This window comes from Shewanella sp. BF02_Schw, from assembly GCF_014596695.2.
Taxonomy (GTDB): Bacteria; Pseudomonadota; Gammaproteobacteria; order Enterobacterales; family Shewanellaceae; genus Shewanella.
In genome coordinates this window covers 173015-224069 of sequence record NZ_JABKAW020000007.1, presented here as the reverse complement: position 1 = coordinate 224069, position 51055 = coordinate 173015, and the positions used below count along the sequence as shown (strand labels likewise).

The window sequence follows — 51055 nt, the reverse complement described above, 5'->3', positions numbered from 1 at the left end:
AAGTTGGCGTCAAGTGTTTTTTCAAACTTTCTTTTCGCCTTGAACTCAGTGTTTTGAAGCACTTAATTCAACCTGACTCGGTAACCGCTTGCGCTGTCTGCCGTGTCAGTGGATGCGCATTATAGGCACCACACGGTTTTGCGCAAGGCCTTTTTTAAAGCTTTTAGCAAAAAAGCAATCAACCGAATACTAATCAAACAACTCGGTACTAAAAACACACAACCGTGTTCGATTTTGCTCAATTAAGCTTCAGATAATACAAAGGAGTAGATTAACTAATATAAAACCGGATAATAATTATAGTACATATTTAAGATTTAGATAAAAAAGATATGATTTAATGAATATGTTGGCAAGTCACAACGATTACCTCAGCTATCTATATAGTAGAGGAACTAACTACGTAAACTCTATTGTTAGATGCTATTGAAGAAAATCACTCTATAGTTAACTTTCATTTTTCTCGTTGGTAATATCAGTATTATTGATGTCATCGATGGTTGAGTGTTGTTGTGTCTCTGTTTTATTCAATTCATCGCCAACGATGTGGGCCACTTTTAACTTCTTAATAGCGTTAATCGTGATAACAGGTCCAGATAGTGCATATATGTAGAAACCAAGACAAAGAATGATGGCTGGTTCTACAGAAATAATAACGAACACACCTACGAGCAATAACATCACCACGAAATTTACTTTCCCTCGCCAATCTACTTCCTTAAAGGAGTGATAGCGAAAGTTACTGACCATGAGTAGTCCTGTTAATGCAGTAATCAATGCGGCAAGGTAATTTATATCGGTAGGGTCAAGCTCATATTTAGAACCACTCCAAATACTTCCAGCGATTAAGGCTGCTGCAGCGGGACTAGCTAGACCTTGAAAATAACGTTTATCGGCAACACCAACTTGGGTATTGAAACGAGCTAATCTCAATGCTGCACAAGCACAGTAGATAAAAGCAGCTAACCAGCCTACTTTACCTAAATCTTGCAATGCCCAATTATAAGCAAGGATCGCTGGAGCCATGCCAAAAGAAACCATATCGGCCAAACTATCATATTCAGCCCCAAAATCACTTTGAGTATTGGTTAACCTTGCGACTCTGCCATCTAGTCCGTCACAAATCATAGCGATAAAGATAGCAATTGACGCTAACTCAAAATGACCGTTCATTGATGAAATGACAGCATAAAAACCAGAAAATAGCCCTGCGGTAGTAAATAAGTTAGGTAATAGGTAAATACCTTTATTTTTTACTGGGTGATTAGGTGAATTTTGCATACACTTTACACATTATCGTTTTAGTTGTTGGATTTATACTCAAAGATAGCATATTTTGAAATATTCAAGCATAACGTCAATTAGCTCTGGGAAACTCACATGGAAATTACGCGTTTAGTTTTTGGTTTAGTCACTTTTGCATTTAGTACATGTTTATTTGCCGCGACCATTTACACTTGGGTGGATGATGCTGGCGTTGTACATTACAGCCAACAACAGCCCCTAAATGTAGATGCAAGCAAGATTTATAGTGAGGATATGGAACCCGCTAAAATTGGCACTTACACACCACAAAAAAAAACCGCTGTTAACGTGGAATCTCAATTAGAACAATCAGCAAAAATCATTAATGAAAAAGACAAACAACAAGCCAAAGACATCTGTGAAAGTGCTAAGCACAGCCTGAGTGTATTGAATACTCACAGCAAATTAAATCAACAAGATAAAACTACTGGTGAAACTGTCTCAATGACAGAAGAACAGAGGCAAGCAGCTATTACTGAAAATACCGAACGGGTCAGGTTATTTTGTCAAAGTAAATAATAACAAAGGGAGCTAATGCTCCCTTTGTTCAAAAACGTTAGCTGATAATGCTAGATAACATTATTGATTGAAGGCTAGCTTGCCATCTTCTACTACGACTTTAATCATTTTACCTGGCAATAATTGACCTCGCAGCAATTTTTGGGCTAAAGGATTCTCTACTTCTTGCTGCAATGCTCGTTTTAAGGGTCTTGCACCATAAACAGGATCGAATCCAGCTTCAGCAATTAATGATAAAGCCTCATCAGATAATTCAATATCGAACTCTTTCTCGATCAAACGTTTGCGCAATAATTCAAATTGAATACTGGCAATGTGTTTGATATTTTCGGCGTCTAAGGGATGGAATACCAAAGACTCATCAATTCGATTTAAAAACTCTGGACGGAAGCTTTGCGTCACAACATTCATGACTCCAGCTTTCATATCTTCATAACTCGTATGACCAAAGCCCTCTTGAATAATATCTGAGCCAAGGTTAGAGGTCATGATGATGACAGTGTTTTTAAAATCAACCGTTCTGCCTTGACCATCAGTTAAACGGCCATCATCTAATACTTGCAGCAACACATTAAATACATCTGGATGAGCTTTCTCAACTTCGTCTAACAAGATCACGGAATAGGGCTTACGGCGAACCGCCTCAGTTAAGTAACCGCCTTCTTCATAACCCACATATCCGGGAGGGGCACCAACTAAACGCGAAACGGTGTGTTTTTCCATAAATTCAGACATGTCTATGCGCACAAGAGCTGATTCTGAATCAAACAAAAACTTAGCTAGCGATTTACACAGCTCAGTTTTACCCACACCGGTAGGCCCAAGGAACAAGAACGAACCTATTGGACGTTGTGGATCGGCAAGACCTGCCCGACTACGACGAATGGCATTAGATACTGCCTCTACAGCCTCATTTTGGCCGATTACACGCTCATGCAATGCATCTTCCATATGCAATAGTTTTTCACGCTCACCTTCGAGCATTTTTGAAACAGGGATACCGGTGGCTTTTGATAGTACTTCAGCAATCTCGACCTCAGTCACTTTATTACGTAACAGTGTCATATCTTGCATTTCTGCTTGCGATGCTAAATCTAGTTGCTTTTCGAGCTCAGGAATACGCCCATACTGTAATTCAGACATCCGCGTTAAGTCACCCGCACGACGAGCTACTTCTAAATCCATTCTCGCCTGTTCGAGATCGGCTTTAATATGTTGTGTGCCTGCTAATGCTGCTTTCTCGGTATGCCAAATCTCATTCATCTCAGAAGCTTTACTTTCGACATCCCTCAGTTCATGTTGTAAAAACTCAAGACGTTTACGACTGGCCTCGTCTGACTCTTTACTTAACGCTTGTTCTTCCAGCTTAAGCTGAATAGCGCGGCGTTCTAAGCGGTCAAGTACTTCTGGCTTAGAATCAATCTGCATTCTGATACTAGATGCCGCTTCATCGATTAAGTCGATAGCTTTGTCCGGCAATTTACGGTCTGAAATATAACGATGCGACATGGTTGCTGCTGCAACTATTGCAGGATCAGTTATTTCAACATGATGATGTAATTCGTAACGCTCTTTTAGACCACGTAAAATGGCAATGGTGTCTTCAACGCTCGGTTCATCAACAATTACTTTTTGAAAACGGCGTTCAAGTGCAGCATCTTTCTCAATATATTGACGATATTCATCAAGTGTTGTTGCGCCGACACAATGCAAATCACCACGTGCTAAAGCAGGCTTAAGCATATTACCAGCATCCATTGCGCCCTCGCCCTTACCTGCGCCGACCATGGTATGCAGCTCATCAATAAACAGAATGACCTGACCTTCCTCTTGGGATAGCTCATTCAATACTGCTTTCAAGCGTTCTTCAAACTCACCACGATATTTGGCTCCCGCAATTAACGAGCCCATGTCTAATGACAATACCCGTTTATTTTTAATCCCTTCAGGGACTTCACCATTCACAATACGCTGAGCTAAACCTTCAACAATGGCGGTTTTACCGACACCAGGTTCACCAATTAATACCGGATTATTTTTAGTACGGCGTTGTAGCACTTGAATCGTGCGACGAATTTCCTCATCACGACCAATAACAGGGTCTAACTTACCTTGCTCTGCCCGCTCGGTTAAATCTACGGTAAATTTTTTCAATGCTTGGCGTTGATCTTCAGCATTGGGATCATCAACTTTCTGCCCGCCACGCATGTCTTCAATGGTTTTTTCCATTAACTCTTTGCTTGCACCTGAATCTTTTAATGCTTTGGCAAGGGGGTCATTATTTTCTAATGCAGCCAAGACAAACAATTCAGATGAAATGTATTTGTCTTTGCGCTTTTGCGCTAACTTATCGCATAGGTTTAGTAAACGAATTAACCCTTGTGATAACTGAACATCACCACCAGTACCTTCAACTTGCGGTAAACGTTCTAACTCTTGGCTAACCGCTGAGCGAAGCGCACTAACACGAATGCCCGCTTGCGTTAGTAAAGAATGAATAGAACCAGAATCTTGATTTAACAGCGCCATCATTAAATGAATAGGTTCAATAAATTGATGATCGCGTCCCAATGCTAATGATTGGGCATCAGAAATGGCAATTTGAAACTTATTAGTCATACGATCGAGTCTCATACAACCTCCTAGGATCTGATACATGTGGAATGGGAAATTAATTCAGAAATGAATAATTTGTTAACTTAAAGATGGGGGCATTTAATGTAAACTCAAGGTTAAAACTTAATCTGGATCAAAAAATTGTTGATTTTTTATACTTGAAAGTTGTTACCAATAATAACTTAAGATTTAAGCCAAATGAGAGAAGCCATTCGACCCGTTTGCTTGTCACGACGGTAAGAAAAGTAATCAGGTTCAGAAAAGGTACACACATCTGCGCTATAAATTTGAGTAACGCCTGCTGTAGATAAACGCAACTTAGCTAAGCCGACTAAATCAGCTAAATATTTAGCATTATTCTGAACAAAATGAGTTGCAGCTTGCGGATTTTTATTGATAAAAGCATCACGAACTTCACTACCAACTTCAAATGCACAAGGACCTATTGCAGGCCCTAAGTATGCGATTAATGCTGACGGTGGAGAATGAAACATCGCCAATGCTTGCTCGATGATGCCCTCACACAAACCGCGCCACCCGGCATGAACTGCGGCAACTTCAGTGCCTTGTTGATTACATAATAATATTGGTAAGCAATCGGCCGTCATTACCGTACATACATGGCCAAACTGATTACTGTAACTACCATCAGCTAATGCTATCGCGCTACCTGGCATCAATGTTTGTACATCAACAACCTTAGTACCATGAACTTGCTCAAGCCAGATTGGCTCAGCAGGTAATGATAATTGCTGAGTTAATATTGCACGATTAGCGAATACATCTTGAGGCTTATCACCAACATGTAGCCCTAAATTTAAACTATCAAACGGGCTAACACTGACGCCACCAAAACGATTTGTCATCGCTATGGCAACGTTAACAGGTATTGGCCAATCGTGCTCAAGCATTATAAATACACTATCGGATTAAGCTCAGTATCGACTCGTAGTGCTTTTGTCAGCTCAACCATGTCATCAGGGATCGGCGCATGCCAAGTCATGATTTCACAGGTAAATGGATGAGCAAGTTCTAAACGCACTGCATGTAAAGCTTGGCGCTTAAAGTTTTTGAGTAATTCAAAAAACTCTGGGCTCGCTGATTTAGGCGGACGAGGACGACCACCATAAACCGGATCGCCAACTAACTCATGACCAATATGCGCCATATGAACACGAATTTGGTGAGTACGACCAGATTCCAGACGCAAACGTAAACGCGTATGAGCTCGGAACTTTTCAGACACACGATAATGAGTCACCGATGGGCGACCACCATGGATAACGGCCATTTGAGTACGTCTAGTTGCGTGACGTTCAATAGGTTCATCAACCGTGCCACCTGCCGTCATAGTGCCTAATACAATCGCTTCATACTCGCGAACAATATCACGAGCCTGTAATGCGGCAACCAAATGCGTTTGTGCTTCAACTGTTTTAGCAACAACCATTAGCCCTGTAGTGTCTTTATCTAAACGATGAACAATACCTGCTCTTGGTACATGTTCAATATCTGGACAATGGTATAATAAAGCATTCATCAACGTACCGTCTGCATTACCAGCGCCAGGATGAACAACTAAACCAGCTTGCTTGTTAATGACAATAATATGGTCGTCTTCATAAATAATATTTAAGTCGATATTTTGCGCTTTAGCACTCACTTCTTCTTCAAGTGTTGCCGTCACTTCTATCAACTGAGACTCGAAAACCTTTTCCCGTGGCTTGTCGACTGTGATACCGTCAATAGTAATTGCACCAGATAGGATCCATTCCTTGATGCGTGTACGCGAGTAGTCAGGGAACAAACCAGCTAATGCTTGGTCTAATCTCAGACCGGTTTGTGTTGCTGTGATCTCGCTTTTTAGATTAATCTCTTGTGTCATAGGAACCGTACCCCAGTTTAGGGGTCCAAAGTGAATGTGCTATCTGTTACAATCGGATGTTTTCTATTTTACCGTGAAATGGAAAAATTCTTAACAACAACTTAAAAAGAATTGAATTCAAGTATGTATAAAATTGCCCAAGGTGCCGCCCTAGTATTACTTTCACTGGCTATAACAGCCTGTAGTAGCAGTCCAGAAGACGATGATGTTGCCAGTAAAGCATCACCTGATGTCCTGTACTCTCAAGCAAGAACGTCAATGGAATTAGGTAATTACTCTAAAGCCGTTCGTTCACTTGAAGCATTGGACTCTCGTTTTCCATTTGGTCCGCACAAAACTCAAGTTCAATTAGACTTGATTTATGCGTATTACAAAATGGATGATGCTGCCTCAGGAGTTGCCAATATTGATCGCTTTTTACGCCTCAATCCAACGCATCCTAATATAGATTACGTCTATTATATGCGTGGTTTAACCAATATGCAGGCAGATAATTACTTATTTCACGATTTAATGAATATTGATCGTACCGATCGTGATCCCAAAAATGCTCAAGATGCATTTAAAGATTTTGATCGATTGATTAAATCGTATCCAAATAGCAAGTATTCTGCTGATGCACAACAACGTATGCAGTTCTTAAAGAACCGTTTGGCTAAATATTCAATTCAAGTTGCAGAATATTATATCAAAATGAACGCATGGAGTGCAGCTGCTGTTCGTGCTCAATCAGTTATGGAGAAGTTTCCAGGAACACCTTCAACTGAACGGGCATTAGAAATTATGGCTAAAGCGTATGACGAATTAGGTCAGGAAAAATTACAGCAAAACGTTAAAACTGTAATGAAAGCAAACTTTCCAGCTAATGAAATATTATCTAACTAGTCATCATTCATACTCTACGACTGTTAATTATTGTTTCACATTAAACGCTCCTTGGAGCGTTTTTTTATACCTGATTTATCTGCCTTGGCAATTTGAGTCTCTATATATTCAATATTTTTTACTTGTTATGGTAACCACACCAGTAAAAGAGGCACCATAACACCATTTACTCTAGTTACCATCATAGGAGTGAAGTATTTATTACACTATGGTACTTCGGCTGAATAACATTCGATACGCCCAAAATACATCCAAACAAATCGATTTTTGATATAAATATAAAAAACAGGTTGACTCAATGGGTCAAAATCCTTTAAATTGCGTCCGTCGCCCGAATAGCTCAGTCGGTAGAGCAGAGGATTGAAAATCCTCGTGTCCCTGGTTCGATTCCGGGTTCGGGCACCATATTTATATTGGTGGCGACAGCGACTAATAGAATAAAGTTATTTCTCGATACATGTTTTGCAGGTGTGGTGGAATTGGTAGACACGTCAGCTTCAGGTGCTGATGCTCGTAAGGGCGTGGAGGTTCAAGTCCTCTCACCTGTACCAAATAACTTTATCAGTTTTAACAAAAAGGCCTCGCATTGCGAGGCCTTTTTGTTTTTGTTGCCGGTATCACTTTGACGAGTGTTAAAGCCACATATTATTTAGCGGCTCAGGTAGCCTATCAACTGGATTGCTCTACTGTATAGTTAATGTTCAGCTCGTTGGCTATAAAATCAGTTGAACGTTAACGCTACAATATCGCTATCTCGTTACGCTCTATCAAACAGTTTGTTCACTGACGAGTCTATCAACTCGCCAGAAAAATCTGCGACAACATAAAACAGCGATTACATCGGCTCAATATAATCCACCATTAACTGCACAGTTTGATTACCTCTAAACTCGTTCACATCAAGCTTATAGACCACACGAGCATGTTTAATGGTTGCATCGGGCCATATTGCTAAATCCACATTAAAAGCAATACCGTCTAACATCGCGCTGCCACATTCCGTTTCAAGTAATAATTTTAAGTGTTTTTCACCCACTATACGCTGCTGTACTACCTTGAATACACCATCAAATAGTGGTTCTTCAAACGACTGCCCCCATGGCCCTGCATTTCGTAATAAAAAGGCAGTATCAAGCGTCATTAACTGGCTCGATAACTCACCATCAGAGAGTAGCTCCCCCGTCAGCTGTTCATAATCTAATACTTCTCTTACCGCATCATCATAAGCTTGCTTAAACTGCTCAAACACATTTGCTTTTAACGATAGCCCTGCTGCCATAGCGTGACCACCAAACTTGGTTATCATTCCAGGAAAGCGACCATTAATGCGTTCGAGTAAATCTCGCATATGCAGGCCTTTAATCGAACGGGCAGAACCTTTTATTACACCATCACCCGCATCGGCAAAAGCAATAACCGGACGATGATAACGATCCTTAATCCGTGAGGCCAAAATACCAATAACACCTTGATGCCAATCATCCTGAAAAATGGCGATGCCCCACGGTAAATCAGCTTCATTGAGTGACACTTTCGATAAACTTTTTAATGCCTCTTGTTGCATGCCCGTTTCAAGTTCGCGGCGCTCTTGGTTTAATCCATCTAATTCCGCTGCCATTCTTCTGGCTAACATGATGTCTTCACACAGTAAGGTTTCAACCCCTAGCGCCATTTCATCTAAACGCCCAGCTGCATTGAGTCGAGGTCCTACCGCAAAACCAAAATCAGCAGCAACAATTTTTTCAGGACTCCGTTTCGCCACCTCAAGCAATGCAGTAATGCCAACACGACAGCGGCCACTTCTGACTCGCTGCAAACCAGCATTAACGAGAATACGGTTATTAGTGTCTAACGACACAACATCAGCGACAGTACCTAAAGCGACAATATCAAGCAATATGCCCAGATTAGGCTCAGTGATTTGCTGTTGTTGATACCAATTACGCTGCCTTAATTGCGCACGTAAAGCAGACATTAGATAAAACGCCACTCCAACACCGGCAATAGACTTACTGGCAAACTGACAACCGGGCTGATTTGGATTAACAATAACATCAGCATTGGGCAAAGTGCTGCCAGGTAAATGATGATCTGTCACGACAACAGTCATTCCTAACAATTTTGCAGCTGCCACCCCTTCAATTGAAGATATTCCATTATCAACGGTAATGAGTACATCAGCATTTTTAGTAAAAGCCACCGCAACAATTTCAGGGCTTAAGCCATAACCATAATCAAACCGATTAGGAATAAGGTAATCAACATGTTTTGCCCCCATCATTTTCAGCGCCAGCATACATACACTAGTCGACGTAGCACCATCAGCATCAAAATCCCCAACAATCAAAATTGATTGCTGCGCAGCAATAGCATCCGCAATAATCACGGCGGCTTCTGCTAGCCCTTTCATACTATCTGGGCGTAATAACTTACTTAGCATTAATTCGCAGTTATCTTCATTGACGCCACGGCGAGCATAGAGCTGTTTCAATAATGGCGATAAAGAAGCGGGTAAATGACTATCATCAACCTGAGGACGACGGACTATTTTATGAGACAAAAGGCAACCTTAAACGGGTAATTAGAGAATAGAGCATAACAAAAAGGTGAGCCTAAGCTCACCTTGATTTTACGTTTTTAGCACACACTTTACGACGTTGATTTACTAGTCTGATTTATAAATTCGATTCAATCGTACGTAATAAATCAGCCGGAGCTTGATAGCCAGGTACCATCACACCATTTTCTAAAATCAGTGCCGGTGTACCGTTAATCCCGAACGACATACCTAATTTATACTGGGCCGCAATATCAATATCACAACTTGCCGCTTTAACATTACCACCCGCTTTAGCTTCTGACATCGCTTTTAAAGGATCTTTAGCACACCATACCGCTTGCATCTCGTCTGCATTAGCAGAAGGAATACCTGCACGAGGATAAGCTAAATAACGAATAGTAATACCTAAATCATTATAGCCTTGCATTTGATTGTGTAGCTTGCGGCAATAACCACAGTCTACATCGGTAAATACCGTGACAACATGTTTCTCATTTTTCGCTTTGTAAACCAACATCTCATCTTCAAATGGCTTAAGTAACTCTATGCGAGGTCCAGCCAATGCAGCCTCGGTTAAGTTTCTCATGCCTTTATCCATGTCATACAAATTGCCATGAATGAGTTTTGTGCCATCTTTGGTGACGTATAATACACCGCGGTCTGTTAGTGCTTGATATAAACCGTCGATTGGAGATTGTTGAATGAGCATCACGTTGACACCCAAGGTTTCAGTGAGTTTTTGCTTTAACGCTGATTCATTGGACACATCGGTCGCAGGTGCCGCTGACACAATAGGGGCAATAATAAGGCTGGCAACAAGGGCGAATGCTTTAGTTAACTTCATGGTAATTCCTATATTACACGGGTTCATAATCAATAGACCCGACTTCGTAAGCAAAACTTACAGATTTAATTTCGCTAGCGCAACAAATACTCATAATCTTAAATGTAAGGATTTGAAACCTACACAGATACAAATCACACTAAGCTAACCGCGTGGATGATGTTGGCTATGCAGTTGCTGTAAGCGCACTTTAGCAACATGTGTATAAATTTGAGTGGTCGATAAATCACTGTGACCGAGTAATAATTGTACCACACGCAAATCCGCGCCATGGTTAAGTAAATGGGTAGCAAAAGCATGGCGTAACGTATGTGGTGATAAATGACATTGAATACCCGCCCTGGCCGCATACAATTTAATTCGATGCCAAAAGGTTTGTCTGGTCATCATTTGCCCTCGACGTGAGGGAAACAATACATCTGACTGCTTCATACTTAATAGCTCGGCACGAGCAAACTTGATGTACTGCTCAACAGCTGTAATGGCCAGCTCACCTAAAGGGACCAAACGCTCTTTGCCTCCTTTACCCATCACCCTCACCAAACCTTGGCGTAAACTAATTTGCTCCATCGTTAAACTCACCAATTCGGTTACCCGCAGCCCTGTAGCATACAACAGCTCTAACATGGCTTTATCTCGGTACTCGATAGGATCATCAATATTTGGCTCTGATAATAAATTATCTATTTGCGCCTCAGACAATGTATCCGGTAATTGACGAACTAACTTGGGCGACTTGATTAATGCTGTAGGGTCTTGGCTTATTTTCTGTTTAACTAATAAGTAAGCATAAAAACGTCGTAAACTACTGAGAAGTCTCGCTGTGCTACTTTTAGCAAATTGTTTATCAAAACGTTCAGCAAGATAGTCACGCAGTAAGGCCTGGTCAACTTGCAGCAAATCCTTACCTTTGGTCAAAACATAACGTTCAGCATTTTGTAAATCTGTACGATAAGATACCAAGGTATTATCACTTAGCCCGTTAGTTGACCACAAGTCATCAAGAAACTGGTTAATTAAGGGATCGGGTTGATAAGCAGGTTTGGCCAAAGCGGTATCCAATAAATAATAAAAAACGACGTTAGATAATCTATCATAACGTCGTTATATTGATCTGTTAATTATGATCTATTTAACAATTAAGCATCCGCTTTTTGAGCCTGATTTTGAGGTAAAAACAAACACACAATTGCTGTTAACGCAGTAGGTAGCAACCAAGCCATCCCCTCTGCATGCAGTGGCATAAAGTCAAGGAAGCTCATGTCCATGCCTGCCGTTTGTAACCCATCAAAGATACCGAAAAACAGTGCAACACTCAGCACGACTCGATGCGAAAAAGCAGGTCTAGCAAAGCGTTCTGTCAAAAAGGTTACCAATACCAATGCTATCGCAACGGGGTAAATAGTCATTAACACAGGAATACTGATGCTTATTAATTGCGATAAACCTACGTTAGCGACAGTGGCACATATCACACTTAATAAAACCACTAGTAACTGGTACGATAATTTTGGCATTAATTCATTGAAGAATTCAGAGCAGGCTGTAACTAAGCCAACGGCCGTCGTTAAGCAAGCAAGCGTTACAACCGTTGACAGCATTAAGGTACCAATATTACCAAAATGATGAGTCACATAGTTTGTTAAAATTTGGCCGCCATTGTCTGCACCAATAGCAAAATCGCCTGCTGAAGCACCAAGATAAAACAACGACACATACACAAACGCTAACCCACCAGCAGCAATAAATGCTGCACGAACTAAATACTTAGTTTGATCGGCGGCATCGTTAACGCCTTTTTTGCGTAACAAATCGATGATTAACATACCAAACATCAATGATGCCAAGGTATCCATGGTGTTATAACCTTCAATAATTCCTTTGGTTAATGGACTATTAATATATTCACCGACCGGAAGGTTCACCTCTGCGCCAGGAAGAATAATCACTGAACTGGCTAACCCCACCAAGAGTAAAATCAATACTGGCGTAAGTATTTTACCTACGCTATCGAGTAATTTTCCAGGAAATAAAGATAAAAACATCACAATGGAGAAAAACACCAAAGTATAAATAAGTTGCGCAATACTAAACTCTTTGCCGCCAAGCATCATTAACGCATCTGGATTACTAATAAAAGGTCTCGCGCCAATTTCGAACGCCACCAGCGCAGTACGTGGGGCCGCAAATGCTGGGCCAATGATAATATAAATCGCAATGGCTAATGATGTGGCAGCAAACGCAGGTAATAGCGCCATCACTTTACCGTTAGCTTTCGCAACGGCAATTAACCCTATCAGTGGCATACCCACTGCGGTAATTAAGAAACCGAACATCGCAAAAGACATATTCTCGCCAGCAAGCATGCCAGCAAAAGGTGGGAAAATTAAGTTACCCGCACCTAAAAAAAACGCAAAGGTCATAAACCCTAACCCTAGCGTATCAGTCACACTCATTTTAGTTGTTTGCACTACTAGCCTCGTTTTATTGTTATGTTTTTTAACAAACCTAATTGATTACGCCATAATTAGCTACTGCTGAGCTGAACGAACAATAAATTGTAAAGTTAAAAATACACTTAGAAAATAGTAAACTTTGTTAAGAGAGTAACGAAAATGACTCGCTAGCTCATTATTCAGCATAACATCCCTGTCAAATAGCCTTAATTAGACTTTTTACTCGATTTTACGAGTAAAAAAGCGCGCAAACTAATATCAAATATCGCCTTAATACTCAAGCTCCAGCCCCCTAAACAATTAAAAAAAACTATTTAGTTACGATTTATGGCAAGACTTGTGTACATATCCACCACATCTATGATTTTAAAGTTAATTTTTCGTAACAAAAAGTCAACGGTACAGGTCAGAGGGAATTAACACGCGACAGTAAAAATCAAAGCGGTTATGATCTTATTCGAGTAGTTCATACAATCGAAAGAGTAATCAATTATCTATGTCTTTTACGTTTAAGCAATTTCATATCGATGATCAACAGTGTGGTATGGCCGTCAGTACTGATGCAGTTTTACTCGGTGCTTGGGCTGAACTAACTCAATCAAGGCATATTCTGGATATTGGTGCAGGAAGCGGTTTGCTCAGTTTAATGGCAGCACAACGTAGTCCTCGCCACACGAGTATTATTGCAGTAGAAATAGACAATGCAGCCGCAAAGGCTTGCCAATTTAATATTAAACAAAGCCCTTGGTCAGAGACGGTGCAACTCTTTCACGGTGCTATTCAAGACTTTCAACAACTGCACAAAAAGAATGATGAGCCATTATTCGACCATATTATTTGTAATCCACCCTACTTTGAGCAGGGCACACAAGCCAAAAATAGCGCACGAGCTGACGCCAGGCATACTAATACTTTGCCCTTTGCCGAATTGCAGAGTGTGATTAGCCAATTACTTGCTCCGCAAGGCACGGCAAGTGTTATTTTGCCACTGCAAAGTCTAGCCAGTTTTACTCAACAACTTAACACTTATGGTCTATTCGTTGCTAAGCAGCTTGATATCATTAGCATTGAAGGAAAGGTAGCTAACCGATCAATATTGGCAATCCAGCACTACCCAACAACAACTGAACCACAAACACTCACTCATCCTGCTGTTGAAACTCAGTATCATCAAATGACGATCCGCGACAAACAAGAGCGATATAGCGAAACGATGATAGATTTATGCCGCCCATTCTACTTAAAGCTTTAGCCTGCTCAATAGGTCAGCTATAATACTCAACTATTTTTCAGCGAGACCAGCGCATGCAATTTGAAGATTTCCAGCTCGACCCTAGCTTATTAGAGTCACTCAAGGCCATGGGACACAACACCCCTACCACCATTCAGCAGCAAACTATTCCATTGGCCATGGATCAGCGGGATATTTTAGCGCGTGCGCCAACTGGCACCGGTAAGACGGCCAGTTTTTTACTGCCTGCTTTACAGCACCTTATTGACTTCCCTCGTCGTTTTGAAGGCCAAGCACGTATTTTGGTGCTAACGCCAACGCGTGAATTAGCCAGTCAAATTCATCGTTATGCAAGTCATTTAGCCACTGGGCTTGAGCTTAATATCGTCATTATTACTGGTGGTGTTCCATATGGCCCACAAGAAGAAGCACTTGCAGACAATGTTGATTTATTAATCGCCACCCCAGGTCGATTAATGGAATACCTAGATAAAGACAAATTTGACGCCACTGAAGTTGAAATTTTAATTATTGATGAAGCTGACCGCATGCTTGATATGGGTTTCTCATCAGTAGTGCAATCAATTGCCATTGAAGCTCAAGGCCGCAAACAGAACATGCTGTTTTCTGCCACGCTTGAAGGTAATGGGGTTAACCGTTTCGCTCGCGACTTATTAACCGATCCCGTAATGGTCGATGTTGAAGCGCCACGCAGTGAAAAAGCTAAAGTACACCAATGGGTTCACTTGGCCGACGATCAAGCACATAAATTTGCATTGTTATGCCATATTCTTCAACAAGAAAATGTTACGCGCACCATTGTGTTTGTTAAAACTCGCGAAATGGTCGCCAGCCTTGAAGGCTTATTACTAAAAGCCAATATCCCATGTGCATTTATGCGCGGCGATATGGAACAGAAAAAACGTTTCCAAGCATTGGGTCGTTTTTCTAAAGGCGAAGTTAATGTACTTTTGGCGACAGATGTTGCAGCTCGAGGAATCGATGTTGATGACATTACTCATGTGATTAACTTTGACATGCCACGTTCTGCTGACGCCTATGTTCATCGAATTGGCCGTACCGCTCGCGCTGGCGCAAAAGGAACCGCAATATCACTAGTTGAAGCGCACGATATGCGTATTGTGTCTAAAATTGAACGATACATTGAGATCCCACTGAAACGTCGTGTGATTGAAGAACTTCGTCCTAAACACAAAGAAGCTAAAGTGCCTGGTAAGAAAAAAGCCAATGCAAAAGATGCTCGAGTTAAATCGAAAAAATATAAGAAAAAGTAACTTTTAGGCAGCTTTTTGCAGTGTCCTAAAACACATTGACCAACTAGTATTAAAGCGAATTACTCAGTGATTCGCTTTTTTTATCCCTAAAGCGCTATATATCATCATTAACTAGACCGAATACCGCCACAAAGTGTCAAGATATGTCAATTTATGCACAAAAAACACCCACCAACAAAATAGACTCTAAACCATTAATGGCTATGGATTAATACTTTCATACTGTATTTTATTCTTGCTAAAACATATCAAAAAAACCAACTTATTAAGCGTTAATCGTAGAATCATAAAAAACACAATTTTTTGAAACATTTTATTTACATCAGGCTATTTAGATAAACGTCATACTCTGTTAATTTAGATGCAATGAGTAATAAAATGAATCTGAATGGACATGTTAGCCAACGAAGTTAACTGTCTTTAGCATTATTTCAGCATGGATACGCAAAAGAAATGATAAAAATCATACTAAGAAGATTGTCACCACTCTTGATCATTATTGTATTTGTTGGGCTAGCCCTGGCACTTATTAGCACCCAAGAGACACCCGAGCAAAAAGATGAAGCCATCAGTGTACCGATAATTGATGTGCAAACCGTTACGCCGCAAACCTTATCGCTTAACTTACCCTCCTATGGTGTGGTTAACCCTAAATATAAAACTCAACTTGTCACCGAAGTTCAAGGGCGCATGCTAAGTATTTCAGCCAATTTTGTTGCCGGTGGCGTAGTTAAAAAAGGCGAGCAACTAGCCATTATCGAACCATCTGATTACGAAGCTGACCTTATTCAGGCCGAAGCGACTGTCGCACAGGCCACTGCAGCATTAAATGAAGAGAAAGCCCGCGGTGTTGTGGCTAAAATTGAATTTAAAGATTTTGGTAAAGGCTTACCGCCAGAACTTGGGTTACGTATCCCACAACTGAAAAAAGAACAAGCCAACGTCAAGTATGCAGAAGCGGCATTAGCCCGTGCACAACGTAACTTAGCCCGCACCGTTATTCGCGCACCATTTGACGGCATCATTAAGGCCCGCAATGTCGACTTAGGCCAATATGTCACGTTAGGCACAAATTTAGGTGAACTATACGACACCAGTATCGCCGAAATCAGATTGCCGTTAGCAAATGAAGATCTCGCTTATTTAGAGTCGGTCGATAATCCTGAAACAGCAGTCACACTCACAGCATTGCTGGCGGGTAAACAAGTCTCTTGGCAAGGCAATATAGTGCGCAGCGAAAATGTCATCGACGAACAAACTCGCATGGTCTATTTGGTAGCAGAAATTCATGATCCCTATTTGCGTAACAACAAAACCGAAGGCCAACTACCTTTAAAATACGGCAGTTTTGTTAATGCCGTGATCACAGGTCGAACCGTTAATGATGTGGTAAAACTGCCTCGCCATGTAGTACGAAATGGTCAAGTTGCTGTAGTAAGTGCCGACAATATTATCGAAATACGCCCAGTCAATATTATTCGCTCAGACGTTGACTCCATTTATATTCAAGGCAGTTTCAAAGCGAATGAGCGCGTATCAACCACTAGCATCAACAGCTTAAACTCTGGACAAGCCATTAAAGTACTTGGTGAAGAAACCAAAACTGAACCAGTCGATACTGACACCCAAGCCGCTACGACTGCAGGTGAATAATAATGGATACTAATAAAGGAATTATCGCCTGGTTTGCTCGCAACAGTGTCGCCGCCAACTTACTGATGGCAGCCTTGCTTATTGGCGGTTTGTTTAGTGCTGTGCTTATTAATAAAGAAATTTTTCCAACGTTTGAATTAAATCTCATCAATATCAATGTGGCCTATCCTGGCGCTGCGCCACAAGAAATTGAAGAAGGGATTAATATAAAAATCGAAGAAGCTATTCAAGATATTAGCGGCATTAAAAAAGTGACGTCTGTTGCCAGTGATAGTGTTGGCTCGGTGACGATTGAAGTCGAAGACGGCTACGAAGTGCAGCAAGTACTAGATGAAGCAAAACTGCGTATTGATGCCATTGCGACCTTCCCAGATAACATCGAAAAACCCAACATTTATCAAATAAAGCCAGAAAACAATGTAATTTGGGTGTCTGTCTATGGCGACATGACGCTACATGACATGAAAGAAATGGCTAAAGCGATCAGAGACGACATCACCGATTTACCTGCCGTCACTCGTGCAAAAGTCACTGGTGTTCGAGACTATGAAATTGGCATTGAACTGTCTGAAGACAAGTTACGCGAATATGGCATTACATTTACTCAAGTCGCTTTAGCGGTACAAAACTCATCGATTGATTTACCCGGCGGTTCTATTCGGGCCCAAGACGGTGACATCTTACTGCGTACTAAAGGCCAAGCTTATACTGCTGAAGACTTTGCCCAAATTGTGGTAGAGACTCGCGCAGATGGCAGCCGAATTATGTTACCGCAAGTCGCTACCATTAATGATGATTTTGAAGAGCGTTTAGAGTACACCCGCTTTAACGGTAAACCTGCTGCCGTCATTGAAATTACCAGTATTGATGATCAAAACGCGTTAGATATTTCATCTCAAGTTAAAGCCTACGTTGCTGAACGTAAAAAAAGCTTACCAAGCAATATTCAACTTGATACCTGGGGTGATTTAACTCACTACTTGCAAGGTCGTTTAAACATGATGTTGTCGAACATGTTTTATGGCGCCCTGCTAGTGTTTATTATTCTGGCTTTGTTCTTAGACCTTAAACTCGCTTTTTGGGTAATGATGGGCTTACCGGTGTGCTTTTTGGGCACCATGTTATTAATGCCAATTGAACCGTTTAACATGTCGATTAACATGTTGACCTTATTCGCGTTTATTCTGGTGCTGGGGATAGTCGTCGACGATGCCATTGTCATCGGCGAAAGTGCCTATACCGAATTAGAAGAAAACGGCCACTCGTTGGATAACGTCGTAAAAGGTGTGCAAAAAGTAGCCATGCCCGCCACATTTGGGGTACTCACCACTATTGCGGCCTTTATCCCGATGATTATGGTGTCTGGGCCCATGGGGATTATTTGGAAATCCATCGGTATGGTGGTGATTTTGTGTTTAGCGTTTTCGCTGATCGAATCAAAACTGATTCTACCCGCGCATTTGGCCCACATGAAAATCAAAAAACGCACTACACCGACTAACATTTTCTCGCGCTTTAAATTTGCCCTTAATGAATGGTTACAACACTTTATTCATAATACCTATCGTCACTTTTTAGAACGTTGTATTACGCGACGATATAGCGTGGTGGCGGTGTTTATTGGGGTACTAATTTTGTCGCTTGCATTAGTGCAAAGTGGCAAAGTACGCTGGGTTTTCTTCCCTGATATTCCATCAGATTTTATTCAAGTCCAGCTTGAAATGGAAGAAGGTAGCTCTGAGCAGAACACCCTAAAAGTACTGCAACAAGTTGAGGATGCGTTATATAAGATGAACGCCAAGCTTGAAGAGCAATACGGTTACCCAATGGTAAAACACAGCTATATCGAACTTAGTTCACGCAGCAGTGCGTTTGTGTTTACTGAACTGACTAAAGGCGAAGACCGTGAAATCGACGGCGTCGCAATTGCGGAAGAGTGGCGTAATCAATTACCTGAGTTATTGTCAGTTAAAAAGCTTAACATCAATGCCAGTACCAACGATGCCGGTGGCGATTTATCGTTTCGCTTAACCGCAACCGACTTAGACCAGTTATCTGAGGCCGCTAAGGTACTTAAAGCAAAACTAGCCACTTACGAAGGCGTGTATGATATTACCGATAACTTCTCATCGGGTTCACACGAGATCCGCTTAAACATTCGTCCAGAAGCCGAAGCGCAAGGATTAACACTGTCAGATTTAGCTCGCCAAGTCCGTTACGGTTTTTATGGTTATGAAGCCCAACGTATTTTGCGTAATAAAGAAGAAGTGAAAGTCATGGTACGTTACCCACTTGAGCAGCGCCGCACTGTGGGCGATCTTGAAAACATGCTTATCCGCACCCCGTCAGGCGCTGCGGTACCGTTTTCAACGGTAGCCAATATAGAACTGGGTGAGTCATATGCATCGATCACCCGAGTTGATGGTCGCCGAGCAATTACCATTAGTGCCAATGTGAATAAAAACAATGTTGAGCCATCTAAAGTGGTCGCCGAAATTCAGGAAGACTTTTTACCTGAACTCACCGCGCGCTTCCCAAAAGTGGCTTCAGCTTTAGATGGTGGCAGTTTAGATGAGCAAAATGCCATGCTGGGTTTAGCCCAAGGCTTCTTTTTTGCCATGTTCACCATTTATGCCTTAATGGCTATTCCATTAAAGTCGTACACTCAGCCCCTCATTATTATGTCGGTGATTCCGTTTGGCATGATTGGCGCCTTGTTTGGCCACTATATTCTTGGTTTATCCATGAGCGTGCTAAGTTTGTGCGGAATTGTGGCGTTAGCGGGCGTTGTGGTAAATGACTCGTTGATTTTGGTCGACTTTGTTAACCGCGCTCGCGAAGAGGGCAAATCGATAATGCAATCGGCTATCGATTCTGGTTGTTACCGTTTTAGAGCCATTATATTAACCTCGCTCACCACCTTTGTTGGCTTAGTGCCGATTATTATGGAAAAAAGCTTACAGGCTAAAATTGTTATCCCAATGGCCACATCACTCGCATTTGGTATTTTATTTTCGACCGTAGTGACGTTAATTTTGGTGCCAATTTTGTACATCATTTTGGATGATATAAAACGCTTGTGGCAACGATTTTTCATTTGGTGGTGGCAACCTAAACCTGCTGAAAGTGAATTCAGATCTGACGAGCACCATTAATCGAATTAATCCCAATTGTTAACAAAAAAACAGAGCTAACTCAGCTCTGTTTTTTTTGCAGTAAAATCTGCGAGCTGAGCAACATAGTCACCATTAAAATTCAGCTAAAATGACCGCTATAATATCTATGAAAGAAAGCCTGACATGAGCGACACAACTTTACCGATACCCACCTCACCTATACCAACCTTAGTTTACGATATCGGCAAGCACCGTTATCTCAACATTACCGCCAGGTGCACTTTAAGATGCCAATTTTGCCCCAAACATAATGGCTCAAATCAAGTACACGACTATGACTTATCACTCACCCGACGTATTACTGCTGAGGACCTGTTGCCCTTGTTAGGCGATGTTCATGAGGTTGAAGAATATGTCTTTTGCGGTTTTGGTGAACCGACCTTAAACCTTGACTGCTTACTGCAAGTTGCTCATGCAATAAAAGCACAAGGCGGTAAAGTACGCCTAAACACTGATGGCCTGGGTAATCACTTTCATCGACGCAATATTTTGCCAGAGCTCAGTCAATGCATCGACAGTTTGTCTATTTCGCTTAACGCCGACACACCTGAAAGCTATCAACAGCATTGCCGCCCTAAGCTTGCCAATTCGTACACTGCATTACTGGATTTTATTAAGCTTGCACCTCATTACATCCCTCTCGTTCAAGTAAGTGCCATTAACGGACTCGCAAATGTCAACATTGACCGCTGCCGCGATATCGCACAACAAAATGGCGTAGTATTTAAACAACGGGAACTCGATAACATTGGTTAAACAAATAGCGTCTAATCGCAGCTAGACGTTTTCGCCACTGCCGGCTTCATGCTAGTATTGCCATCAAGAGAATGCTAAAAAAGTGGCACCATGTCTAAACACAAAGCAGTGAGTTCTTCAAACTCGTTATTAATTTCTTCACAGGCAACTCATTGGTCGCAACAGCATATTCTTTCGCTGCTAAGCCAATTGATTATTTTATTAATAGCAGTGTTTATTGTCACTAGTATGGTGGTCAATTTAGGCGAGCGTCGCCTACAAGAAGATTGGGCAGACCAACGCTATAGTGAATTACAAACTGTCGCGTCCTTAGCGTCTGACAAAGTGTCATTTTTGCAGTTTAGAACCCAAATCATCGCCAAAGGTGAGTTACTGCGCCAATATCTGCAAAACCCATCAGAAAAGCTAAAATTAAAAACCATCGAAAACTGGGATTCATTAACTAACAATATTCCAGAACTGCTTGGGTTGGCATTGTTTAACCCTCAAGGACAACTCCAGTTTGCCACCACCGGTAGTTTCAATAACATGCAACTTCCCGCGGCATTATTAGGCTCGGGCAGAAATATGGGCGGCGACGACATTTACACTTCACCCATGGCATTTACTCCCATTGATGGCATCTTAGAGCCCTATTTTTATCAGTTATCATGGATAGAAAATCCAGACCAAAGTATCAAAGGGTATTTAGTCACTTACAATTCGATCGTTAAATTACTTGAAACTATAAAACCGGCTTTTTTTAATCAAAATTCACCATTGCTCATGCTGGATACTCAAGGCTTCCTCTATGCAGGAGCCAACCAACCTGCACCACTAGACAATATGCCCGATGCACTTGGAGCAAGTTTAAAGCAGTCTTACCCAGAATTGTGGCGAGTGATGGCTATGAATAACTTTGGCCAGTTTCACAGCCATGATGCCACTTTCGTGTATTTAAAAGTCGAATTAACCAGTCAATATGAGACTAAAAGAGAATACTTTTTATTGTCTTATATTCGTCATGACGACATTGCCACTCGTTATGCACAATGGCGAATTGTAGTCATTATCGCTGGATGTCTCATCGCACTGTTAGCCAGTTTATTGATTATACTAAGACATCGATTTGTACTCGAGCGACGCGCAAAGCAAAATAGCGTTCAATTGAGCAACGGTTTGTTTAACAGCGAATTAAGCTGCTTAATCGTTAATGATAACGGTCGAATCCAGAGCATTAATGCCAAAGCAGCTGCGGCACTATCTTTGCCAGTTGACGCTCTTAAAGACCGCAGTTTACAACGAGTGTTACACCTTGATGATGATCGCTTCAATCACATTAAAGAGACGTTAATTGAGAATAAGCAATGGCATGGTGAGATCAGTTTAGAAACGCTTAATAGTAGTATGTTGCAAACCCATATTCGCAGTAAAAAATGCCCTAACAGTAATGAGCATTATTGGTTAGTGACATTTGAAGACATTACCGCATTATTTGAAAGCCAGCGCCAAGCCTATCTCTATCAATTAATGAGTAGCGGAGCGGTTGCTACGGCACTCACCGATGCCAATGGATTAATAGTAAAATGTAATAACCAATTTGATAACCTGATGTCTTTACACGGAGACACCAATATTTCGATCACTGAATTACTCGGCGATGAGTTGAAAAATCAATGGCAAAATATTAGTGCACAAATTAGCTTGCAAGGAGAGTGGACTGCGCAAATTATGCCATTTAACCACAGTCGTTATGAGCATTGTTTAAAAACGACGCTAGCAGGCCAGCTGACATTTGAAGGTGATATTGAATACCTTATTTGCACATTTGAACAGACAACCCCAACGGTGTCGGCCCAAAGTAGTAGCAACGTCATTGGCCATAGAAGTGCCATAGTGTTACGTTTAAATGAGCTAGAAAATTATTTTTTCAAACTTAGCGAGCTCACTAAAGAACATTCAAGCTTACTGGTAATGGACATTAACCCAGAAGGGATTTTCAGTAACATGGGTAACATGAGCCAGCTTGAAAAGCGCCAAAAAGACATTGAGCTACAATTATTGATTGAGTTACCGCTTAATTACCAAATAGCACAATGGCAGCTCGGAAAGCTCGTTATCTTACTGACCGAAACAAATGCAAACTCTGCACATCAATATGCGATTAATATGCTTCAAAGTCTTGAAGAAAAGAATTTAGGTGAAGGGATTAACATTGGTATCGCCAGCTATTTGCAGCCACAAAGTTTGGATACATACCTTGCTAACGCTGAAATAGCCTTAAAAAGAGCTAAACAATCTGTTGACCAGAACATTTGCCAAGCCTTTACTCGTCCTACGAATAAACAAAGTAGCACTTAAAGTAACAATTAAAGTAATAACCGCCGTAAAATTGATAGATTAAATCACCTGACGCAGTATTGTGTAACGTCAGGTGATATTCAATTTGCACGGTTGTTTAATGAATGGATAATGCCCATTCATTGGGCTACTCGATGAACATCAACATACTAGTATGGTGTCCAACCTAATCTTAAGCGTGTGGTTTCGGATGACTCACCACTTCAGGAAGGATCTCATCTGATTCGAGCCTGAAAGGCTGAACATTATCAGGTAGTTTACTTTCAGTAATTTCAACAATGCTTGAACGATTCATGGTCACTTTAAAGCGAGCATATTCAGGTTGTTGCTTTCCGTCACGTAACACCGCAACCAAATTGACTTGATAACGACGTTCTACAGACTCATTACTAATATTACCTTCACTTTCTGAGTATATTTTAGCTTTTCCTCGCTCTAAATGGCGGGCAAAAGGCACTAAACTGAAGTTCACTTGCTCTTGAATTTGTGAATAATCAGCCTCAAAAGGCTTATTTGCCACCTTAGTCGCAATACGATAATGCAGTACTTCCGAATCCACTTTATTCTGGCTGTGGCGTTGCCTCATAATATCTGCCACCGTTTTGGGAATATCTTGGCTGCGCATGAATTCGAGCCAAACTAACTGCTTAGCCACCACGGTTTGAGTAGTGGTATCCCGTAAAATACGGCTCCATCTTGGACGACCGCGTTGGATAAGCCGCCACATCGCATTACGAAAATCCTCTTTAAAGATTTCCCTGAAACCATAAATAACCGCTAACGTCAGCAACAAGGTCAAGGTTAAGCCATTAAAGAAACCTTGCGCTTTTATAATCAATGCCGATACCACCAACATCACCAACCCAGTGGCGACGCCAGTAACAAATTTCTTTAACCCTACTCCAAGCGGTTTTAATTCTTCTTTTAATACTACGCCTTGTTGAATGAGTCGACGCAATAGCAACATCTTATTTGAAATACGGTTAGCGTCTTGCTGGGTTTGCATAGAGTTATATTTGCATACTTGCTCGCGGTAGTGATTCTCGTTACGGCATAAATTGAGCACTTTTTCTTTAACATCACTATAGTCAGCACTTCTAGGACTACGTGCCAATGTCTTTAATAACTGCTGTTCACAAAACCAAGACAAGTAATTATCGGCATGCTCAAAATAAGATTTCCACTTAGGATCGTTCGGTTCATTGCGTCGAAACTTTTTCAATAGTTGCGCAACCACATCACAAAGCTCATCTAAAGCAGGATAAAATTCATTTAATTCTAGTTTTTGGTGCAACTCTTTAACGTCAGTTTCAATGGCGACAGCAAATTGATAAGCGAATAAATTGAGGTATAAACGAAACTCTTCTAAGGTGCGTTTATTTAAACTGACGAAACGGGACTGAACTAAGGGTAAATGCAGCCCTTTAGAATAATAAGAACGACGCCCAAGAATACTACTGTGATAATAATCTTCTTCATCTAAGGTATGCGAACCAATACCCATTTCTGTTGGCAAATAAAAATACAGATCAAATACCCGTTGATCACCAGGGCCCATTTGATGACTGAACTTTATTGATAACGCTTCTTCTTGTTTTACTTTAACTTTTGCCACTATATATTTCACACACCTTTTAAAATTGACACATAACTACTATACCGCAATGGGAATATTAAGCTAAAAGTTAATTTTTTCAATCAAAATCAATCGGAAGTATTGGCTGATAGTAACTGACAGGACCAGATGTTATTACTTGGCAAAAATTTTAACGTTGCTCTCGTCAATGTATTATCTAAGTCAATTACCTGAATCTGCTGAGATACACTAGAACCAGCCATTAAGTGGTGAGCAGAAACACCATATTCATTTCGTAAATATGGTTGCAGCCGACTGTTTTGTTGCCAACTGATAGGTTGCAGTGTTAACGCTAAATGATAAGTAAATGAGCCAATATCAACATGTTTAACCTTACCTAATAGTTGAGCAATTTCGGTAGCGTCTGTTGTGGATTCGAGTTTATAAGTCAGCTGAGCTTGATGGTGATCAATGTCTAGCATTAACCATAAATTGCTTTTATCAACCGTTAACGACGACTCTCCTTGTTGACTGAAATAACCATCGGCATGGCAATTGAAATACCAAACATTATGGGTATTTGCAATGCGATTAAGCACACTGGTAGCAATGAATATAATGAGCAGAAAACTTAATACAAAAAAAAGTTTGCCGCGTTTTGACTGTAGTAATCGGCGTATTTTAATATGTAATAATAGGGTTCTTAATCTAGCCACAAATGTGTACCTTTTGCAGCCATTGCTGGGTGATAAATGGCGCACCCATGTTATCGATACTGACTTTGATACTATTAATTAATGGTGTCGCTTCACTGGAGTCGGTTAAAGTGAAACTCATATAATCTTGATTGGCCGACAAAGCAACGTGAATGGAATCCCAGCGAATATTGTGACAAAGGCGTAGTTGCGATGATAAGCAGTCCGCATGCAAAATGGCATCTTGCTGATTATTATTGCCAAACACAAACAACTGAACAATACGTCCATCAGGGCTTAGCACTTGTCGCAATACATCGGCTTGAGCAAACTCTGGAGGGTTAAGCTTAGAGTAAACAAATAATAATACACATAGTAGAATAACAATAATAAACAGATACTGACCTAAAGATAATAGCCGTTCAGGTAATTCCAAGATTTTAGTACGCTTAGCGGTTGCAGTTGAATATAAAATCACCCCCTGTTCAGGTACATATTCAATAAGGTTGGTATGGCGCTTACACATGTAATTAATAATTTTGCCGATAATATCGAGTAGTTCAGCATGAGATAATTGATGAGGACAGTCGCCTGAAATGGCCACTGTTTCAAGCATAGATAAGGGAACGACTTGACCACGATGCAGGACTAACTGGCTCAGAATCCAATACTCGTGATCATTTAAATGCCACTGGGCTGCCGTGGTCTGATCGACCAACAAACGTTGTGTATTGTCGAACCAACAACATCCTATTTGCATCGCCCTGTCTCAGTGTATCGACTGATTCAAAAAGTATACTCTCAAAGTGAGAGTTTAATGGATGTTAAGCCAGCTATCCTCCGGATAATATTGCTAATTCGTGAACCAGTCCGCGAATATAGCGATTATTTGCGCAAGGTATAATTGCATGATATTGAATATAGAAATTGCTAATTAATATTATTATAGATTCATATTATTGTTGATTCGCCCAGGTTTAAAATGGGAAAGGTTAAGACCATGGTCAATATAGAGCTAATATTAGTGCTGGTGATCGCGCTGGCAATAGCAGAAATTGAGCCATCAATAGCAAGCTGATTAAAAGTAAAATCAACCTAATTAGCGATGAATAACGGTTGGATGTATATTGACAAGCGAGTGGATGCCTTAGTGTACTACCGATTGAATAAGTAAGTTACGGCTTAACAATGGCTCAATAGTCAGTGTTTTTGGTATATAGGTAAGACAATATTACAGCTAACAGCCCATAAAAAAAGCTGGCAAAGCCAGCTTTCTGTTACTTACACTCAAGTGAACTCGGCTTTAGATTAGTCACTTAAAATGCGTAAAGTAATGTCATGTTTGTTTCAGTATCAGTGCTTTCTTTGTCATCAAGCGGTTCACTGTTATAACGCACAATAACGGCAAATTTCATCGCTAGAGCACCTACGATATTGGCAGTTAATGAAGTTTCAGAACGCGCATCTAATTTACTACCCCAATCGGCAATAAATTTCTGTTGGAACTTAGATGAATCACTGATCTTGGTTTGGAAATCAATCACCGCGTGAGCAACAACGCTGTCGTCGCTATCATAACCTTCTGCCAGTGCTGATTCTTCATCAAGTTGTTGGTAAATATAACCAGGACCCGCCTCCGCTTTTAAAGACATTCTGTCGGTATCAATAAAACGGTAACCATAACCAGCTGACGTCGTTGAAGTGAAATCATAACCAGTGAATGGATCAACTTCATAGTTAGTGTTAGCAAACAAATAGCTCAAATCATTAATTTGATAGTCGCCTTGCACACCAAGAAAATAACGCTTTGCAGTCACTTCTTCGGTATCTTCTTTGTATAATCCTTCAAACACATACTCGTTTTCCCAGTCACCTAATTCTTGTTTCAACGCTAGGCGCGCTTTAAACGAAGAAGTATCGGTATTACCTGTGGTTAAAGTCGCACCTAATTCTGCTTCACCAGCAAGAGTGGCATCACCTTCAACAAACTCACTTCCAGCATGTGCTGCAAATGGCATGGTTAGTGTAATAGCTGCAGTAAGTAGCAGTTTTTTCATGTCATTTCGTCCTTTATTTACGATTTACAAAATCTAATGGGGGGTCATGCGCTTAAAATTCCCACGCATACTAACACTTTGATCGCAGAATTGAAAAATAGTCATCCCCTTAAGCGTTAAGCAACAAGGCTCTTAGCCTGCCAACGGCCACTGCGCCAACGCCACAACATCGCCAACCCTCTAACCCACTCATCAAGCGCTAAGGCAGCCCAAATACCCAATAAACCATACTCTAAATGGATCCCGAGATAATAAGCACCTGGTACCGCAATACACCACATTGAAAATAAGCCCATAAAAAACGGAAACTTGGCATCACCGCTAGCTCTTAACGCATTAATCACCACTAAATTAAAAGTTCTACCGGGCTCCATAACTAACGTGAGTACAAATAATTGCCCGACAAGGACAATAATGTCCTGTTCATCAGTAAACAGACCGACAAGGTTAGGTCCCCATATTGCAACGAATAAAGCCACAACACTGGTAACAATCAAACCCAATTTTAATGCGCGATACATTTGATGCTCTGCAGCTTTTAATTGCTTAGCACCCACCATATGACCAATAATAATTTCGTTACCTATGCCTATCGATAGCCCGAACAATAAGATAAACATACAAATTTGAAAATATAATGACTGCGCCGCTAAGGCTTTATCACCCATTAAGCCAACAAATGAAGTGACGACCATAAATTGCAGCATCCACGAGACGTTTTCGCCGGCGGCAGGTAAACCAATGTGAAACACTTTTTTTAGCATGACTTTATCTGGACGCAAAATACTCGGAATGTGTAATGGTATTTTGGTATAGCGTACAAACAACACCATCATAATGCTCACACCCACTAGTCGCCCAACAACAGTACTAATCGCAACCCCTGCTACACCCATTTGTGGCAAACCAAACCAACCATAGAGCAATAATAAGTTGCCAATAAAGGTGATCACATTCATCGATAATGTTACCCACATAGCTTGCTGGGTAAAACCATGAGCCCGCATTCCGGCCGCTAAGCACATGGCCATCGCTTCGGGAATTAAACACAAACCGACAATTTGTAAATACAATTTACCATCGGCCATAAGCTCCGCAGGTAAGTTCATTAGATTCAACATCATGGTTGAGCCGGTTAAAATACCTACAGCTGCGACCAAACCAACTAAAAAATTGAATCCGATAGATGAATACACTACGGCACTGGCTGCAGCTTTATTATTAGCCCCTAAATACTGAGTAATGACAACACTAGCGCCAATACTGACGAAACTAAATAACGTAATGGCCAGTTCAAACACCATATTACCAACCGACAGCGCCGCCACACCTTGATACGACACATGGCTTATCATAAAAGTATTAATTGCTGCCGTTAAAAAGTGCAAAGCAAAGTCGACGAACAATGGCCAGGTCAGTGAAAATAAGGATAAAGGTGCATTCGGCTTAACAAGCATATAATGAGTTCAACTATTAAAGATGGCTAACGGAATAAGGTTATATCAATAAATGATGACGTTTTTGCGTCAATTTTTAAGGCGAGGATGATGCTAGATAGCGTTTAAAAAAACAACGTTTTTCGTTATTAATTTACAAAAAAATCAGCTCATTCAAAAAATGAGCTGATTTGCTGTTTTAACGTAAAAAAGGTTTACATGATTTTAGGGTCAAGTTCACCAGATTGATAAGCTTTATACATTGCTTGTAGTGACTTAGGCTTAATTTTAGAGGCCATACCCGCACAACCAAATGCTTCATAACGAGTCGTACAAATGTCAGCCATCGCTTCCATTGATGCTTTTAAGAATTTACGAGGATCAAATTCTGCAGGATGTTCAGCTAAGAATTTACGCACTGCACCCGTTGATGCCAAACGTAAATCGGTATCAATGTTCACTTTACGCACACCGTGCTTAATACCTTCAACGATTTCTTCTAATGGTACGCCGTAAGTTTCTGGAATTTCACCACCATACTGGTTGATGATTTTCAGCCACTCTTGCGGTACAGAAGATGAACCGTGCATCACTAAATGCGTGTTAGGGATACGCGCATGAATTTCTTTAATACGGTCTATACGTAATACATCACCAGTAGGTTTACGACTAAACTTATAAGCTCCATGGCTGGTACCAATCGCAATAGCTAATGCATCAACATGAGTATCGGCAACAAAACGCGCTGCTTCTTCTGGAGTTGTTAGCATTTGGTCCATGCTGAGAATACCCGCAGCACCCACACCATCTTCTTCGCCTGCTTGGCCAGTTTCTAAACTGCCTAAACAACCGATTTCACCTTCAACTGACACACCACATGCATGAGCAAAAGCCACAGTACGACGAGTCACATCCACGTTATACTCGTATGACGCGGGTGTTTTACCATCGGCCATCAACGAGCCATCCATCATTACTGATGACATGCCTAATTGGATTGAGCGCTGACAAATGTCAGGATCAGTACCGTGATCTTGATGAATACATACCGGAATATCTGGATACTGCTCAAGCGCAGCAGCCATAAGATATTTTAAAAACTGTGGGCGAGCATATTTACGTGCACCAGCAGATGCTTGCACAATAACAGGGCTGTCAGTTGCTTCAGCCGCTTGCATAATTGCACGCATTTGTTCAAGGTTGTTCACGTTAAATGCAGGGACGCCATAACCATGCTCTGCAGCATGATCAAGCAGTTGTCGTAGAGAGATAAGAGCCATTTTGTTCTCCATTAATAGGGTGATTACTCACCTAGGTCGCTATCGTTTGGACGGATTTTAAACTCTGGCACAACCTACATCCTGTAGGTTATGACAGAGCATTTTTTTATAATAATTATTATTAGGTTTTACGGTACAAATACTTGATATGTGATCTAAGCGCCACGCTTTTCAAGCATTGCTACAGCGGGTAATTCTTTACCTTCTAAAAACTCAAGGAAAGCACCACCGCCGGTTGAAATATAAGACACTTTGTCAGCAATGTTATACTTATCGACTGCCGCTAGCGTGTCACCACCGCCAGCAATAGAAAACGCTTTAGAATTAGCAATGGCTTGGGCAATACGCTTAGTACCTTCGCCGAATTGATCAAACTCAAACACGCCAACAGGACCATTCCAGACGATCGTCCCTGCTTGTTCAATAATTTTAGCCAGTGCTTCTGCGCTATCTGGGCCGATATCAAAAATCATATCGCTGTCGGTCACGTCTGCTACTGACTTTAATGTTGCAGTTGCAGTTGGGCTAAATTCGCTTGCTACAACAACATCTGTTGGTACAGGAATATCACCACCACGGCTTCTCGCATTTGCCACAAGACGCTTTGCTTCTTCCACTAAATCAGCTTCATACAATGATTTACCGACGTTATAACCCGCAGCTGCGATAAAGGTATTGGCAATACCGCCACCCACAACAAGCTGGTCAACCTTAGTTGATAGGCTTTCAAGCACAGTTAATTTAGTCGACACTTTAGAACCACCTACTATCGCCACCATTGGACGAGCTGGGTTATCAAGCGCTTTGCCTAATGCATCTAATTCTTGCGACAATAATGGGCCAGCACAAGCAATAGGAGCATAAACACCTACACCATGAGTAGATGCTTGGGCACGATGAGCCGTACCAAATGCGTCCATTACATACACATCACATAATGCTGCCATTTTTTTAGACAGAGCTTCATCGTTTTTACCTTCGCCAATATTAAAGCGAACGTTTTCAAATACCACAACTTCGCCAACATTCACGTCAACGCCATCAAGATAATCACTCACTAAGCGCACTGGGCAGTCTAACGCTTTAGCTAAATAATCGACTACCGGCTGCATTGAATATTCAGCGTTAAACTCGCCTTCTGTTGGGCGGCCTAAATGAGACATCACCATTACGGCAGCGCCTTTTTTCAATGCGAGTTGAATGGTAGGTAGTGATGCGCGTAAACGTGCATCACTTGTTACAACACCATCGCTGACAGGTACGTTTAAATCTTCACGAATAAGCACACGCTTATTTTGTAGATCTAAATCTGTCATGTTAATAATTGCCATAATTAGCAGTTCCTTTTTAAGTTAATACAAAGTCTTGCTGCGCAACCGGCTTAACCCATTGCGACATAATCTGTTGATATTATCGATCTAACTTTGCTTGAATCATCGCTAAGCTAGTATCCAGCATGCGGTTGGCAAAACCCCATTCGTTGTCGCACCATAATAATAATTTGACCAAGTGGCCAGCACTGACACGCGTTTGGGTTCCGTCTACAATACTTGAACGTGGATCGTGGTTAAAATCACACGATACCAGAGGCTCGTCAGTATAGCCTAAAATACCATTAAAACTGCCGTTTGACGCAAGTTGTAACACACGGTTAATTTGCTCAATATTGACTTTTTTCTCTAGCGTGACAGACAGGTCGATCGCGGTCACATTTATGGTTGGCACCCTAACAGAAATCGCTTCAAACTTATCTTTCATGTGCGGCAAAATACGCTCAATGCCTCGCGCTAATTTTGTGTCTACCGGAATAATAGATTGACCAGCAGCACGAGTTCGACGTAAATCATCATGATAAGCATCGATCACTTGTTGATCGTTCATCGCCGAGTGAATCGTGGTAATGGCGCCACTCTTGACTTCAAAATGCTTATCCAATACATCGATAACCGGAACAATACAATTGGTAGTGCAAGATGCGTTAGAAATAACGGTATGCTCTGCGCGCAACAAATCATGATTAACACCATATACAATGGTCTCATCAACATCTGCAGAAGAAGGATGGCTAATCAGCACTTGCTTAGCACCTGCATGAATATGTGCTTCGCAAGCTTGGCGATCAATTAAGCTGCCGGTGGCTTCATAAACGATATCGATATCAAGTTCAGCCCAAGGCAATAAATTAGCATCGGGTTGATTGAGTAACAAAATGCTGTCATCACCAATAAGCAACTGATCACCATTTAGCTTAACGGTATGCTTGAAACGACCATGAGTCGTGTCATATTGAGTTAAATGACATATGGCTTCTGGCTTTGCCAACTCATTGATCGCCACAATTTGGATTTGTTGACGTTTTCCAGATTCGTACAATGCACGAAGTATTGAGCGGCCAATCCGGCCATAACCATTAATTGCAACTCGAATCATTTAGGGTCCAGAGTAATTATCCGAAGCACTTATTATTCAACAAATTATGATAAAAACATCTATTAATAAGTGACTTAGCATATATTATTTCACGTGAATTAAAGAGATAAAAAAACGGCCTACAATAGTATTGCAGGCCGTTATTATACAGATTAAACACCTAATAGATAAGTGTTTAATCTCAGATGATTATCCTAAAGATTGGACAGTTTTTACTACATTATCAACAGTGAAGCCGAAATGTTTAAGTAAATCACCACCAGGAGCAGACTCACCAAAGGTGGTCATACCCACTACAGCACCATCAAAACCAATATATTTGTACCAGAAGTCAGTATGTGCTGCTTCAACCGCAACACGTTTAGTGACGCCTTTTGGTAGTACAGATTCTTTGTAAGCAGCATCTTGCTTATCAAACTCAGTCGTAGAAGGCATAGAAACTACCCGCACTTTTTGACCTAGTTTGGTGAGCTCTACGGCAGAATCCATCGCCAACTGCACTTCTGAACCTGTGGCAATCAAAATCACATCAGCAGTGCCTTGGCAATCAGACAGTACATAACCACCTTTAGCTACGTTAGCTAATTGCTCAGCAGTACGCGCTTGTGCCTTAAGACCCTGACGGCTAAAGATTAATGAAGTTGGTGCATCACGACGTTCAATCGCCGCCTTCCAAGATACTGCCGTTTCCGCAGCATCACATGGACGCCAAACAGCCATATTAGGCGTTAAACGTAAGTTAGCTAATTGCTCAACCGGTTGGTGAGTTGGGCCATCTTCGCCTTGACCGATTGAATCATGGGTATAAACGAAAATGTTTTGAATGCCCATTAATGCTGACATACGTACCGCGTTACGTGCGTACTCCATGAACATCATGAAAGTTGCGCCATAGTTAATAAAACCACCATGTAACGACGCGCCGTTCATAATACCGCTCATACCGAATTCACGTACACCGTAATAGATGTAGTTACCGGCAGGATCGTCTTGAATACCTTTTGAACCAGACCAAAGCGTTAAATTAGAACCGGCTAAGTCAGCGCTACCGCCAAGTAATTCAGGCAACATAGCACCAAAGAAACCAATTGAATTTTGAGACGCTTTACGACTCGCAATACCTTCGGCTTTATCTTGGCTTTCTTGGATAAAGGCTTGTGCTTTTGCTTCAAAATCTGCAGGTAAGTCACCTTTTAATACGCGACGTTCATATTCTGCAGCCAGTTCAGGGAACGCAACTTGGTAAGCAGCAAACTTGTCATTCCATAATGACTCGTTAGCAACACCTTTATGTTTAGCATCCCAACCAGCATACACATCAGATGGGATTTCAAAAGGAGCGTGTGGCCAGTTTAAGAACTCACGAGCTGCTGCAATTTCAGCATCACCTAATGGTGCACCATGACAATCATGGCTACCAGACTTGTTAGGCGAACCAAAACCAATAATGGTTTTACAGCAAATCATCGATGGCTTATCTGTTACAGATTTAGCTTGTTCAATCGCGGCGCGGATAGCATCTGGATTATGACCATCTACATCGGCAATAACGTGCCAGCCATAGGCTTCAAAACGCTTAGGAGTGTCATCAGTGAACCAGCCTTCAACATGACCATCGATAGAAATACCGTTGTCATCCCAAAATGCGACTAACTTTCCAAGGCCTAATGTTCCGGCTAATGAACTGACTTCGTGAGAAATACCTTCCATTAAACAGCCATCACCTAAGAAACAGTAGGTGAAGTGATCGACGATGTCGTGGCCTGGACGGTTAAACTGAGCCGCCAAGGTTTTTTCCGCAATAGCCATACCAACAGCATTACTCAAACCAGCGCCTAAAGGACCGGTTGTAGTTTCAACACCAGGGGTATAACCATATTCAGGATGACCAGGCGTTTTTGAATGCAGCTGACGGAATTGCTTTAGCTCTTCAATAGGCAATTCATAGCCAGTTAAATGCAATAAAGAGTATATAAGCATAGAGCCATGACCGTTTGACAGAACAAAACGATCGCGATCGACCCAGTTAGGATTAGTTGGATTGTGCTTTAGAAAATCATTCCATAGCACTTCGGCGATATCTGCCATCCCCATTGGGGCACCTGGATGACCAGAGTTAGCTTTTTGAACCGCATCCATACTTAGGGCGCGAATAGCGTTAGCGAGTACTTTACGAGATGACATGCTCTCTCCTGCTTGTTTGTAAGGTCTAACGGGCAATTGTGAAGCCATATTTTCCCCTACAAGGCGATGTGACGCAAATTAAAATTTTTCGGGTTTCTTTTTAACCGTTAAATAAACGGTGATTTCATACAATGCCAATAAATAAACATCGTAAATACAGCACAAAATGGTCATCATGACCATAACATGAGATAAATACAGAGTAATTATTTATTGCCACTTATAAATAAAAAGTATCGTGATTGGCAGAGCTATGGCTCTGATTAGGCAATATAATCTCTAATCTATCAAAAACATTGTCTATTTTTATGATAAATACACCGCGCAAGTCGATGAGCATTTAAATAAAGCAATATGAATCAAACACTTGATTTTTCACCAGTATAAACATATCTATGATTAACAAAAAAAATTATGCTCCATTGCACAATTCTCCAGTTAAATTCGTACAAAGGGGTGTTATCAAATTAGATTTCGACTAAAATAGACGTCTAGACGTATATTCAAATGCAACCAACGAGATTCTCCTATTATGGCAAAGCACTTGTTTACCTCTGAGTCTGTCTCAGAAGGTCATCCAGATAAAATCGCCGATCAGATTTCTGATGCGGTATTAGACGCAATACTTGAGCAAGATCCAAAGGCTCGTGTTGCGTGCGAAACGTATGTCAAAACCGGTATGGTATTAGTGGGCGGTGAAGTCACCACTTCTGCTTGGGTAGACATTGAAGAAATTACCCGTAAAACCGTACGCGAAATCGGTTACACCAATTCAGATATGGGTTTTGATGCTGATTCATGTGCGGTACTTAATGCCATAGGCAAACAGTCACCAGACATCAATCAAGGTGTTGATCGTTCAGACCCTGCAGAGCAAGGTGCTGGTGATCAGGGTTTAATGTTTGGTTATGCCAGCAATGAAACTGATGTATTAATGCCTGCACCGATTACTTACGCGCACAAATTAGTTAAGCGTCAGTCTGAAGTACGCAAAGACGGCACACTGCCTTGGTTACGCCCAGATGCTAAAAGCCAGGTAACGTTTGCTTATGATGATGGCAAAATCATCGGTATTGATGCGATTGTATTATCTACTCAACATCGTGAAGACGTGAGTCAAGCTGATTTAATTGAAGCGGTAATGGAAACTATCATCAAGCCGGTATTACCTGCTCAATGGTTAAACAAAGACACTAAATACTTTATCAACCCTACTGGTCGCTTTGTGATTGGTGGCCCTGTTGGTGATTGTGGTTTGACAGGTCGTAAAATTATTGTAGATACCTACGGCGGTATGGCTCGTCACGGTGGTGGTGCTTTCTCTGGTAAAGACCCATCAAAAGTAGACCGTAGTGCGGCTTATGCTGCACGTTATGTAGCTAAAAATATCGTTGCTGCTGGTCTAGCTGACCGTTGTGAGCTACAAGTGTCATATGCTATTGGTGTTGCAGAGCCAACGTCTATTAGTATTGAAACATTCGGTACCGGTAAAGTATCAGAAGAAGTATTGATTAAATTAATACGTCAACACTTCGAATTACGTCCATACGGCTTAACAGCAATGCTAGATTTGGCACGCCCAATCTATCAGCAAACTGCTGCTTATGGCCACTTTGGCCGAGATATCTTCCCTTGGGAAGCGACTGATAAAGCTGAAGCACTTCGTGCAGATGCAGGTTTATAATCAGCCAGCATAATTATCGTCTTAAGCTAGTGTCTGTATTAAGCTAACACGATAAAAAATAAAACCGCCAACTGGCGGTTTTATTTTATCTATCATTGGCAATACAATGATTTGATCTAAACATTTAATCTCAACATTTAATCTCAACAATGGCTCAGATTATGTATCAACCCACTTGGCTAAACACAAAGATAACAGCAAACCACCAGCCATCAACGGCAACTAACCCCTGTGCGATAAACAGCCCTGTTACTAACATTCCAGCCATTAACTTGCCAGCCATTAAACAGTGGTCTGCAATCAAGTTATTCTATCGTCAACATATGCCGTATGCTCGATTAGCTCAGAAAGAGTCTGTGGCTGTCATTCATCATCTAAGCCCACCAGCTACTGATGAAGTTGATGTAAGCCAGCAAAAAATAATCGCTGCGGTAAGAGTTAAACCTATTGGCCAATATCAATTAATCAATGGATTATTGGTTCACCCTGACTACCGTGGACAACAGCTTTCAACTCAGTTATTGAAATTTATCGCGCCCAAATTAACCGCTAAAAATTGCTTCTTGTTTGCTCATCCGTGGTTAATTGGCTTATATCAACAGCAGCACTTTATCGTTATAGATCAAAATGTCGTGATAGGTCAAAATGATTTATCAGCGATACCAGCAGACATCACTCAGTTGTATCGTCGCTATCACAGTGAACAACGACCACTAGTGTTGATGCAGCTCAATGATCCCGATAAATAATCTAGATTAATAATCTAACTCAATAAGATCAATGAGCCAAACTCAGACAAAATCTAGATCGTATTAAAGCCTCTCAAGGCTATTGCACACCAATAAATTTAGCCCAAATAGACTTAAGCGTAATCAAACTAAGTCAGCATAAGTACAAGGTGATCGAACTCGTTAACAATGATCGAAATGTGAACTTTCAATACACATAAACGACACTTGTTGCATTGTCATTACGGGCACTACTTTGACACTGATAGACGCTAAGTTAATCCGCTCGACATCGGTAAATAGCGTAATCGCTGCTTGATAATTATTGGTTACGCCACAAAATAGCCACATGTCTTGCCAGCGCACAAAATACCCCGATAGCTGCAATTGCGGATCATCTGGATTTTGTAAATCGGCTTCAACACACTCATACAACTCTGTCGCATCAGTCAACACCGCGGCTATTAGCTTCATATTGTCAAATGCAGATAATCTTAAATCCAAATAGGGTGAAAAGAGTGCTTCAAAGTTAGTACTCATAATATTCCTCATAAATAACCACTTTATCAACACCCCTTAGTATAACGATCACGTAATATTAGCTGTGGCCAGTAAACAATAATCACGTTGTTCAAAACGAAATTGATCAATCTCTGTCATTGCGGCTTTTTGTTGATGTGCTGCCAACGAACGCGCATTGTCAGCGGCAACATACGTCACCATAAATGGAAAGGTATCTGCCACTTGTTTTTTTAATTCGGTAACCAGCGCCGAAAAAACTCCCTGGCCGCGTTTTGATTCTTGTATCCAAACGGGTCCATATTGGCACGTGTTAGTCGTCGATAAAGCTTGTCCATTTAAATCGGCAAACTTAAGTTTTTGAATAATATGTCGGTACAATGGTTGCGAGGAAAAAAATGACCATTTTGCCGCCATCACATATCCAATGATCACCCCTTGCTCTTCAGCTACGATAAACCAATGTTGATTTATCAACTGGCTCACCTCTGCTTTGGTAAATGAATGAGCATGAAGTTGGCTATTTGAACCTACCAACTCATCATCAACATGGGCTCGTTCTAACTGCACAATAGCAGCAACATCGGTTAATAACGCCTTACGGATAATAAATGACAATGATTATTCCTTTGACCCTGAATTGGGAGATTGTTTCTTAGCCCATTCTATCACTAGCGCAACGGGCAGCGGAGACATAATTAGTGTTCCCACGCCAATGAGTGAAGCAATGACCAACATCCCACTGACTTGTTGACCGATATCACTTTGCCAATATAAGCCGACACCCACCAACAACATGATTAAACCGACGAAATGTAACACTTTAACTAATTTGATCATTTGCGACTCTTTAATACGTTAAATAATGTTCATTAATCCAAAACATTACAATTATTTACGCTCTTATTCACACTCAAGTAGTAGAATAACGGCAATTTTTTGGTATATGGAAATCTCTCAACATGATAAAGCATATTCTCGGCGCCACTGTTATATTTTTAGGCCTTAGTGCTTGTCAAAGCCACACTCAAATTGTCTCAAATGAACAATTAATTGGTACTTGGCATGTAGAAGTCGTCCTCGACACTCCTACCATTAATAATAGCCCAGCAAATTTAGTTTTTGCTCCAAACGGTGAACTGACAGGTAATAATAGTTGTAATCAATTTTTTGGTCGTTACGCCCAACAAGGTCACTTGCTTCAACTTGCACCATCAGGTTCGACTATGAAAGCCTGTATCGATAGTTTAATCACCCAAGAAGCTGAACTGATGCAAGCGATTTCATTGGTAGAACAAGTTGATTTCTCTAAAGGAAAACTCAATCTATTGTCTATAAATGGTGATACGCTATTGGTACTGACAAAACAATCGTTACCCTTATCCTAAAGCCTATGGTTTAAATGAGTCGCCGGATTAGTTATTAGTGTCAGTTTAAAGTTCCATTAAAAAATGAATTTTTATTCAATAAATCTGATTCTTTCTTGACTTAATAAGTCAATCTATTCAAAATGTGCTAGATTTTTGAATAACAACTATAAGATGAATTATCACTATGCCAGCGACAAGAAATCAGGATGAGCTCGTACGCACTTTTAAAGCGATTCTCAAAGAAGAACGTTTTGGAAGCCAAAGCGAGATTGTTAATGCGCTTCAAGCCGAAGGATTCGGTAATATTAATCAATCTAAAGTATCACGTATGCTCAGCAAATTTGGTGCTGTACGCACTCGCAACGCTAAGCAAGAGATGGTGTATTGCCTCCCTGCCGAGCTAGGCGTACCTACTGCGGGTAGCCCAGTTAAAAATTTGGTATTGGATGTCGATCATAACCAAGCCATGATCGTGGTAAGAACTAGCCCTGGTGCTGCGCAATTAATCGCCCGTTTGCTCGACTCAATAGGCAAACCAGAAGGGATATTAGGTACTATTGCCGGTGATGATACTATTTTCATCTGTCCAGCAAGTATTAAAACCATTGATGAGACATTAGAAACGGTTAGATCTTTATTCAACTATAGTGAATAAAAAACCATTTCAATAAAAAAGCAATGCCATGGCATTGCTTTTTTATTACCTAAAACTGGCGTTTACGCATCATCAAATTGAGTTAAAAAATCCAATGATGGCACAAAGAAAGACGATCCAGTCAGCGCTTTAGTAAACAACATCAAATGATCATGATTCCCGTGACCATCACCGTGCACCATACTGCGGAGCATTTGTTCGAAGTGATCCGGTGTACGACATACTGAAATAAACATCAATCCTTGTTCTCTAATCGAACCATATGGCATGCTTTGACGTAAAATTTCTAATGCGTTACCGTGTGGATCTTTTAAGTTAACTCGTTTTGTGTGGCTGGTTAATGGCTTATCTTCTGATTCATACTCAATATCATCAACTTTGGTACGACCAAAAATATCTTCTTGTTTTTTAAGCGGTAAACGATGCCACTTACTTAAGTTATGCATGTATTTTTGGACATGAACATAACTACCAGAGACAAATTCTTGATCTTCATCACCGACAAGTGCAACTTGTTGACGATGGCGTCCTTTAGGGTTTTCAGTACCATCAACAAAACCTGTTAAGTCACGACTGTCCATAAAGCGAAAGCCACGTTCCTCATCGACTAACTCGACCAAATCTTCAAACATTTGGTTTATTTCATTGGCGACAAGATGCAAAATATCATAGCGATCACAACGGATATGAATAAACAGATCATATTCCATTGCAGGTGCATCACGGTTACCTTCACTCATGGCCGGAAAAGGTTTTAATAATGCAGGGCGAGATTCTGGATAAAAGGTATCCCAAAAATTAGCCCCAATACCCACAAAGCCATTAAAAGCACTGTCGGCATATTGATCCGTGAGTTCATAAATATACTGCGCTACATTAGCAATAGATGGGCGTAACTGATCTTCAACACCATCGTTGGCATTAAACATCAAGTACACACTGTGTAAATTCCCTTCTGCGCAAATTCCTAACTGTTCACGAGGCATAACTTGGTTACCCATATTAACTTCATCCATCTTAATACTAAATGTCGGCCTAAACGGTGATAATTTAACGTTTTGATGTTATTCGACGGCGATTAACATCTCTTACCAGTTAAGCTAATCATTAGATTAACTTAATCAAATTTAAATTACTTGAAGTGTACTCACATTTAGCCCGTTTGTAATACATATTGTATTCATATTCGTGCAGATAACAGCTTGATCATTCATTACAATTGTTAACGAACTCACTAGAGTTAAGGGCCAAAAAGTAAGCCCTAAATCAGATATTTAGCCTATGTCATCGCAAAATTAGCAATTATTTTGCAAGCATGAGGTAAGTATCTTATTGCTGGGGTGTTTAAAGCAGCGTTATTACAAGTTAATAAAACACTGTTAGCAACACTTTTAGCAAACAAAGGGTAATTTGATAACCACTTTCCCCGAACTAAGGTTCACTACAGGCTGGACAATTAAAATTACAGCATTGATAGTTAATTAAAAATCACCAGTGGATGCGCTGTAATATTTATGTCCACTCGTTGACCGGGCATTAACGTCGTTGATTGGCTACTGACGTCCAAAATATCATCGCCAATTTGGACCTGATAATGACATACCGTACCAAGGAAATGCCTTTCGACAATGCATCCTCGGCCATTGATACAAGGATGTAACTCAATTTGCTGTGGTCTCAATAATAATTGCCCTTGGCTGCCAACAGGTAAAGACAATGCTTCTGTGCTGCTAAGATCGCCCAAAGAATAGTGCACTTGATGGCTGGAGGTGACCGTAACAGGTAAATAATTACCTGCGCCTAAAAAGTCGGCAACGTAGCGATCAGTTGGTGCACTGTATAAGGTTTCGGCTTTACCATGCTGAATAATGGCGCCATCCTTAAATAAAGCCAGTTTATCTGCAAACACAAATGCTTCATCTTTACTGTGAGTCACAAACACGGCACTGACATTACGTTGTTTCAATATGGCGCGAATTTCTAACATCATATCGTTACGAACTTGCGCATCGATATTGGAAAAAGGTTCATCTAGCAATAATAATTCTGGTTGATATGCTAATGCACGTGCAATCGACACTCGTTGCTGTTGACCACCTGATAATTCATGCGGGTAACGCGATGCCAACCCGGTTAATTTAACCAACTCGAGCATTTCTTCTAATCGAGCTAACCGCGCAGTACGATTGAGTTCGTTAACCCCAAATAAGATATTGTCTGCCACGGTTAAGTGCGGAAATAAGGCATAGTCTTGAAAAATCATGCCGACACCACGTTGCTCGCTCGCAACAAACACACCATCACCACTCAGCGTTTGCCCATTGATGCTGATGCAACCTTGGCTAATGGCTTGTAAGCCCGCAATCGCGCGCAGCAGTGTTGTCTTGCCGCAGCCACTGGGGCCTAATAATGCGACAATTTCACCTTGCGCCAAAGTAAGATCTAAATGGCGCAACACCACTTGACCGTGATAATCGCTGCAAACATTTTCAATGGTTAAAGTTGACATAATTAGCCTTGTTGCTCCAAAGAGCGATTAAGATAAATCAAGGGTACAAGCCCAACTAACACAATCACAATAGCGGCCAATGCGCCATGTTCTAGTTTTTCATCTGAGACAAATTGGAAAACATAAGTCGCCAAGTTTTCAAATCCTATAGGACGCAATAATAACGCTGCGGGTAATTCTTTCATGCTTTCAATAAACACTAACAAAGCACCGGCAAAAATCCCTTTGCGTAATAAAGGCAAATGTACTCGCCATAGTAGCTGAGTAGGCGTTCGTCCTAAGGTAATACACGCCATGTCTAAAGAAGGGGAAATACGTTTATAACTGTTTTCTAAACTGCCGATGGATATAGCAATAAAACGAACACAAAAAGCAAAAATCAGTGCAAACACGCTGCCAGTCAGCAATAAACCTGGGCCTTGGGCGCCAAACCAATCGTAAATATCGTTAATCGCAAAGTCGATAAGCGTCAGAGGTACTAATACACCAATCGCCAACACCGTTCCCGGTAAAGCATAACCAGTACTGCTCAATCTTGCGGGAAGCTGATCACTTTGTCGCGGACTCACACGGCGTACAAACATTAATATCAATGATAGGACTACGCACACACCACTGACAATAGCGGCAATATATAAACTGTTTAGGCTATACTGCCAAAATCGAACATCCCAACTTTCATTGAAATAATCGATAGCATATCCACACAACACAATGAAAGGTAATAAAAAGGCTGTAAATAACAAAACAGCGCAATAGCCTAATGCGACCCAAGCCATTTTTGGTGACAACACATATCTGTCAGCTTCATTAAGAGAAGATTGTTTTTGAAATAATTGTTGTTTCCGCCGGGCAAAACGCTCAACCCCAATCATAGAAAATACCACTAACAGCATAATGGCTGACAGCTTTGCTGCCGCGGTTAAACTGCCATAGCCGAGCCACGTGTCGTAAACTGCTGTGGTTAATGTCGGTACAGCAAAATAACTCACGGTGGCAAAGTCTGCTGCAGTTTCCATTGCCACAAGTGCAACGCCGACAGCCAAAGCGGGTCTTGCCATTGGCAGCGCAAGACGCCAAAAACTGCGCCACGGACTACATCCCATGACACGCGATGCATATAACAAACTGGAAGACTGCTCCATAAACGCAGTACGCGCTAATAAATAAATATAAGGAAACAATACTAACGATAATATTATCGCTGCTCCGCCAAGACTGCGTATTGCGGGAAAGTAATAGTCGTGGGGAGATTGCCAGTCAAACCAAGCCCTCAATACACGTTGCACCGGACCTGCATAATCAAGCATGTCGGTATAAACATAAGCCACAATGTAGGCTGGCATCGCTAACGGGAGAAGGAGTAGCCATTGAAAGTAACGGCGAAAGGGAAAGTCACAACGGGCAATTAACCAAGCAGCAGGAATCGCTAAAAGTAGGCTTCCGAGTCCAACCAACAACATAAGCAATAAACTATTGACTATGTATGTCGGTAGCACTGTATTGAATAAATGGCTAAATACAGCTTGATCAGGAAGAGTGGACTGCACAATTAAGGCAATCAGTGGCAAGATTAATATTGCCGTAATAAAATAACCAGCAAGCGACCAGCTTCTGGTTAAACCTAAAATCATAAATAATACCGAGTTAACTTAGCGCACCATCAATAAATCTATCAATCTATCAATCTATCAATCTATCAATCATATCGATAATGCGCTGATAATGTTTAAACAAGCTTCAATTAAAGATCAAATTTCACTTCATCAAGCAGTTTTACAGCGTCTTGATGGTATTCAGCCAACTTATAGATAGGCAAACTATCGGCTTTAAAATCACCCCATGACGCCACTAATTCAGACGGTTCGACATCAGCCTTTACCGGATATTCCATATTAACTTCAGCATACATTTTCTGTGCAACGTTTGAAGTAAGAAATTCCATTAGCTTAATCGCATTATCTTTATGCGGTGAATGTTTGGCTAATGCCATACCTGATACGTTTACATGAGCACCACGGTTCTGTTGATTAGGAAAGTTAATTTCAACCGCTTCAGCCCAGCTTTTCTGATTTTTATCCATCAGCATGTTGCCGTAGTAGTAGCTGTTACCGATAGCAATGTCACACATGCCTTCTTTAACTGCTAATACTTGATCACGATCATTGCCTTGAGGCTTACGAGCTAAATTAGCTTTTACCCCTTCTAACCAGGTTTTCGTTTTCGCTTCACCGTCATGGGCAATCATCGACGCCACTAATGCGACGTTATAAGGGTGTTTACCGCTGCGGGTACAAATTTTACCTTTGTATTCTGCTGAAGCTAAGTCTTCGTAATCGATGTCAATTTTACCGCTACGCTCTTTTGAAGAATACAGATTACGAACACGCATCGTCAGCGCATACCAATTGTTCTGTTGTGACCGATATTGAGGGGGAATATTGCTATTAATCACCGCACTGTCGACGGGAGAAACAAGATCTTTTTCCACTAATTCCATTAAGCGAGAGAAGTCAGATGTTAACACCACGTCAGCGGGAGATAGGCGACCTTCACGCACCATACGTTCTGCAATGCCATCTTTAGCAAAAACAACCTTTACGTCGACACCACTTTGCTCGGTAAACTTTTCTAGAATAGGTTCAATCAGGAAAGCTTGGCGATAAGAATAAACCGTTAATGCATCTGCAGCACTCACAGAAGAAGCAACACAAGCCAAGCCTAATAATGCGACACTTTTTAGCAATTTCATTAATCAACGCTCCTTAACTGAATCAATATTCCGCCGCCACTGGCGCAATTGATAATGGTTATCAATTGCAACAGGGTAAGTGATCATATCAAAAGGAGCAAGTGCTGTTTCACATTCAGCGGTTAAAACGCCAAGGCTAAAACATCAAATTGTTATGCTGTAAGCCAATATGGCAAGCTTAAGCCACTATCATGGAATTATGATTGACCAAAACACTACCAGTATTTTTCGACCGTAATTTGTCCAGGCGCTCGTCGAAGATTTTTTACTAAGCCTTTTTCAACTAAAGCGGTTTGCGCATCATTTATCATTCCTGGGTTACCACAAATCATCACTTGAGAATGTTCCGCATTAATCCCTAAGCCTGCTTTCTGTTCAATTAATCCGCTGCTAATGCCATCAGGAATACGACATGATAAGCCTTCGGGATAATCTTCACGGGTCACAATGGGAATAAACACAAACTGTTGAGGATATTGACTAATAAACTGTTTAATCGTTTCTAAATAAGCTAAATCTTCACCAAGTCTTACACCATAAACTAGCACGACTTTTTCAAAGCGTTGCCAAGGCTCATCGGTTGCAAGCATAGAGATAAAAGGCCCCACTGCAGTGCCTGTTGATAACAGCCATAGGTGTTTACCTTGCAATGCCCCTTTAGGCACCTCATCTAAGGTCATAAAACCGGTCGCTTTGGGCGTGATTTGAATGGTATCACCTGGGCTTAATGCTTTTAGATCTGGAGATAACTGACCATCCTCTACCGCAACAGCCAACACCTCGACATAATCAGTCCCAGGGGGATTTACAAGCGAATACGCACGCGCTACACGTTTATCATCACGCATTTGGCTGAGCTTAATAAACTGACCTGCAATAAAAGGTTCGACATCGGCTTTGATACGCAACGAGAATAATTTATCATTCCAATCAATGCGTTTTAGCACGGTACCGGTAATCCACATGACTTTGTTCCTTTTAGACTGGCGTATGTATTTACTATAATACCAATCTATACAGATATTTGCTTAATTAAAAGCCTCCCCGATTTATATCTATAGTGAATAATCACACGCGATTAACTCACTTAAAAGAACAGAGCTAAGTTTACGTAGTTGATGAATCTTGCTTAGCTGAATGGCCATCTAGGCGGTCTTGTTGAAACTGAGCAAGTTTTTGCTGTATGAGCTCATAGGTTTGATCGACTCCTGCTGCAATATCGCCTTCTAATACTTTGAGCCCAGATAAGATATCGCTAGCCTCTTTAAAACCTTGATCAATAGCATCACCAATTTTCACCATAAAACTGCTAACTTGCTCATCAAACCCCATGGATTTATTTTGTTGTTGATGTACCGAGAAGAAATTTGTCGCAAAGCTGACAATACGATCGGCTGTCGCTTCAGGAGAGTAATCCACTCCACTTTCAATACTTTTTTGGACTGAGTTCTCCCCCAGTGTTGGCGCAAGCTCTTCATTAATGGCTTCAATCGCGGCACGGTAAAGTAATGCCATAGACTTATCACCCGCAGCAATACTGACTTCTTCTTGCGCCGCTAAAATCGAATTATTCATCATTTGTCGACTTAGCTGATTGCTGGTTAGCTTAGGCTCAACCGGGGAATTTTTCTCAGCTTGGTGGCTTGATGAAGTTTGCGATGTATTAACTGTTTTATTGTCACGCAGTGGACTGGCATTACTGCTATTTGATTGTTTAATTTCCATGATATTAGCTCGCATACAATGACCGATAGCTTAATTATCGACCAAAAAACTCATTTCTAAAGTCATAAATTAAAACAATTAAGAGAAATTTATTAATATCAATTTTACTAAAGAATAGCCTGTTGATTAACATCATCAATTTAACTTGCCCAAATGAACATCTGCTAATATGGTAATATGGTAATCAGATTGATAGCCAAATAGGAATAACAACATGCCGCAACAACATTGGTTCATGTGGGGAATAGATATTTTTTCTGGTCTTTTCTTAGTGTTATTTTGGTTATTACTGATCGCTGTAATTTACATGTTTATCGCTGATAAATTGCAAACCAAACAAGCCATTCGACACAACTACCCTGTTATCGGTCGATTTCGATATATATTTGAAAAACAAGGTGAGTTTTTTAGACAATACTTTTTTTCTCAAGATCGCGAAGAACTGCCGTTTAATCGAGCCGAACGCAGTTGGGTATATCGCGCAGCTAAAAATGTTGACAGGACAATTGCGTTTGGGTCGACACAAGTTCTGGATAAACCGGGTGCGGTAATGTTCATGAACTCAGCATTCCCCGTCAGTGATCATGACACTCACCAAACCATCGCAGTAATCATTGGTCCTGAATGTAAACACCCTTACACAACCGATAAAATTTGCCATATCTCGGCCATGAGCTTTGGTGCCTTGTCTCGCCCAGCCATTACAGCACTATCCCATGGTGCAGCAAAAGCAGGCTGTTGGCTCAATACTGGCGAAGGTGGGTTAAGTCCTTATCATCTAAAAGGACATTGTGATTTAGTGTTTCAGATAGGTACCGCTAAATATGGTGTGCGTAACGAGCATGGTCATTTAGACCCACAAAAACTGACCGATATTGCCGCTCATCCTGAAGTAAAAATGTTCGAAATTAAATTAAGCCAAGGTGCTAAGCCTGGCAAAGGTGGTATTTTACCGGCGATAAAAGTCACCGAAGAAATCGCAACCATTCGCGGTATCCCAGCAGGACAAGACTCCATAAGCCCCAATGGCCACATTGAATTACATAATGTTGCTGACATTGTCGATATGATCAATCAAGTAAGAGATATCAGTGGTAAACCAACCGGTATTAAAGCGGTATTAGGTGACATGTCATGGGTTACAGAATTTCTAGATGAAATTGAACGTCGTGGTATTGAATATGCGCCAGACTTTTTTACCTTAGACAGTTCAGATGGTGGTACGGGCGCGGCACCACAAGCCTTAATGGATAATGTCGGCTTACCATTGCGCCAAAGTTTACCGTTACTGGTTGATTTACTTAATGAACGCGGCTTTAAACAACGCATTAAAGTGATTGCGACCGGTAAAATGATCATGCCGTCATACGTGGCATGGGCATTAGCCACTGGCGCCGACTTTATTGCTTCAGCTCGCGGAAACATGTTTGCCTTGGGCTGCATTCAATCGTTACAGTGCAACCGAGACACCTGCCCAACCGGTATAACGACCCATAATATACGATTGCAAAAAGGCTTGGATCCAAAAGATAAATCTGCACGCGTCGCAAACTACAATCATTTCTTACATTACGATTTAACCATGATCGCACATTCATGTGGTGTAACCGACCCAAGATACTTAACCCGCCATCATGCCCGAATAGTGCAATCAACGGGTGTAGCGGTCACTCTCGATAAACATTACCGACATATGCAATAAATTAAACCTCAACCCCAGTGAATAACTTGGGTGAGCTGAGCGGATTACTGGGGGGCACTCAGCGGATTACTTTGCCGAATTTAAGAATAGGTGTACAATATACTTTGATGTCGATCACAATAAGCAGTATTAATGTGATTTTAAAGAGGCATCAATTCAGGGGATTTCGTGTTGAACATAAAAACGAATGCAGCAGATCTAAATGTCAAAAGCTTAAGTTTAAGCTGTAAAAACTGTAATCGAATGACAGAAATCGAAGGTGAATTTGTGTGTTTTGAACAAGGAAAAATCAAACGCTTAACTTTAGATCCTTCTCCAGCTGCACTCATAAAAATGGTCTGTATTGGTTGGCAGAAAAAGTAAGCTTTTGATCATTAGTAGCAGCACTCGTTACCATTGAATCAACTCACTATAATTCCTATCTTCTTCCAAGTATTTGATACCGTAAACCAGCCAAATACTAACGACTAAAGTCATTTGAACATGTCAAAATACATCCGTTGATATCACTTTATCTGCATAATGTGCAAATCAATGAACCAACATAAGTTGATTAACGCGATGTAAACTAAGAAAGCATGTCCTGCGGATCATCACTTTGTTTAATAATGTTTTTATCAAGGTCTTTGTTCATTGCTTTAGCTAAAGTGAGTCCTCGAGTCGTTACTCTCAAACCGGCACATAAGTCGTTATAAACTATTTTAATAGCATCATCAGACATGTTACGCGTTTTAAGCATTGCCATAATAGCAAACCAATCGGTTGTCACTTGATGTCGGGTGCCTTCTAGCGCCGCAATTAACGCAATATTATGCACAAGTCACCTCCATACACGAATTCGCACCTTTGATAAAATCCAATTGATTGAAAAATAAAGTTATCTGGAATAAATAACCCACAAGTTAGGCTATAGATTAACTGCGTTGATCACTGTCGTCAAAAGATTCATTCGCGTTAAATATATCCAGACGATTTAAACACCGCTCAGCGCTGTTAAAGTAGTCAGATACTGAGTGTTTACGCTATAGAGAGATTTTTATTTGTGGCAACGACAGTATTTTACCCGACAACATCATAGCGCGATATCCATTGACCAACCCTTAATCATTTGGCAGATCTTTTTGTTCATGTTGAATATGCCAAAGCCGAGCATAAAGCCCTTGTTGAGCTAACAAACTGGTATGAGTTCCATGTTCAACAATCTTACCTTTACTCAATACAACGATTTGGTCAGCATCAATAATGGTCGATAAACGATGGGCGACCACTAAACTTGTATGGCCTTTGGCTGCATCTCGCAAGGCGCTCAAAATGGCTTGCTCTGAGCGTGAGTCTAATGAAGATGTGGCTTCATCGAACACTAAAATAGGCGCTCCTTTCAACACCGCGCGTGCAATAGCAACACGTTGCTTTTCGCCGCCGGAGAGCTTTAATCCTCGCTCACCGACCTTGGTGTTACCTTTATCCGGCAATGATTCAATAAAGTCACTCAAATGAGCCAATTTAATCGCCGCGAGAATCTCATCGTGAGTCGCATCTGAGCGACCATACCTAATATTTTCATAAATAGAATCATTAAATAACACAGTATCTTGCGGTACCACGGCGATGGCTCTTCGTAAGGCCTGTTGGCTAAGTTGACGCACATCAATACCATCAATAGTGATAGACCCACGGTCAACATCATAAAAGCGGAATAACAGTTTAATGATAGTTGACTTACCTGCGCCACTGTCGCCCACTACGGCAATTTTTTTCCCTGCTGGCACATCAAAACTAACGCTGTTTAAAATAGCGCGTTGGTCGTAATGAAAGCTCACATCAGTAAACTTTATTGCCCCGACAGTTGGACTGGCTTCAATAGCATCGACGCGGTCTAACACTTGTGGTTGTTTGTCTAAAATATCAAACATACGTTCAATATTGGCTAATGCCCCACGGATCTCACGGTAAACAAAGCCTAAAAAATTTAATGGAATGAACAGCTGCATCATAAAAGCATTAATGAGAACAAAGTCACCAATTGTCATCGAGCCTTGGCTCACTTCATAAGCCGCCAGCGCCATCATAGCCGTCATCGCAACAGCAATAATTAATGCTTGTCCACCGTTAAGAGCAAACAATGATAAACGGTTTTTTCGCTTTGCAACTTCCCATTGTTCAAGTGCGGAATCATACCGTTGTGACTCAAATTCTTCATTGTTAAAATATTTTACAGTTTCATAATTTAAC

General features: G+C 41.0%; 42 protein-coding genes and 2 tRNA genes (1 of these 44 only partly in view). 16 read left to right on the top strand and 28 right to left on the bottom strand.

Annotated elements, in window-relative coordinates; all coding sequences use genetic code 11:
- Window positions 1-447: 447 nt before the first annotated feature.
- Entirely contained in the window at window positions 448-1281 is an 834-nt protein-coding gene (gene pssA, locus HNW13_RS20925; RefSeq protein WP_101085348.1) for a CDP-diacylglycerol--serine O-phosphatidyltransferase, read from the bottom strand.
- 99 nt (window positions 1282-1380) lie between these two features.
- Between pssA and HNW13_RS20920 the strand changes: the two genes are divergently transcribed.
- Window positions 1381-1824 carry a DUF4124 domain-containing protein gene (locus tag HNW13_RS20920; RefSeq protein ID WP_101085347.1) on the top strand — a complete coding sequence of 148 codons (444 nt, stop codon included), beginning with the start codon at window positions 1381-1383 and terminating at the stop codon, window positions 1822-1824.
- A gap of 60 nt (window positions 1825-1884) precedes the next feature.
- Here the strand turns inward: HNW13_RS20920 and clpB are convergent, their stop codons facing one another.
- The 3 genes from clpB to rluD form a co-directional block, all read right to left on the bottom strand.
- A complete protein-coding gene (gene clpB / locus HNW13_RS20915) occupies window positions 1885-4458 on the bottom strand; it encodes an ATP-dependent chaperone ClpB (RefSeq protein ID WP_192114240.1) in 2574 nt (857 codons plus the stop codon).
- A gap of 164 nt (window positions 4459-4622) precedes the next feature.
- Window positions 4623-5351 (bottom strand): peptidoglycan editing factor PgeF, encoded by a 729-nt coding sequence (gene pgeF / locus HNW13_RS20910; RefSeq protein ID WP_101085345.1) that lies wholly within the window; start codon window positions 5349-5351, stop codon window positions 4623-4625.
- A complete protein-coding gene (rluD, locus tag HNW13_RS20905) occupies window positions 5351-6325 on the bottom strand; it encodes a 23S rRNA pseudouridine(1911/1915/1917) synthase RluD (RefSeq protein WP_059746300.1) in 975 nt (324 codons plus the stop codon). The genes pgeF and rluD overlap by 1 nt, the downstream gene beginning before the upstream one ends.
- 123 nt (window positions 6326-6448) lie before the next feature.
- Between rluD and HNW13_RS20900 the strand changes: the two genes are divergently transcribed.
- The 3 genes from HNW13_RS20900 (at window position 6449) to HNW13_RS20890 (ending at window position 7761) form a co-directional block, all read left to right on the top strand.
- On the top strand, window positions 6449-7210 hold the full coding sequence (locus HNW13_RS20900) for an outer membrane protein assembly factor BamD (RefSeq protein ID WP_101085344.1): 762 nt from the start codon (window positions 6449-6451) through the stop codon (window positions 7208-7210).
- Window positions 7211-7539: 329 nt separating this feature from the next.
- Window positions 7540-7615: transfer RNA gene (locus HNW13_RS20895), tRNA-Phe, on the top strand.
- A 59-nt stretch (window positions 7616-7674) separates the two neighbouring features.
- A tRNA-Leu gene (locus HNW13_RS20890) sits at window positions 7675-7761 on the top strand.
- A 284-nt stretch (window positions 7762-8045) separates the two neighbouring features.
- Here HNW13_RS20890 and recJ read toward each other — a convergent pair.
- The 4 genes from recJ to brnQ form a co-directional block, all read right to left on the bottom strand.
- Window positions 8046-9770: a single-stranded-DNA-specific exonuclease RecJ gene (gene recJ, locus HNW13_RS20885; protein ID WP_182743233.1), complete on the bottom strand. Its 1725-nt coding sequence runs from the start codon at window positions 9768-9770 to the stop codon at window positions 8046-8048.
- Between the two features lie 115 nt (window positions 9771-9885).
- Complete coding sequence (dsbC, locus tag HNW13_RS20880) at window positions 9886-10614, bottom strand: bifunctional protein-disulfide isomerase/oxidoreductase DsbC (protein WP_182743231.1); 729 nt, start codon at window positions 10612-10614, stop codon at window positions 9886-9888.
- Window positions 10615-10758: 144 nt separating this feature from the next.
- Entirely contained in the window at window positions 10759-11664 is a 906-nt protein-coding gene (gene xerD, locus HNW13_RS20875; protein WP_101085341.1) for a site-specific tyrosine recombinase XerD, read from the bottom strand.
- An 89-nt stretch (window positions 11665-11753) separates the two neighbouring features.
- Complete coding sequence (brnQ, locus tag HNW13_RS20870; protein ID WP_192114239.1) at window positions 11754-13085, bottom strand: branched-chain amino acid transport system II carrier protein; 1332 nt, start codon at window positions 13083-13085, stop codon at window positions 11754-11756.
- A 481-nt stretch (window positions 13086-13566) separates the two neighbouring features.
- Between brnQ and HNW13_RS20865 the strand changes: the two genes are divergently transcribed.
- The 6 genes from HNW13_RS20865 to HNW13_RS20840 all read left to right on the top strand — a co-directional run bounded on the left by HNW13_RS20865 (window position 13567) and on the right by HNW13_RS20840 (window position 23521).
- Complete coding sequence (locus HNW13_RS20865; RefSeq protein WP_101085339.1) at window positions 13567-14322, top strand: methyltransferase; 756 nt, start codon at window positions 13567-13569, stop codon at window positions 14320-14322.
- A gap of 53 nt (window positions 14323-14375) precedes the next feature.
- On the top strand, window positions 14376-15596 hold the full coding sequence (srmB, locus tag HNW13_RS20860; protein ID WP_101085338.1) for an ATP-dependent RNA helicase SrmB: 1221 nt from the start codon (window positions 14376-14378) through the stop codon (window positions 15594-15596).
- A gap of 453 nt (window positions 15597-16049) precedes the next feature.
- Window positions 16050-17249: an efflux RND transporter periplasmic adaptor subunit gene (locus HNW13_RS20855; RefSeq protein ID WP_101085337.1), complete on the top strand. Its 1200-nt coding sequence runs from the start codon at window positions 16050-16052 to the stop codon at window positions 17247-17249.
- 2 nt (window positions 17250-17251) lie between these two features.
- Window positions 17252-20404, top strand: a complete 3153-nt coding sequence (locus HNW13_RS20850) for an efflux RND transporter permease subunit (RefSeq protein WP_192114238.1) — start codon at window positions 17252-17254, stop codon at window positions 20402-20404.
- Between the two features lie 144 nt (window positions 20405-20548).
- Window positions 20549-21181, top strand: coding sequence for a TatD family nuclease-associated radical SAM protein (locus tag HNW13_RS20845; protein ID WP_101085335.1), 633 nt, complete (start codon window positions 20549-20551; stop codon window positions 21179-21181).
- A gap of 90 nt (window positions 21182-21271) precedes the next feature.
- Complete coding sequence (locus HNW13_RS20840; RefSeq protein ID WP_192114237.1) at window positions 21272-23521, top strand: PAS domain-containing protein; 2250 nt, start codon at window positions 21272-21274, stop codon at window positions 23519-23521.
- Between the two features lie 172 nt (window positions 23522-23693).
- On the opposite strand, the gene HNW13_RS20835 is transcribed toward HNW13_RS20840, so the two are convergent.
- From HNW13_RS20835 to tkt, 9 genes are all read right to left on the bottom strand, one after another.
- Entirely contained in the window at window positions 23694-25136 is a 1443-nt protein-coding gene (locus HNW13_RS20835) for a hypothetical protein (protein ID WP_101085333.1), read from the bottom strand.
- An 89-nt stretch (window positions 25137-25225) separates the two neighbouring features.
- Entirely contained in the window at window positions 25226-25813 is a 588-nt protein-coding gene (locus tag HNW13_RS20830; RefSeq protein WP_192114236.1) for a hypothetical protein, read from the bottom strand.
- The gene (locus HNW13_RS20825) at window positions 25806-26552 is read right to left on the bottom strand and encodes a hypothetical protein (RefSeq protein WP_162023821.1); all 747 of its coding nucleotides are present in this window, start codon (window positions 26550-26552) and stop codon (window positions 25806-25808) included. Before HNW13_RS20825 ends, HNW13_RS20830 begins: the two co-directional genes overlap by 8 nt.
- Before the next feature lie 556 nt (window positions 26553-27108).
- Window positions 27109-27849, bottom strand: coding sequence for a DUF481 domain-containing protein (locus HNW13_RS20820; RefSeq protein ID WP_101085330.1), 741 nt, complete (start codon window positions 27847-27849; stop codon window positions 27109-27111).
- 116 nt (window positions 27850-27965) lie between these two features.
- Window positions 27966-29306: an MATE family efflux transporter gene (locus tag HNW13_RS20815; protein WP_162023822.1), complete on the bottom strand. Its 1341-nt coding sequence runs from the start codon at window positions 29304-29306 to the stop codon at window positions 27966-27968.
- Between the two features lie 194 nt (window positions 29307-29500).
- Window positions 29501-30565: a class II fructose-bisphosphate aldolase gene (fba, locus tag HNW13_RS20810; RefSeq protein ID WP_101085328.1), complete on the bottom strand. Its 1065-nt coding sequence runs from the start codon at window positions 30563-30565 to the stop codon at window positions 29501-29503.
- A 155-nt stretch (window positions 30566-30720) separates the two neighbouring features.
- Window positions 30721-31896, bottom strand: coding sequence for a phosphoglycerate kinase (locus tag HNW13_RS20805; protein WP_101085327.1), 1176 nt, complete (start codon window positions 31894-31896; stop codon window positions 30721-30723).
- 79 nt (window positions 31897-31975) lie between these two features.
- Entirely contained in the window at window positions 31976-32995 is a 1020-nt protein-coding gene (gene epd, locus HNW13_RS20800) for an erythrose-4-phosphate dehydrogenase (protein ID WP_101085326.1), read from the bottom strand.
- 189 nt (window positions 32996-33184) lie between these two features.
- On the bottom strand, window positions 33185-35179 hold the full coding sequence (gene tkt, locus HNW13_RS20795) for a transketolase (protein WP_192114235.1): 1995 nt from the start codon (window positions 35177-35179) through the stop codon (window positions 33185-33187).
- A gap of 532 nt (window positions 35180-35711) precedes the next feature.
- Here tkt and metK point away from each other — a divergent pair.
- Together metK and HNW13_RS20785 are read left to right on the top strand one after the other, a co-directional pair.
- The gene (gene metK / locus HNW13_RS20790) at window positions 35712-36863 is read left to right on the top strand and encodes a methionine adenosyltransferase (protein WP_162023823.1); all 1152 of its coding nucleotides are present in this window, start codon (window positions 35712-35714) and stop codon (window positions 36861-36863) included.
- Window positions 36864-37135: 272 nt separating this feature from the next.
- A complete protein-coding gene (locus HNW13_RS20785) occupies window positions 37136-37612 on the top strand; it encodes a GNAT family N-acetyltransferase (RefSeq protein ID WP_208062950.1) in 477 nt (158 codons plus the stop codon).
- Window positions 37613-37774: 162 nt separating this feature from the next.
- On the opposite strand, the gene HNW13_RS20780 is transcribed toward HNW13_RS20785, so the two are convergent.
- From HNW13_RS20780 to HNW13_RS20770, 3 genes are read right to left on the bottom strand one after another with little or no spacing between them, the layout of a single operon-like run.
- Window positions 37775-38131, bottom strand: a complete 357-nt coding sequence (locus HNW13_RS20780) for a hypothetical protein (RefSeq protein ID WP_182743216.1) — start codon at window positions 38129-38131, stop codon at window positions 37775-37777.
- Between the two features lie 48 nt (window positions 38132-38179).
- Complete coding sequence (locus tag HNW13_RS20775) at window positions 38180-38728, bottom strand: GNAT family N-acetyltransferase (RefSeq protein ID WP_101085321.1); 549 nt, start codon at window positions 38726-38728, stop codon at window positions 38180-38182.
- Between the two features lie 3 nt (window positions 38729-38731).
- Window positions 38732-38950: a hypothetical protein gene (locus HNW13_RS20770; RefSeq protein ID WP_101085320.1), complete on the bottom strand. Its 219-nt coding sequence runs from the start codon at window positions 38948-38950 to the stop codon at window positions 38732-38734.
- A 122-nt stretch (window positions 38951-39072) separates the two neighbouring features.
- On the opposite strand from HNW13_RS20770, the gene HNW13_RS20765 reads away from it, so the two are divergent.
- A complete protein-coding gene (locus HNW13_RS20765) occupies window positions 39073-39498 on the top strand; it encodes an META domain-containing protein (RefSeq protein WP_101085319.1) in 426 nt (141 codons plus the stop codon).
- 166 nt (window positions 39499-39664) lie between these two features.
- Entirely contained in the window at window positions 39665-40135 is a 471-nt protein-coding gene (gene argR, locus HNW13_RS20760; protein WP_011636127.1) for a transcriptional regulator ArgR, read from the top strand.
- 62 nt (window positions 40136-40197) lie between these two features.
- Here the strand turns inward: argR and HNW13_RS20755 are convergent, their stop codons facing one another.
- The 6 genes from HNW13_RS20755 to HNW13_RS20730 form a co-directional block, all read right to left on the bottom strand.
- Window positions 40198-41136 (bottom strand): Dyp-type peroxidase, encoded by a 939-nt coding sequence (locus tag HNW13_RS20755; RefSeq protein WP_101085318.1) that lies wholly within the window; start codon window positions 41134-41136, stop codon window positions 40198-40200.
- 476 nt (window positions 41137-41612) lie between these two features.
- Window positions 41613-42647 (bottom strand): ABC transporter ATP-binding protein, encoded by a 1035-nt coding sequence (locus HNW13_RS20750; RefSeq protein ID WP_192114245.1) that lies wholly within the window; start codon window positions 42645-42647, stop codon window positions 41613-41615.
- On the bottom strand, window positions 42647-44278 hold the full coding sequence (locus HNW13_RS20745) for an iron ABC transporter permease (protein ID WP_162023826.1): 1632 nt from the start codon (window positions 44276-44278) through the stop codon (window positions 42647-42649). The genes HNW13_RS20750 and HNW13_RS20745 overlap by 1 nt, the downstream gene beginning before the upstream one ends.
- A 110-nt stretch (window positions 44279-44388) precedes the next feature.
- Entirely contained in the window at window positions 44389-45396 is a 1008-nt protein-coding gene (locus HNW13_RS20740) for a Fe(3+) ABC transporter substrate-binding protein (RefSeq protein WP_162023827.1), read from the bottom strand.
- A gap of 215 nt (window positions 45397-45611) precedes the next feature.
- On the bottom strand, window positions 45612-46361 hold the full coding sequence (locus tag HNW13_RS20735) for a ferredoxin--NADP reductase (RefSeq protein WP_162023829.1): 750 nt from the start codon (window positions 46359-46361) through the stop codon (window positions 45612-45614).
- 142 nt (window positions 46362-46503) lie between these two features.
- Window positions 46504-47121: a DUF5610 domain-containing protein gene (locus tag HNW13_RS20730; protein WP_192114233.1), complete on the bottom strand. Its 618-nt coding sequence runs from the start codon at window positions 47119-47121 to the stop codon at window positions 46504-46506.
- A 214-nt stretch (window positions 47122-47335) separates the two neighbouring features.
- Here HNW13_RS20730 and HNW13_RS20725 point away from each other — a divergent pair, with 214 nt between their 5' ends.
- The gene (locus tag HNW13_RS20725; protein ID WP_101085313.1) at window positions 47336-48823 is read left to right on the top strand and encodes an FMN-binding glutamate synthase family protein; all 1488 of its coding nucleotides are present in this window, start codon (window positions 47336-47338) and stop codon (window positions 48821-48823) included.
- 171 nt (window positions 48824-48994) lie between these two features.
- Window positions 48995-49186 (top strand): hypothetical protein, encoded by a 192-nt coding sequence (locus tag HNW13_RS20720; RefSeq protein ID WP_101085370.1) that lies wholly within the window; start codon window positions 48995-48997, stop codon window positions 49184-49186.
- A gap of 205 nt (window positions 49187-49391) precedes the next feature.
- On the opposite strand, the gene HNW13_RS20715 is transcribed toward HNW13_RS20720, so the two are convergent.
- Both HNW13_RS20715 and HNW13_RS20710 read right to left on the bottom strand, forming a co-directional pair.
- Window positions 49392-49640, bottom strand: a complete 249-nt coding sequence (locus HNW13_RS20715; RefSeq protein WP_101085312.1) for a hypothetical protein — start codon at window positions 49638-49640, stop codon at window positions 49392-49394.
- 283 nt (window positions 49641-49923) lie between these two features.
- A protein-coding gene (locus tag HNW13_RS20710) for an ABC transporter ATP-binding protein/permease (protein WP_101085311.1) crosses the window boundary here: on the bottom strand, window positions 49924-51055 show its 3' portion. The gene runs 662 nt beyond the window's last position; only the last 1132 of its 1794 coding nucleotides appear in the window; its start codon lies beyond the right edge, outside the window — the gene reads right to left on this strand; it ends in the stop codon at window positions 49924-49926.

Excerpts from the sequence above, each read along its gene's own strand:
- pssA (WP_101085348.1), bottom strand. The coding sequence starts at position 1,281 with ATGCAAAATTCACCTAATCACCCAGTAAAAAATAAAGGTATTTACCTA.
- HNW13_RS20920 (WP_101085347.1), top strand. The coding sequence starts at position 1,381 with ATGGAAATTACGCGTTTAGTTTTTGGTTTAGTCACTTTTGCATTTAGT.
- clpB (WP_192114240.1), bottom strand. The coding sequence starts at position 4,458 with ATGAGACTCGATCGTATGACTAATAAGTTTCAAATTGCCATTTCTGAT.
- pgeF (WP_101085345.1), bottom strand. The coding sequence starts at position 5,351 with ATGCTTGAGCACGATTGGCCAATACCTGTTAACGTTGCCATAGCGATG.
- rluD (WP_059746300.1), bottom strand. The coding sequence starts at position 6,325 with ATGACACAAGAGATTAATCTAAAAAGCGAGATCACAGCAACACAAACC.
- HNW13_RS20900 (WP_101085344.1), top strand. The coding sequence starts at position 6,449 with ATGTATAAAATTGCCCAAGGTGCCGCCCTAGTATTACTTTCACTGGCT.
- dsbC (WP_182743231.1), bottom strand. The coding sequence starts at position 10,614 with ATGAAGTTAACTAAAGCATTCGCCCTTGTTGCCAGCCTTATTATTGCC.
- HNW13_RS20865 (WP_101085339.1), top strand. The coding sequence starts at position 13,567 with ATGTCTTTTACGTTTAAGCAATTTCATATCGATGATCAACAGTGTGGT.
- srmB (WP_101085338.1), top strand. The coding sequence starts at position 14,376 with ATGCAATTTGAAGATTTCCAGCTCGACCCTAGCTTATTAGAGTCACTC.
- HNW13_RS20855 (WP_101085337.1), top strand. The coding sequence starts at position 16,050 with ATGATAAAAATCATACTAAGAAGATTGTCACCACTCTTGATCATTATT.
- HNW13_RS20850 (WP_192114238.1), top strand. The coding sequence starts at position 17,252 with ATGGATACTAATAAAGGAATTATCGCCTGGTTTGCTCGCAACAGTGTC.
- HNW13_RS20845 (WP_101085335.1), top strand. The coding sequence starts at position 20,549 with ATGAGCGACACAACTTTACCGATACCCACCTCACCTATACCAACCTTA.
- HNW13_RS20840 (WP_192114237.1), top strand. The coding sequence starts at position 21,272 with ATGTCTAAACACAAAGCAGTGAGTTCTTCAAACTCGTTATTAATTTCT.
- HNW13_RS20825 (WP_162023821.1), bottom strand. The coding sequence starts at position 26,552 with ATGCAAATAGGATGTTGTTGGTTCGACAATACACAACGTTTGTTGGTC.
- HNW13_RS20820 (WP_101085330.1), bottom strand. The coding sequence starts at position 27,849 with ATGAAAAAACTGCTACTTACTGCAGCTATTACACTAACCATGCCATTT.
- HNW13_RS20815 (WP_162023822.1), bottom strand. The coding sequence starts at position 29,306 with ATGCTTGTTAAGCCGAATGCACCTTTATCCTTATTTTCACTGACCTGG.
- fba (WP_101085328.1), bottom strand. The coding sequence starts at position 30,565 with ATGGCTCTTATCTCTCTACGACAACTGCTTGATCATGCTGCAGAGCAT.
- HNW13_RS20805 (WP_101085327.1), bottom strand. The coding sequence starts at position 31,896 with ATGGCAATTATTAACATGACAGATTTAGATCTACAAAATAAGCGTGTG.
- epd (WP_101085326.1), bottom strand. The coding sequence starts at position 32,995 with ATGATTCGAGTTGCAATTAATGGTTATGGCCGGATTGGCCGCTCAATA.
- tkt (WP_192114235.1), bottom strand. The coding sequence starts at position 35,179 with ATGTCATCTCGTAAAGTACTCGCTAACGCTATTCGCGCCCTAAGTATG.
- metK (WP_162023823.1), top strand. The coding sequence starts at position 35,712 with ATGGCAAAGCACTTGTTTACCTCTGAGTCTGTCTCAGAAGGTCATCCA.
- HNW13_RS20780 (WP_182743216.1), bottom strand. The coding sequence starts at position 38,131 with ATGAGTACTAACTTTGAAGCACTCTTTTCACCCTATTTGGATTTAAGA.
- HNW13_RS20770 (WP_101085320.1), bottom strand. The coding sequence starts at position 38,950 with ATGATCAAATTAGTTAAAGTGTTACATTTCGTCGGTTTAATCATGTTG.
- HNW13_RS20765 (WP_101085319.1), top strand. The coding sequence starts at position 39,073 with ATGATAAAGCATATTCTCGGCGCCACTGTTATATTTTTAGGCCTTAGT.
- argR (WP_011636127.1), top strand. The coding sequence starts at position 39,665 with ATGCCAGCGACAAGAAATCAGGATGAGCTCGTACGCACTTTTAAAGCG.
- HNW13_RS20755 (WP_101085318.1), bottom strand. The coding sequence starts at position 41,136 with ATGGGTAACCAAGTTATGCCTCGTGAACAGTTAGGAATTTGCGCAGAA.
- HNW13_RS20745 (WP_162023826.1), bottom strand. The coding sequence starts at position 44,278 with ATGATTTTAGGTTTAACCAGAAGCTGGTCGCTTGCTGGTTATTTTATT.
- HNW13_RS20740 (WP_162023827.1), bottom strand. The coding sequence starts at position 45,396 with ATGAAATTGCTAAAAAGTGTCGCATTATTAGGCTTGGCTTGTGTTGCT.
- HNW13_RS20735 (WP_162023829.1), bottom strand. The coding sequence starts at position 46,361 with ATGTGGATTACCGGTACCGTGCTAAAACGCATTGATTGGAATGATAAA.
- HNW13_RS20730 (WP_192114233.1), bottom strand. The coding sequence starts at position 47,121 with ATGGAAATTAAACAATCAAATAGCAGTAATGCCAGTCCACTGCGTGAC.
- HNW13_RS20725 (WP_101085313.1), top strand. The coding sequence starts at position 47,336 with ATGCCGCAACAACATTGGTTCATGTGGGGAATAGATATTTTTTCTGGT.